35 protein-coding genes are annotated in these 45686 nt (G+C 52.6%); 20 read left to right on the top strand and 15 right to left on the bottom strand.

Features of this window, described 5'->3' with window-relative positions:
• Nucleotides 1-38: 38 nt before the first annotated feature.
• The 4 genes from HUU59_11925 to HUU59_11910 form a co-directional block, all read right to left on the bottom strand.
• Nucleotides 39-2240: a T9SS type A sorting domain-containing protein gene (locus tag HUU59_11925; GenBank protein NUO20149.1), complete on the bottom strand. Its 2202-nt coding sequence runs from the start codon at nt 2238-2240 to the stop codon at nt 39-41.
• Between the two features lie 194 nt (nt 2241-2434).
• Nucleotides 2435-3568 (bottom strand): MFS transporter, encoded by a 1134-nt coding sequence (locus HUU59_11920; protein NUO20148.1) that lies wholly within the window; start codon nt 3566-3568, stop codon nt 2435-2437.
• Nucleotides 3569-3773: 205 nt separating this feature from the next.
• Nucleotides 3774-4346: a c-type cytochrome gene (locus HUU59_11915; protein NUO20147.1), complete on the bottom strand. Its 573-nt coding sequence runs from the start codon at nt 4344-4346 to the stop codon at nt 3774-3776.
• Between the two features lie 29 nt (nt 4347-4375).
• On the bottom strand, nt 4376-5443 hold the full coding sequence (locus HUU59_11910; GenBank protein NUO20146.1) for a hypothetical protein: 1068 nt from the start codon (nt 5441-5443) through the stop codon (nt 4376-4378).
• A 607-nt stretch (nt 5444-6050) separates the two neighbouring features.
• Between HUU59_11910 and HUU59_11905 the strand changes: the two genes are divergently transcribed.
• The 4 genes from HUU59_11905 (at nt 6051) to HUU59_11890 (ending at nt 11247) form a co-directional block, all read left to right on the top strand.
• Nucleotides 6051-7550 (top strand): Do family serine endopeptidase, encoded by a 1500-nt coding sequence (locus HUU59_11905; GenBank protein ID NUO20145.1) that lies wholly within the window; start codon nt 6051-6053, stop codon nt 7548-7550.
• 81 nt (nt 7551-7631) lie between these two features.
• A complete protein-coding gene (locus HUU59_11900) occupies nt 7632-8522 on the top strand; it encodes a DNA-3-methyladenine glycosylase 2 family protein (GenBank protein ID NUO20144.1) in 891 nt (296 codons plus the stop codon).
• 32 nt (nt 8523-8554) lie between these two features.
• Entirely contained in the window at nt 8555-9007 is a 453-nt protein-coding gene (locus HUU59_11895; protein NUO20143.1) for a methylated-DNA--[protein]-cysteine S-methyltransferase, read from the top strand.
• A gap of 602 nt (nt 9008-9609) precedes the next feature.
• Nucleotides 9610-11247: a T9SS type A sorting domain-containing protein gene (locus HUU59_11890; GenBank protein ID NUO20142.1), complete on the top strand. Its 1638-nt coding sequence runs from the start codon at nt 9610-9612 to the stop codon at nt 11245-11247.
• Between the two features lie 154 nt (nt 11248-11401).
• On the opposite strand, the gene HUU59_11885 is transcribed toward HUU59_11890, so the two are convergent.
• Nucleotides 11402-12880 carry a DUF438 domain-containing protein gene (locus tag HUU59_11885; protein NUO20141.1) on the bottom strand — a complete coding sequence of 493 codons (1479 nt, stop codon included), beginning with the start codon at nt 12878-12880 and terminating at the stop codon, nt 11402-11404.
• A 156-nt stretch (nt 12881-13036) separates the two neighbouring features.
• Complete coding sequence (locus HUU59_11880; GenBank protein ID NUO20140.1) at nt 13037-13666, bottom strand: helix-turn-helix transcriptional regulator; 630 nt, start codon at nt 13664-13666, stop codon at nt 13037-13039.
• 165 nt (nt 13667-13831) lie between these two features.
• On the opposite strand from HUU59_11880, the gene HUU59_11875 reads away from it, so the two are divergent.
• From HUU59_11875 to HUU59_11860, 4 genes are all read left to right on the top strand, one after another.
• Nucleotides 13832-14017, top strand: a complete 186-nt coding sequence (locus tag HUU59_11875; GenBank protein NUO20139.1) for a DUF378 domain-containing protein — start codon at nt 13832-13834, stop codon at nt 14015-14017.
• 75 nt (nt 14018-14092) lie between these two features.
• Entirely contained in the window at nt 14093-14575 is a 483-nt protein-coding gene (locus HUU59_11870) for a fasciclin domain-containing protein (GenBank protein NUO20138.1), read from the top strand.
• 88 nt (nt 14576-14663) lie between these two features.
• Complete coding sequence (locus tag HUU59_11865; protein ID NUO20137.1) at nt 14664-16637, top strand: DUF4397 domain-containing protein; 1974 nt, start codon at nt 14664-14666, stop codon at nt 16635-16637.
• Nucleotides 16638-16794: 157 nt separating this feature from the next.
• The gene (locus HUU59_11860) at nt 16795-18201 is read left to right on the top strand and encodes an MBL fold metallo-hydrolase (GenBank protein ID NUO20136.1); all 1407 of its coding nucleotides are present in this window, start codon (nt 16795-16797) and stop codon (nt 18199-18201) included.
• A gap of 77 nt (nt 18202-18278) precedes the next feature.
• On the opposite strand, the gene HUU59_11855 is transcribed toward HUU59_11860, so the two are convergent.
• From HUU59_11855 to HUU59_11825, 7 genes are all read right to left on the bottom strand, one after another.
• A complete protein-coding gene (locus tag HUU59_11855) occupies nt 18279-24719 on the bottom strand; it encodes a carboxypeptidase regulatory-like domain-containing protein (protein ID NUO20135.1) in 6441 nt (2146 codons plus the stop codon).
• Between the two features lie 386 nt (nt 24720-25105).
• The gene (locus HUU59_11850; GenBank protein NUO20134.1) at nt 25106-26461 is read right to left on the bottom strand and encodes a vanadium-dependent haloperoxidase; all 1356 of its coding nucleotides are present in this window, start codon (nt 26459-26461) and stop codon (nt 25106-25108) included.
• A gap of 77 nt (nt 26462-26538) precedes the next feature.
• On the bottom strand, nt 26539-27069 hold the full coding sequence (locus tag HUU59_11845) for a dCMP deaminase family protein (GenBank protein ID NUO20133.1): 531 nt from the start codon (nt 27067-27069) through the stop codon (nt 26539-26541).
• A 4-nt stretch (nt 27070-27073) separates the two neighbouring features.
• A complete protein-coding gene (locus tag HUU59_11840) occupies nt 27074-28240 on the bottom strand; it encodes a glycosyltransferase family 2 protein (protein ID NUO20132.1) in 1167 nt (388 codons plus the stop codon).
• Nucleotides 28241-28298: 58 nt separating this feature from the next.
• Nucleotides 28299-28883, bottom strand: coding sequence for a hypothetical protein (locus HUU59_11835; GenBank protein NUO20131.1), 585 nt, complete (start codon nt 28881-28883; stop codon nt 28299-28301).
• Nucleotides 28884-28893: 10 nt separating this feature from the next.
• Nucleotides 28894-29499 carry a hypothetical protein gene (locus HUU59_11830; GenBank protein NUO20130.1) on the bottom strand — a complete coding sequence of 202 codons (606 nt, stop codon included), beginning with the start codon at nt 29497-29499 and terminating at the stop codon, nt 28894-28896.
• Nucleotides 29496-29921: a hypothetical protein gene (locus HUU59_11825; protein ID NUO20129.1), complete on the bottom strand. Its 426-nt coding sequence runs from the start codon at nt 29919-29921 to the stop codon at nt 29496-29498. Before HUU59_11825 ends, HUU59_11830 begins: the two co-directional genes overlap by 4 nt.
• Nucleotides 29922-30097: 176 nt before the next feature.
• On the opposite strand from HUU59_11825, the gene HUU59_11820 reads away from it, so the two are divergent.
• From HUU59_11820 to HUU59_11805, 4 genes are all read left to right on the top strand, one after another.
• Nucleotides 30098-30643: a hypothetical protein gene (locus HUU59_11820; GenBank protein ID NUO20128.1), complete on the top strand. Its 546-nt coding sequence runs from the start codon at nt 30098-30100 to the stop codon at nt 30641-30643.
• A 54-nt stretch (nt 30644-30697) separates the two neighbouring features.
• Nucleotides 30698-31783 carry an A/G-specific adenine glycosylase gene (gene mutY, locus HUU59_11815; protein ID NUO20127.1) on the top strand — a complete coding sequence of 362 codons (1086 nt, stop codon included), beginning with the start codon at nt 30698-30700 and terminating at the stop codon, nt 31781-31783.
• A 53-nt stretch (nt 31784-31836) separates the two neighbouring features.
• Entirely contained in the window at nt 31837-32481 is a 645-nt protein-coding gene (locus HUU59_11810) for a GyrI-like domain-containing protein (protein ID NUO20126.1), read from the top strand.
• A 121-nt stretch (nt 32482-32602) separates the two neighbouring features.
• Nucleotides 32603-33499: a hypothetical protein gene (locus tag HUU59_11805; protein ID NUO20125.1), complete on the top strand. Its 897-nt coding sequence runs from the start codon at nt 32603-32605 to the stop codon at nt 33497-33499.
• 66 nt (nt 33500-33565) lie between these two features.
• On the opposite strand, the gene HUU59_11800 is transcribed toward HUU59_11805, so the two are convergent.
• A complete protein-coding gene (locus HUU59_11800) occupies nt 33566-34993 on the bottom strand; it encodes a fibronectin type III domain-containing protein (protein ID NUO20124.1) in 1428 nt (475 codons plus the stop codon).
• Between the two features lie 38 nt (nt 34994-35031).
• The gene (locus tag HUU59_11795) at nt 35032-35364 is read right to left on the bottom strand and encodes a DUF3467 domain-containing protein (protein NUO20123.1); all 333 of its coding nucleotides are present in this window, start codon (nt 35362-35364) and stop codon (nt 35032-35034) included.
• A gap of 97 nt (nt 35365-35461) precedes the next feature.
• Between HUU59_11795 and polA the strand changes: the two genes are divergently transcribed.
• From polA to HUU59_11755, 8 genes are all read left to right on the top strand, one after another.
• Nucleotides 35462-38212, top strand: coding sequence for a DNA polymerase I (polA, locus tag HUU59_11790; GenBank protein ID NUO20122.1), 2751 nt, complete (start codon nt 35462-35464; stop codon nt 38210-38212).
• Between the two features lie 71 nt (nt 38213-38283).
• Nucleotides 38284-38718, top strand: a complete 435-nt coding sequence (locus HUU59_11785; GenBank protein NUO20121.1) for a hypothetical protein — start codon at nt 38284-38286, stop codon at nt 38716-38718.
• Entirely contained in the window at nt 38715-39077 is a 363-nt protein-coding gene (locus tag HUU59_11780; protein ID NUO20120.1) for a hypothetical protein, read from the top strand. The genes HUU59_11785 and HUU59_11780 overlap by 4 nt, the downstream gene beginning before the upstream one ends.
• Before the next feature lie 519 nt (nt 39078-39596).
• The gene (locus tag HUU59_11775; GenBank protein ID NUO20119.1) at nt 39597-39890 is read left to right on the top strand and encodes a hypothetical protein; all 294 of its coding nucleotides are present in this window, start codon (nt 39597-39599) and stop codon (nt 39888-39890) included.
• Nucleotides 39891-40034: 144 nt separating this feature from the next.
• Nucleotides 40035-41696 carry a hypothetical protein gene (locus HUU59_11770; protein NUO20118.1) on the top strand — a complete coding sequence of 554 codons (1662 nt, stop codon included), beginning with the start codon at nt 40035-40037 and terminating at the stop codon, nt 41694-41696.
• On the top strand, nt 41683-42897 hold the full coding sequence (locus HUU59_11765) for an MFS transporter (GenBank protein ID NUO20117.1): 1215 nt from the start codon (nt 41683-41685) through the stop codon (nt 42895-42897). Before HUU59_11770 ends, HUU59_11765 begins: the two co-directional genes overlap by 14 nt.
• Nucleotides 42897-43553: a DUF4433 domain-containing protein gene (locus HUU59_11760; GenBank protein NUO20116.1), complete on the top strand. Its 657-nt coding sequence runs from the start codon at nt 42897-42899 to the stop codon at nt 43551-43553. Before HUU59_11765 ends, HUU59_11760 begins: the two co-directional genes overlap by 1 nt.
• 606 nt (nt 43554-44159) lie before the next feature.
• Nucleotides 44160-45686 (top strand): hypothetical protein (locus HUU59_11755; protein NUO20115.1); only part of this gene is annotated, 1527 nt, incomplete at its 3' end.

The following is a 45686-nucleotide window of genomic DNA, read 5'->3' as shown; positions in this document are numbered from 1 at the left end:
ATGGTTCGCCCCGCTTGAGTTACAAAAGCTAACGACGGTTATTTCAGCAGCATCAGCTTGTGTGTGCTGTGGAAGTTACCGGCTTGGACGCGGGCGAAATACATTCCGGAAGGCAGTTCGCTGCCGCCGAATTGCACGGTGTGATAACCGGCCTGCATACGGCCGAGGTTCATCTCGCGCACGAGCTGACCCGTAAGGTTGAAGACCAGAATGCGGGTTTCAGCAGCCTGCGGAATCGCCATACGGAAATTCGTCTGCGGGTTGAACGGATTCGGGAACACCTTCACGTTGTATTCGGTCGGGATTTCAGCGTGCTCACCCACCGGCAGCGGACCGCGAATGGAACCACCGGAGTCACCGATGTTCCAACGGCCGTTACCGTCGCAGGTCGGATGAGAGAGCACGAAGCCCGTCACCGGAGCATCCTGCGCGCCGACTGCGGTTGTAGACGAGAAGATAATCGAGTCGTCATCCACTTCAACGGTCCAGCCCGTGGGAGCGGTTGCCGTCGTGCCTTCGCAGAAGTCGCGAATCACAACGGTATTCAAACAGCCGCTCGTTACATCCATCGTGTAAGTCCAGTTCGGCGGACCGGCTGTCACAAGCGTAAACGTCGCCGTACCCGTTCCCGGTGCGCGGCGTGTGCCCTGGTTTCCGTTCGCATTCGCACCCGTTCCGCACTCGTTCAACGCGACAACGGTGTACGAATATGCTTGTCCGGCAACTGCGGTCAAATCGTCATACGTATTCACATCACCGGCAACGGTAGCAAGTGTTCCGCCCGGCGTACGGCGAACTTCATACTGATCAGCAGCGGCGAGGTCCGTCCACGTCACACGCACGCGATCACAAAGTGTGTCGGATGCAGCGATACCGGTGACTTGTCCCGGCGCGCCTTGACGAATACCTTGTTCCGGTGTCGTCGGGAAGAGAGTACCAGTGCCGCAATCATTCAACGGCCGAATCTGATATCCACCCACCAATCCCACCGGCGGCGCATGGCAGAACGAATAGTTCGGTCCGCCGGTTGCTGTAACAACGCCGATAACCGTCGTGTTGCGCAGAATCTGGAAGCTGTCTGCATCGGTGCAGGTTGCGCTCCAAGTTACGCACACTTCATCGCAGTCATCATCAGATGCGACGACATTGGTCACCTGACACGTTGGTGCAGCGCCGGAAGCGCCGTTATCCGAAACCCCCGTGCCTTCGCCGCACGATGCCGACCACGGACGAACCTGATAGGGCTGCACTCCGGCAAGCGGCGCGTTGTCGAAGAATTGACGAAGTTGACCGGCATTACCGCGATTGGCCGAGCCGATATGCACCGGCGGCGTTCCACGGTAAATTCTGAAAGAGTCCAAACCAAGCACAGTGTTCACCGACCAGTTCACTTCCACACGACCGCACTGATCATCCGATGCCGTGACGTTCTGCGGTGTCGGAGCGCCGACCGTCTTGCGACCGGTTACTTCAACTGCCGTTGAAAATGCGGTATCGGCATCCTGACCTGTTCCGCAAATGCGATAGGCGCGCACACGATACACATGATCCTGTCCGCCCACGCTCTGGGTGTCCACGAAACGCGAGTTTGCCGGGCCCGGAATGTAATGATAAGGCAATTCACCGTCAATAAGCACACGGTAGCCGGCGATGTTATTCAGGTCGTGCTCCCAATCAACGACGATTGAGTCACAAAATGACTGCGAAGCAGTGATATTGGTAACCGCGCTGGGAGTCGGGCAGCCCGCGCACTGTCCGACATGGCAGGTGAACGGAATTTCACCGTCACCCGTGCCGAAGTAGTACTCGTTCAATCCGCTCTCTACGCGGAACGTGTCGCTCTGCCAATAAATTCCTTGAGCGTCCAAGCACAAGCGCAGCCAGTAAACCGGATGTCCGTTAACGCCCGGTGTCGGAATACCCGTAGCCATCGTAAATGCCGGGTCTGTGTAAAATCCGCCCGGAACTTCGAGGACCTCAGTTCCATTCAGCTGAAATTGATTAAAGTTCACCTGCAAGAAACCCGGGCCTTCCTGCGGCTGACGGTCATCTGCCGTGGCGCCGTTGGCAAGCGAATCCCAGAAAATCTGGACGGTAACGCCGTCAGGTACGGGGTCGCCGCTCCCACATGCAAGCGTCAAAGGCTGTGTAGCGTTGATGAGAATGGCATTGAACTGAGCGTGCACAGCCGATGCCCCCAACATCAAACAAATCAATAACAAAGCAAATCTAAAGCGCATCACGAACTCCTGTGTTGTCGAGTCATGTTATGAGGATAATGCGATAATTTAGAACATATCACTTGAAAAGTCAACTCAAAGCTACTCAATTTCCTGAAGTTAGCCATGGAATGAGCCTCCGCAGACACCCCTAAAACATAGGGAGTTAGCACTTTCACAGCAACCAATGTGGCAGAATGGAAACTTCAGGCACCTTAAAACGAGGCCGTCTTCTCCGTCGCATAGCCTCTAACCAGCAGATAGGCCGCCAGCACGGATTCAAGTGTGCCTGCGAAAAGCAGCACCAGCCCGTAGGAAAGTGTGGACGAAAACCAGTGAGACAGCAGTGAAAAAAGTGCGCCCGACACCAATGGACCGGTCAGAAATCCCAGCGCACCAGCCGACGTAAAACCGCCCATGGACGTTCCAACGTGCCCATCCGGAGCATGGTCAGCCGAGAGCTGCAAAGTAGGGATGAACATGACTGCCGATGCTGCACCGAGCACAAACATCCACACCATCAGCGTCGGCGGACTGACGAAGCCCGAGGTTGCGAAGAAAATCCCGTACACCAATGAGCCCCATAACAGCATTTGCGTCTGCGACATCTTCTTGGAGAGTTTGACGACAAACGGACAGAGCAGCCCCATCGTCAGCATGAATGCTGCAATGTGACCGCCAATTTGACCCGGCGAAAAATCATAGGCAGTCGCGGCCAGAATGGGAAACGACGCGACAAAAAAGCCGACAGTGAAACGGTCCAGAAAGGCGAACAGATAGGGAAGTCGCAGACGCGGTGCCCTGACAAGAAGCTTGAGGATTTCACCCAGCGGCTGCCGCCTCGATAGCCCGGTCTTTGGCACATACAGCACCAGCGACGCGACTGCCACGATCAGCATCAGCACGCCGCCCAATGAAAGCGAGTACAGCGGTGAAATGGAACCGAGGTATCCGCCAATCGGCGAACCTAATGCGACACCAAATGTAATTGCAGCTCCAACGATACCCATTGCCGCGCTGCGATTCGTCTGCTCCGCTCCGGCTATTGCAAGCAACAGGGACAAAGCCGCGATGTGAAACGCTCCTTCGATGAATCTAAGCGCCATCAGTGATGCGAAGTCCGGCATGTGCGGCATGAGCAGGAAACACACTCCGTCCAGTGCAGCGGCAATCGCCAGAAACACCTGCGGTTTCCCGAAACGATCGGCTATGCTGCCGGCTATCGGAGCAAACAGAAATGCAGCCAGCATGTTCGCGGCAAAGAAGACATGCGTCCAGAATTCCGACACTGCAAAACCGTCCATAACGAACGTCTTGAGGATTGGAACCACGCCCGTCACTGGAAGCATAGTGAGGAAAATTAGCCAGGGCTCAATTCGAAAACGGCGCTTCAAAATAGTGTTTCTGCCTGATTGTTCGTATCTGCTAACAATAACGGTCATCCGCACGGGAATTTCAAGGCTCTAACAATTGTGGCGGCAAACTTAAAGATACGGGAAAAGAAAGACCAACTCAACCGAGTCGAGTTGGTCTTCCGAAGTACTTAAATTTATGTTACTTTCCGGCCGGAGAAGCAGGTGGAGCCACTGGCTCAGGTACCTTGTTCTTAATCGGCGGGATAGACATCAAATAAGCATAAATGGCCTTCAGGTCCTCGTCCGGCATATTGTTGTAAACCGGATAAGGCATGGGCGGCAGAATCGCACGACCCTTGCCCATGTGCTTGCCGCTGCGAATGGACTGCACGAAGTTTTCTTCCGTCCATTCACCGATTCCCGTTTCCTTGTCCGGAGTGATGTTCGCCGTAAAACTCACTCCCCATGGTCCCGACCAGGCCGTGAACGTCGACGAATAGGAACCCAGCCACGGACCCTGCGGCGGCGGCGCCGGCGGCATCTGCAAGTCCTGCGGATGTCCGGAGAGATTTCTCTCCCAATCCGGTTCCGGTCCATTCGGACCCATCTTCCACGGTGTGTGGCAGTCGGTGCAGCCCGAGGTCATCACCAAATGCCGGCCGCGTTCAACTTGTGCCTGCTTTGCATCGTCTGCGCCGAATGCATACGTGGCAATAAGTGCAACGACGCAAACTGCTAAACTCAGTGCAAGCGCTAATTTTCTCCCCAACATGTTCTGTTTTCTCCTTTCCACCAAGATTCCTATTTTTTATCCGATACCTCTCTGACGAGATCCGTCAGAATCCAATCCGAAATCAAATGAATAGCTTCTTCGTCCGCTATCTTTGTTCCCAGCGGCGGCATCTGCCGAACAGGATTACGGCTCCGCATGCGATACACAAGTGAACTGCGAGTTGTATCTCCGGGCAAAACACGATAGCTCTCACCGTCAGGCAATCCCGGAATTGAATACTTGCTTGGATGACCGATTACCGTTGGCAAATCAACTGCACGATTGGCGAACATCGTGTCCAGGGGAAGTTTCAGCACCATCCCCACGGAAGCCAGCGGATCGTGAGCATTGTGACAGCCTCCGCAATTCGACCACAGATATCCAAGGGATGCACGCGCCCGCGGTGTTGCGGCTCGAATGACCGGCGGCGAATCAAATGCCGACTCCGGTTGATTAATCAGGATGCCGCTATTGACCAGGTCTGTTAATGTAATCATATTGGGAAGCAGCGGTTCCGCATGCGGAGCAAGCGAATCCCGCACCGGCGAGAGCTGCAGCGCGTTGAACCCCAATACGATGTCGCGGCCTGTGCCTTCATGGCAAGCTTTGCAATCATATACACCGGGAATGTCATGTCTTATCCCGTTGGCGATTTCAGCATGATTGCGCAGGCCGCGGTCAGGAGCCAACTCCGCGTCACTTCCGTTTTCTCTCCACACATATGTCGCATACTCCCAGCGATCCGGCGCAACCTTCTCAATGAGCCGCGTCTCAACCCGCGCTCCAAACGAGAATTCCTTCCAGAATTTTGTTCCGACGGGATACTTCCAGTTGTTCGGATCACTGGCGTCAATCTTTTCGCTGTCTGGCAGATAGAACCAGCGCTGCTTTGCCGCACCGTCCGACCAGAGCGGGTATTGCGGGGAATAGGAGAAGTTCGCCGGTGCAATCTGCTGCTTTGGCAAGTCGACATAGAGGCCGGTTTCCGAGAGCAGCTTGGGTCGGGGAAAACTTACGGAGGCGTCTCCCAACAGGATTCTTGCAGCAACAAGTGCGGATAAGAACAGACCGGCTTGCAACAAACGGACACGAATCACGACCTAATCTCCAAGAAAACTTGACGAATTAAGTAATATATTTAATAGTTTCAAATGTCAACGATAGTCACTGTTTGCACAGAAAATAGAGCAAAAAAGTAAAAAAGTCAACGTCATTTTTAACTTCTGCTCAAATACACGTGCCTGAACTAAGTGATTTGTAGAGAGTTGTTTCCATGGAGGTTTCTTAACAAAGTCTAATGTTCTCCCAGTACACGAAAAGTGGCGATGTTATTGGTCAAACATCTAAGTCAAAAATAAGTCGCCAACCCTTGACAGTCTGCCCAAATGTTCATAAATTACGAATTACTTTGGAATGAATCCGCAGGACAATTCCGTGCATTTTTCATTACAGCGATTTACTAAAGATAATACAAACAATATCTTACTTTCATTTTGTTGTCGAATCTGAACACAGATCATGATCCTGCAACCCGATTCCCGGCAACGAATATTGAGTTGGTTCTTTCCGGCCTGCACCTTGCAAACATCTCGGGAACCCGGGAACCTGCGCAATTACGGGTGGTTTACTCCATGAACTAAGGGGAAGAGACGGCTGCTCGCCGCCTCGATTCAATCAATGTTCCAACAGCAAAAATACACGACCATGAAAAAACTTGGATGGATTGGTGCCGGTTTGGTACTGGCAGGTGCAATAGCGGGTGTGCTGTTCACCGTAAACATGAATCATGACGTCACTGCCGTAGCGCAGTCAGACGTGGCGCCGCGCGTGAACGCCGAGTACGCGCAGTACAACAGCATGATCAACGACCACGGCGAAAGTCCGTTCGTTGCCGTTGCCGAACGAGTCGGGCCGACTGTTGTGCATATCTCGTCGGATAAGGTGATAAGCACCTCCAATCCGATGGATGATTTCTTTCATGACTCTCCTTTGTTCGAGTTCTTCCATCGTCGTGACGGAAACCGTCCGCGCGAATTTCATGCCCCTTCGACCGGTTCCGGCATGATTATCACACGGGACGGCTTCATTCTAACGAACAATCATGTCATTGAGAATGCAGAGAAGGTCACCGTAAAAACTCAAAACGGCCAGGAGTATGAAGCACGCATCGTTGGCGTGGATCCGGAAACGGATGTCGCAGTGATAAAGGTTGATCACAACTTTGAGCCGAATGAAGTCGCATTGATCGGAAATTCGGACCAGCTGCGAGTAGGCGATTGGGCGATTGCGATGGGAAATCCGCTCGGCTTGGAATGGACTTTGACGGTAGGGATTGTGTCTGCGCGCGGTCGAAGCAACCTCGCCATCCAAGGCGGCGGTCCGGCCTATCAGGACTTCATTCAGACCGATGCGTCCATCAATTTCGGCAACAGCGGTGGCCCGCTCTGCAACATACACGGCGAGGTGATCGGTGTAAATACTGCCATCAATCCCAGCGGTCAAGGTATCGGTTTTGCGATACCGATTAACATGGCGATGAAAGTCGTTGACCAGTTGCGCACGAACGGTAAAGTTGCGCGCGGCTATTTAGGCATGCTGCCGCGTGAATTGACCGCCGATTTGCGCAGTGCAACGGGTGTGGATGAGAGTCAGAACGGCGTGTTTGTGGAGCGTGTTGACCCCAACACTCCGGCTGAAAAGGGCGGACTTGAGCCCGGCGATGTTGTCACCGACTTTAACGGCGTGCCCATCAAGGATGTGCAGCAGTTCCGCATGACGGTTGCTGACGTTCCGCCGGGAGAACCTGTGCGCGCGCGAGTCCTGCGCGACGGGAAGACAAAGACGCTTGAGTTCGTGTTGGGTGACCGTGCGCAGCTCGCTTCATTCCTCGGACAGAGCAAGCCCGCTCCCGAGCCGTCGAGCAACTGGCTCGGTATTGACGTCGGTCAGATAAACGAATCCATGGCGCGTGCGCTCAAACTCGACGGCACGTACGGCGTCATCATTAATGAGATAGACGACAAGAGTCCTGCCCGTGACAAATTGCGCGAAGGCGATGTGATTATCGAAATTGATCGCAAGCCCGTGGACGATGTGACCAGCTTCAAGGAGATTGCCGCGAGTCTGCGCAACAGTGACAAAGCCGTGCTTTTCCGTATTGTGCGCGACGGGGTGAAGACCTTTGAAGCAGTTGAAGTGAACTAACCTCTCGGCGGCGCACATCCGCTGCCGGCTCTTCGTAAATACCCTCGGTCAGCTTGGAATGGCCGGGGGTTCTCATTCTGCATGCATATCCACACATTCAACGCACCGTTCAGTTTCAGCAGGACGGCGAAGTACATAGGCCGCTATGAAAACGCGCAGACACACGCGGTTTCAGATGAGCAGTTCTGTCAAGTGCTCGCCGATGACGCCGGCTACTTTCTCATCGAGGTAACGCCTCACGGTGAGAGCGCCGTCAGAGCTGAGATCAAAGTTGGCCGAGCAACTGACGCACGATTAGCACAAGTCAGGCATTACCTGCAGCGGACATTTGGGTGCGATAATGAACTATTGCGCTTTTACGAGTTTGCGGAAACTAATCAGTACTTGAAAAAGTGGACGCGTGACTATTGCGGATTGCGACTCGTCGGAATCCACAGCCTCTGGGAGTGTTTGTCGTGGTCCATCATCGGGCAGCAGGTCTCTGTAGCATCTGCGTTCTCAACGCGCTCACGATTAGCCTTGTATTGCGGCGCGGTGGTGGAGTGGCAAGATAAGATTTATGAGGGGTTTCCAACTTCTGAAGCAGTGCTGAGTTTGACACCGGATGAACTGCGGGAGTGCGGGTTGTCAAGACAAAAGGGAGAGTATCTTCAAGGTCTTGCGTTGGAGCTTCAGCTGGGTTATCTTAGGGAGTCGCTGCGTACGGAAAGTGACCCGGCAGGAATTCGGAGACGACTGATACAGCTGCGCGGTGTCGGCCCGTGGTCGGTGGAATATGCGATGATGCGTGTGCATGGCGATTCCGATGCCTGTCCGTTTGAAGACATCGGGTTACGCAATGCGATTGCAAGAGAGTACGGGCTGGGCAGACAGGCGAGTATCGAGGAAACCAAGCGAATAACGGAGAGTTGGCGGCCCTATCGCGGCTACGCTACATTCTATATATGGTACACGTTGTTGAGCAACCCCTAATTGCGGCTCCGGCGGATCTCTATTGGACGGACATGAAGACTCCGGTTGGCCGGATGCGTTTGACTGCGACCTCGGCAGGATTGATGCGCGCGGAATTCTGTGACGATCCCAGAGATGCCGAAGGTGAGTGCATTGAAACAAAGATCCTGCAGCAGGCACGAAAGGAGCTCACTGAGTATTTCGCGGGCTATCGCACGCACTTTGAAGTGCCGCTTGATTTACGCGGCACGGAATTTCAGCGCGAAGTCTGGCGCGAGCTGCGATTGATTCCATATGGCACAACCACCACCTATGGTGAAATTGCCAAGCGCATATTTTATCCAAGCGCGTCCCGCGCCATCGGTCTTGCCAACGGTCAAAACCCGATTGCCGTCATCGTTCCCTGCCACAGAGTCTTAGGTCAAAACAATCATCTCACCGGCTACGCCGGAGGTTTAGACCGAAAAGCATGGCTCTTGAAGCATGAGTGCAGTACGTTAGTGTAACAGCTTGAGATATAACCAATAATGCACTAAAAACTGCGAACTTTTCTGCATATTGACAAACGCACCTTAGCAAGGTATATTGATGGTGACCCTGAACAAGCCCAGGGAAAATCAACAATAAGAGGTGCGTAATGATCGTAGGAATCCGTAAGTTCAAGGGGGGGCTGTATTTAATAGCACTCGCGATTGGCTTGGTCGCCTTGTTGACTAACGTCTCAAGTGCTGTGCGTGTTGAGAACATGCACACTGCATCAGGGCAAATGGACAATCTTTTCGATGTAAGCTCAAACACAAACGCAAACCTAGACGTAAAAGCCCCATCGTCAGGGAATATCACAGGGGCGCTACTCAAAACCGATGGTCAAGGGGGGCTTTCGCTCTTAGATCAGATAGCACGCCACAATGGTGCGTGTGGATCAAAATCAGTGTATATAGAAGCGAATGAATACAGCTACTGCTTACGTTCCATCGCGAATATTACAACTGGCGAAGCGCATGCGTGCATATACACGTCAGATCAAGTGAACTGTTGCTCGGGAACAGGTAATTAACACGAGTTTGCGGCGGTCAGGTTGCACTGGCCGCCGCTACTATTTTGTTATATGATAGTACTCGTCTTATTGCTGTGTTTAGCAGCTGGAGCGCAATCTGAGATCATCGATGTTTGGCCGGAGAGCGACCTTCAATCAACGGTCAACTTCGCAAATAGCGGTGATACGCTTCTACTTGCTCCGGGAACATATTCAAGCACAGTCGTCCTAAGAGAATATGGTCTCACGATTGCAAGCCGGTTCATAACTAATGGAGATTCTGATCTTGTGGCTCAAACAATCTGGACTCCAATGGACTTGGATGATGACACAGCTAACTGCCTAGTTGCACGCGGTATTATCTCTGACACTCTATTCTTGCTTGGACTAACCTTTGCCGACGGGCTGGGAGTTTTAGATCAAAGCCAAGTAATGCAAGGTGGCGCAATATACTCATTTCAGAGCAATCTCGTTCTTCGCGATTGTCACATCAGAAGCAGCGGAGCTAGCAACGGCGGAGGTGTTTACTCGTTTGGCTTCCCAGATTGGGATCCACAAGGTAGCCTCGTCGTATCTAACTGTTTGTTTGACTCTTGCTCGTCGGGCGGGTGGGGTGGTGCGATCTATGCAAATCGCAATCGTGTGCAAATCGAAGGGTCTTCGTTTATACATAACGCAACCCTATTAGATGGGGGAGCATTAATTTCGTTAGACTGTAGCATCGAGATTAACGATTGTCTCTTTCAGCACAATTCAGGTGCCACTGGCGGAGCCTACATCGCGGGAAAACGGAGTACTACAACAGGAAGTCAGTTTATTGAAAACAGCAGTGATGATTTCTATAATTGGGCTTCTCACTTAGCCGTAAGTCTTGGACACCATGAAATTAGGGGGTGCTATTTTGGGCATTCGGGTATACCTGCCAAGTCAGTGAACACTTGTTGTGACAACCGCGATACTGTCATTTTTAATGGCAATCTTCTTGAAGGGAATATAGATGACTCCCAAATTCGATCTGGCAACTTCTCAGCTTGTGGGATTAGAGGAGAAGTGTCTAACTGCGTGTTCAGAAATAATGTTAGCGGAGGCGGGCAAATATATGTATTCTGCGGATCGAGAATAAGGATATTCGAAAATTACATTAACGAGAATAGCTCACTTACTCCGGGTATCCCTTCTGTTATTCGCACAGCTACACAAGGTGTACCCACAATCTATGATAACATAATTTCCGGAAACACTGGTCAAACCATCGATTTTCTGTCAGGCTATCCTTCGACTATCGATGCACGCAACAACTGGTGGGGGCACGAGACGGGGCCGTATCATCCGACTCGGAATCCGTTTGGTCAGGGAGACACAATTTTGTCGGATAGCGTGCTTTTTGATCCGTGGTTGCTATCTCCGCCCGACACTTCAAATTCGGTGTCGCCTCGGCCTGAAGCGCCGGTAAACTGGAAGCTGATGAATGTCTATCCAAATCCCTTCAACAGTGAACTCTCGGTTGCGATTGCTGGACTAATGGGAGATGGGTTTTCGCTTAAACTCTATGACACGCTTGGACGAGAGGTCGCAACACTCTTGCACGGGCGCGGGCACGGTCAGATGATTCATTATAGTGCGCCAAACACTCTCGCTACCGGAGTTTACTTCCTGCGTGCCGCAGAAGAGCAAAGTATTGAAACGCGAAAAGTCGTGTTTCTGAAATAGCAGAGTCATCGAATAGAGAAATACAGAACGGCGACCCATTGGTCGCCGTTTCTCATTCATGTAGAGATGAATATGTCAGTTGAATTGTACGCGCCGAGATTGCGCCGAAGTCAATCCTGCATTTCTGCAGACCGTATTCTTGCGATGAGGACAATTACGATGTGGTTTCTTCTTCCAGAAGACGGCGTTGACCTTCGAGTGTTTTGATTTTGGCTACGTCTTGAACAACTTCCAAGGAGCCGCGATACGTACCATCCTTATCGCGAATGGCGAAGTAGCGGATGTGCACGAACATCTCTCCGAAGGGAATCCAGAATTCCGCAACGTCGCGTGTACCGCGGCGAAACTCGGTGAGAATTTGATTGACGAGATGCACGCTTTTTGGCGGATGACAGTTCTGAACTTTTCGGCCAATCGCATCGGGCGTGCGCGCGAAGATTTTGTGCGGCTGATTGGAGTAGTAGCGCACGGTATCGTTCTCGTCTACATAGGAGAGCTCGACCGGAAGGTTAGTCAGAATGAGATTGACTTGCTCGAGTGTCAACTCGCCTACGTTCATTTGCAACCGACCGTCTGGCAATGATTCGGATTGACTTGAACCGACATGCGAATGTTTCCACTCTGTTCCCGGAATAAAGGCCTGCATGTAACCGATTTCGTGCTCGCTCTTCTTAATGGCGATCCAATCCTCTTCGCTCAGCAACTTCATCGCAGTCGGGAGCAAGATGCTCTCCTCCTTTTGAATCATGCTGGATACGGCTCCGAGCAGGGGCAGTATGTTGGCGGCGACAAAATCGGCGTCGTGCTTCGCGCATGCTTCGCGGACGGCTTTCAAGAGAGCACGAATATCGTCATGGGTCGCCCACATTACGGTGGACGGACCGGTGAAGCCATAGCGCTCGAGATAGCTGAAAAGCTGATGCTCTTTGCGCAGATAGTGTTTATCAATTTCGCCAAGCTTGTCGAGATAGGTCGTGAGTTCACGCCATGCTTCGGGATGCGATGTCGGCGAGGGTGCGTTGTTTGTCGCGGCGAGAATTGCGCGCAGGTGCGAGACGGTTAACTCAAGCAGACGATTCTCAGAGACAAACGTATGCACCGGATGGCCGGAGGGAACCGCAATATCCACTTTCTGCAACGACGGATTGACCACCTGCAGGTGCACGTCGCACATTTTCTTGATGTCATTGACAGAGAACCCTTCACGGATTAAATGCTGCTCCATCTCGGCAATTTCGCCGGGCAGCGACAGACGAACAAGGTTGGCGAAGTCGCGCTGAGCTTCTTCGAGTGATCCGCCCGCGTGAAGCTTTGCCATGATTTTACGGAAAGCCTCAAGCCGTTCCGGGCTGACTGTTTGTCCCAGTGTACTGTCAACGATAAGAGTGCGACCGGTGTGTCGCTGCACCGCGCCGGCGATGAACTGCATCATTGCATCAACGGTGACGCCGCCGCGCATAGCGGCCATTTCAAGGGTCGCTACTTTGGCCATCATCTGACGCATTTGAGGATCCTGAAGTGCACGGTAATGCGGATTGAAGTGACCAAGTTCTTCAACGAGAAACGGGAAGCTCTCGATGAGGTCACCGACAAGAGTACCCGGAGTCAGACGCGAGATTGGGGATGCTGCCATATTAAGTATCTGATTTTATGGTAAGTGGATATTGAATTCTAATACTGGACTAATTACTCCAGAATTTAACAAAATATATCATAAGTGGCAAGTCGGAAAAAAGAAGCGGCTCACTTGGACTGTGAGCCGCTTTAACGCGAGTGAGATACTCGGTGATCACGGAATCGTAACGACAATGGCCTTGCATTCCCCTTGCCCGATACTGCGATAGCCGTGCGGAAGCCGGGAATTGAAGTAGGCAGTATCGTCTTTATCAAGAGTCACTTCCTCATCTTCAACTTTCAATCCGAGCGTTCCAGATAGAACATAGATGAATTCATGTCCTTCGTGCGTGTGCTGGGCAACTTCATCGGGATCGTGGATCTTAACTGTCGCAAGATATGAACTCGATTTTCGTTCCGTAGCAGGATAGTCAAGACATTGAAAGGTATACAGGATGTCCTTCGTGTCGAGCTTTTCATCAAGATCCATTCGCTCCGCAGCCCGGGTGATAGCGATAGATTTGTGCTTTTCCGGATCAGAGAAGAAATGATCAAGTCCGACAGAGAAGACGAGCGCAATTCGGGAAAGTGTCTGCAGGGTCGGAACGACATGGTTGTTTTCGAGTTTTGAGAGCATAGCTGCAGAGAGTCCGGTATGCCTCCCAAGTTCAACTAAACCCATGCTTTTCCTAAGCCTAAGTCGGCGAATCTTTTCACCAAGCGAGTACTGAGCGAGGTACGGGGTGAGCGTATCAATCGGCTCTTGCTTTTCGTTTTCGTCGCGGGAAACATCTCTTGTTTCCATTTTCACTCCATTTTAATGACTTTGCATTTCACGAAACAATCACCCCTTGTTCAAAGTTATTTTAATGTAAGTCACAGAAGACGGGAAGTCAAGACCCTGACTCGATTTTCCCGCGAAAATTCTCAGAAAATGCGCCTGCAAATCTAACTGAAAACAAGGGATAACATGCAATTCCTCAACATTCTCACCAAGATCCTCATTATTGTGGGAGGCCTGAACTGGGGTCTGGTTGGCCTCCTCGATTTCGACCTCGTTGCCACACTACTGGGAGACATGACGGGCTTGTCACGTACGGTTTACACTTTGGTGGGCATTTCCGCCGTTCACCAAGCATTTCGGATCAAGGGTTAGTTGCTCAATCACACATATAATAGGAGTAGAAAGAACATGAACAAGATTCTGACGAGCATCGCAGCGCTGTCCCTGATGCTGACGGCCACCGTTGCATTTGCGGGAGACTATGACAAGAAGACCGCGACCGCAGCAAGTACGGCGAAACCGCAGGACATTGTGGCAACAGCGATTGCTGCAGGAAGCTTCAACACACTGGTGACCGCCGTGCAAACGGCCGGGCTGGTTGAAACTCTTCAGGGACCGGGACCGTTTACTGTATTTGCTCCGAATGATGCGGCATTTGCAAAGGTACCAAAAGAAACGCTTGACGGCTTGCTCGCGGACAAACAGAAGCTCGCGGCAGTATTGACCTATCATGTCGTTGCAGGCAAGGTTATGGCAGCCGACGTTATTCAGCTTGACGGAAAGGAAGCCGCAACAGTGAATGGTCAAAGCTTCAAGGTTGCGGTGAAGGACGGCAATGTAATGGTAGACAACGCCAAGGTCATTGCCACCGACATTCAGTGCTCCAACGGCGTGATTCACGTCATTGACACGGTCATATTGCCAAAGTAAATTGCGGTGCGTCCTTCCGGCAATGTGATCACAGCATCCGGGCGGAAACTCCTGAACAAAAATCAACCTGAAAAAAGGGGAATAGATCATGACATTCAACATCGCGCTGCTGCGCAAACTTGCCTTGCTTATCGTGCCGGTACTATTTGTATTTGGCTGTGACTCCGATAACGACAATGATACACCGCCCGTGCAAGCTCAATCAAGTTATGTGCGTGTGGCACACTGGTCGCCCGACGCACCTGCTGTAGATGTCTGGGTGGACGGCAATCTTGTCTTGGAAGATGTCAATTTTAACGGACTGAGCGGATACCTGGAGTTGACTGAGGGCTCACATTCAATCACTGTCGTGGCTGCCAACACAACATCGCCCGCTGTGATTCAGGAAACAGTCATGCTGAACGCGAACACATCATATACTGTAGCGGCAACAGGATTGCTCAGCGGCACGCCGTCTATTGACGCATGGGCGCTCATTGACGACCGCACACCGGCTGGCGGGCAGGCGAAGGTAAGGTTCGCACATGCATCACCGGACGCACCGAACGTGGACATCTATGCAACCGGAGGCACAACACCGCTGTTTGCAAACATTCCGTTCCGCTCGGCTGCAAACTACATTAGCGTGGCACCCGGCAGTGTCGGGCTCGAAGTACGAATCGCCGGTACATCAGATGTGGTTGTGCGCTTTGCTCCAATCTCTCTTGAGGCGGGGCGGAATTACACGGTCGTCGCCAAGGGTTTGGCAAGTCCCGGAAGTATTCCGAATGCACTGTCTGCGTATGCAGTGGTTGACGCTCCGGGCAATGGATCACAAACCGTCAATCTTGTGCCGGTCGAGGCTTCGACGGCTCTGGTGCGCGCGGGACACCTTTCACCTGACGCGCCGAATGTGGATGTGTACGTAGGCGGTATGCTGATCGCACAGGGCTACTCCTACCGTGGTTTCAGCGAGTATGTCACGGTATCTGCGGACGTGCAGACTGAAGTTGAAGTATTTATTGAAGGCACCACAACGAATCCGGTCATCAGCGCGGACGTTGTCTTTGGCTCGAACGAAGTTTACTCGATTGTCGCAACCGGCTTGGCGGGGAACTCCACTCTTGGAGCGATTGTCGTAAACGATGACCTGACCACGACTGACGGAAGCCGCATACGCTTTGTTCACGCGGCCTCTGACGCTCCGACGGTTGATATCACGTTGACGGACGGCACGGTGCTGTTTGGAAATGTGGAATTCAACGAGGCGCTGGATTACATTGGTGTTCCTGCCGGAGTCTACAATCTTCAAGTGCGGCTTGCGGGAACGGAGACGGTTGTCCTTTCATTTGCGGATGTGGAGCTCCCATCGGGCAGCGTGTACTCAATTTATGCTTCAGGATTATTGAGTGACGGAACACTGGGAGCGATTGCCGTTGTCGATGAGGTTTTTCCCGGCAGCACGGTGCTCAGTCTTGAATCGGCGGAAGCGGAAGTCCGCGTCGCACATCTCTCACCGGACGCGCCGAATGTAGATGTATATGTGGACAACGCCCGTGTGCTTGAGGATGTGCCGTTCACCGCAGTGAGCGGATACTTACGAGTACCTGCAAAGACGCAGATGATTGAAGTATATGTTGCCGGCACAACCATAAATCCTGTTATCAACACAACGCTGACCTGGCTTCCAAATCAAGCGTACACGGTCGCGGCAACGGGTCTTGTCGGAAGCAATGATCTTGCGCCAATCGTATTGGTTGACGACCGCAGCGGCGATCCAAACGGCAATGCGCACGTGCGATTCGTGCACACGTCACCTGATGCGCCTGCCGTGAACATCCGAGTCGCAGGCGGCGGGCCAGTGCTGTTTGAGAATGTTTCATTCAGGGAATTTGCCGACTATATCGGAGTCGCCGCGGCAACATATAACCTGGAAGTCGTACTCACAAGCAACGGTCAAGTCGTGCTTGAGATTCCGGGGATCGAACTGAGCAGCTCAACCAACTACACTGTGTTCGCCATCGGTTTGGCAGGCAATGGAACGCTCGCCGCGCTTCCGGCAGTTGATTCGCAAGGCGATTAATCCGCAATATTTGGCGGAGTGAAATGAATCGGGCAGCGGAGTCTCCCCTGCCGGTGCCTGAACGTTCACCCGTCAATTTTCATAAAAACACGCCCGCGCTTGACGGGCGTGTTTTGTTTGTTTATCTTGGAAGAGTATTCACTTTCAGGATAGGACCATGAAGATTACATTTCACGGTGCGGCCGGTGGTGTGACCGGCTCAAAGCACTTGATTGAAGCGGGCGGAAAGCGCGTTTTGCTGGACTGCGGGATGTTTCAGGGAAGACGCAAAGAGGCCCTGGATTTGAACTGGGGAATGTCGCCGGAGTTGTCGCACGTTGACGCGGTAGTCTTGTCACATGCGCACCTTGATCATTGCGGACTGCTTCCGCTGCTTGTCAAGCGCGGTTACAAAGGCAAAATATTTTCAACCGCAGCGACGCGCGACATTACCGAATACATTTTGAAAGACAGTGCTTCGATACAGGAGCAGGACTTCAAGTGGCTCACCAAGGAAAAGATCAGTCAGGCACAGCCTGCGGAGCCGCTGTATGAATCGGATGATGTCCCCGCTACTATGAACCTGTTTCGAGAAGTGCAGTTTGCGAAGCAGGGCAGCGAATGGCACACGGTCATTCCGGGCGTTCGATTGAAATTCTATCAGGCGGGGCATATTCTGGGCTCGGCATGGATGATGCTTGAGTTTGACGGCGAAGCCGGGCCGGAGCGAATCGCGTTTTCCGGTGACGTTGGCAGATTTCATACACCGCTTTTGAAGGATCCCGAATATTCCGACGAGCCGTGCCCCGTATTGCTGCTGGAGTCCACCTATGGAAACCGCGAGCACAAGCCGCGAGAAATTGCGTATGAAAAGCTCCGGCAGGCAATCATTCGCGCGACCGACAGACGCGGGAAAGTAGTAATACCGGCGTTTGCACTGGGCAGAACACAGGAACTAATCTATGTGCTTCATCGGATGCATGACGCGGGCTCCATTCCGGATATTCCAATCTACATAGACAGTCCGTTGGGCATCAACATGACGTCGGTGTATCGGAATCATCGCGATCAATATGATACTCAGACCAAGAAGGATTTTCCGGAAGCGGGAGATTATCCGCTGATTGACGACAAGATTCGATACACGCGCACTGTTCGTGAATCCATGGAGTTGAACGATAAGAACGGTCCGCTCGTCATTATTGCATCATCAGGTATGATGGAAGGGGGTAGGATTCGTCATCATCTGCGGCACACCATCAGTGACGAGAAAAACATCATTTTGATCATCGGTTTCCAAGCCGAATACACGCTTGGCCGAAGACTTGTCGAAAACGAGCCACAAGTTAGACTGTTTAACGAATGGTATGACGTGAAAGCAGAGATTGTCAAACTAAACGAGTTCAGTGCGCATGGTGACGCAAAGGAGCTGCATGCATTCGCGGACAATATGACGGGACTGCGCAGAGTGTTTCTTGTACACGGCGAGCATGAGCAAGCCACGGCACTGCGCGAACGACTGCTCTATGGAAGCGAGAATCTGGACGTTTCGATACCGCAGCGGGGTGATAGCGTAGAGCTTTAATCAAGAATAGCCGTGAACGAAAAGAGAAGCCCCCGCTCAACCGAGCGGGGGCTTCTGCATTCAAGCTCTACAAGCGATTACTTCAGCAGTACCATCTTCTGTACTGCGCTGAAGCTTCCTGCCGTCATCTTCACAAGATACATACCCGTCGGCAGATTGTCGGCGGTGTAGAGTACGGTGTGACTTCCGGCATTCATGATTTGATCCACCGGACGAGCGACTTCCTGACCTGCGACGTTGAAAATCGTGATCTGGACGCGCGACTCATTCGGGACGTCAAAGCTCAATGCGGTCGTGGCATTGAACGGATTCGGATAATTTGCATGCAGCGCAAACGCGGTCGGCACTTCAACGTTGTCATCCGCGTCCAACGCGACCGTAATGGTCACCGGAATGACGAACGGTGCGTCAACGTCGTTGTGCGCAATTGTCAGCGTGCCGGTGTAATCGCCCGGCGTGAAGCCTGCAGTCGCGCCGGTCACGGTTATCAGCTGAGTTTGATTCGCTTCGACATCGCCGCTTGCCGGGTCCACCGTGAGCCAACCCTGATCCGACGTGATGTTGTATGCCACTTCACACTGACCGGCAGGATTCGTGATTTCGAATGAGCCAATCGAGTTTTGTCCGGCAAGTGTGTAGATATTCAGTGAACTCAAGCTGAAGTTTGCGTTCGGCTGTCGCATTGTGGCGTTGCGAGTGGTGGAACCGCCGTCATCCACGACGACGTCTTCAAACACCATATCACAATAGCCCTGCTTGTGAATCGTGATGTCATGCGTACCGGGCTCAACTTCGAGAGTGTAATTACCCTGAGCGTCGGTAAAGGCGATTTCTCCGGGCATTTGCGCCGAAGTCACTTCCGCATTGGCGATGGGCGCATTCGAGCCAAACTCGCGCACGAGTCCGGTGACTGCACCGGATGGACCAGCCCAGAAGGCCACGGCAGTCTCGTTGGCAGGCTGGAACGCTCCCTGGCCATTCATCCACAACGCGATAGCGTCACTGCCATCCTCGTTTTCAACACCGACTGTACCAATCGTGGCTCCGACCGACTGATAGTAGAAATAGATGGCCGTCGGCGGTTCGAGGACGATTTGCATGTTGTAGATGTTGTTCGGATTTCCAAACTGTGGAACGGCGACCCAAGCTATAATCAGGCGATCGTTCGCAACATCATTGTACATATACACATCGCCGCCGGACGCCGGGTTCAAGTCCATCCAGTTAATCGCGATGGTGTTGTTGGGCTCGGCCGCATTCGGCATTGTACCGCCAAGGCTGTTCGTCGTACTCGTAAATGACAACCAGCCATTTGAGCAGACTGCGAACTGAGAGTAGGTATTTCCGTAGTATTCGAAGTCCCACGGTAGATCCATCAAGCCGGAATTGATGTCATCGGCATTCACGATGACCGTGCCGTTAGCAGTGATGTCTGTCCACTCGAATTCGATGGTCTCCCACGGACTTTGAACTGCTCCGACTTCCGGTGCGGACGGATCCGATATGTTCGGAACTTCGTCCACTGCAGTGACAGTCCACGTATAGAACGTCTGATTGTCCGGCGGAGTGTCAATGTAGGTTGTCACACCGGGTGCGGTCGTACCAATCTGGGTCCCATCACGATAAATGCGATAGCCTGCAAGGTCCACGAGCGGAGTTCCGTCGTCGTTCGTTGCAGGAGCGACCCATGCAAGAGCCATTTGGTTTGTTCCAAGCGGATTGCCATCAAGACCGGTGGGCGAAGCAGGAGCCATATTGCAAGTACCGACGACGTGCGGTGACTCCGGTGATTCACTCGTGCCGTCGTACACCGCCGTCACCCAATAGGTGTATGGCGTATTTTCGACACGGTTCAGATCAAGATAGGTGTGCTGAGTCGCGGGAATCTGGGCGATCTGACCTGTACCCTGACGGTAGACACGATAGTGTGTGATGTCATCGAGGCTGCGTCCGCGTTCGCGATTGACTGTGCAAGTCACCTCCGGCGCACGACTAAACGGAGCGAACCATCTGTCCATCGGATCGGCAAAGCCAAGTGATGTTTCATAGGCTGCGCGGGCAAGAAGATTGTCCTTCTCGTTTTCGGAATCGAATACGGGTTCAACAATCGCCGTTTGCGGAATGCGGTCCATGGCGTATCCGGTCGGTTCACCGCTTGACGTAATTTCGATAACCTGACCGCGTGAACCAAACACATCTTCCGGCGGCGGGCCGCCGATCCAGGCGCGCATCATCCAATCCCAAGCGAAGAATGAATTCCACGTTGGATAGGTGTTTGTCCAGTAGGTACGGGAATCAGGTGCGCTGTTATCGGATCCGCATCCCGGTCCGGTTCCTCCCGGCGGGAATTGGATGACAATATAGAAGTCACCGGGCGAATCAAGGAAGACGGAACCATCAGTTTCGGCAAACAGCCAGCCGGGTGTGCCGTCGGCACCGATATCCGTCCATTCATAGAGCGGGTTGTCGATATCAGCGCCCTGATTTGTTGCATTCGGCGGACAAAGTCCCACCCATGGCAGCGGGTCGCTGCGCTCCATGTAGATTGTTGCTGCGTACAGCATTAACGGATAGGTCGCATCATCGGGCGGCGTCATTCGCATGCAGAAATAGTCATTCGCACCATTTGGAGTGGCAACACGGTACCAAACTTCCGATGTGCCGTCGTCATAAGAGAGCAACTCACCCTCCAGAACTCCGGGCTCGAGCCAACTGATCTGGATGCGATCGTCAAAATTGCCGTTCGTGCCGATTGAAGTTACCGGCAAGTTACCATAGAGAATCGTTATCGGAGTCGAGGGATCGGATTCAACAGGTGTCGAAACATTGTTGTCACGGGCAGCAACGGCATATTGATAAATTCCCGGAATAGTCAAAGTCTCCGTATAACTGGAAGCGGTCGGTGAGCCGACTAACGTCCAGTTTTGTTCTGTTGACAGTCTGCGATAGACGGGGTAAACGTCCACAAGCGGATCGGTCGAGTTGTCCCAATCGAGGGAGACGAGTCCGGTCGAGTTGTTAACCGTTCCTGTGAGGTTTGTCGGCACCGGCGGATCGAGACGAACCATCGTGATGTTGACACCGGTCGTTCCTTCTTCATCGTGGTTCGGAACCGGAACAGAGGTCGTGTGATAGCCGGCAAGCGAGGCAGTAACAGTGCGGTTACCTACAGCCACAGAGTCAAAGTGATATTGTCCCTGCGCGTTGGGGTTGGTGGTCGGTGTTCCACGTCCACTGGCGCGGACGAGAACTTGTGTCAAGTTGCCGTTTCCTCCATCGAGTGATACGGTGCCAGATAGAGGACCGTAAGCGGGAGTTGGCGCCCAGAAAGTCACCGAGCTTCCGTTGCTTGGTGTGAAGTCACCGGTTCCGTCGAATAGCAACTGAATCGCATTTGTACCAGTGGCGTTTTCAACACCGATTGTTCCAGAGGATACACCCGGATTCGCCGTAGGCATGGATTCGTAGTTATAGGTCACCGAACCGTCCGCATTGATAATTATCTGGTAGGTGTAGCGCGCCTGAGCATTGGAAATGTGAGGAACGCTGTCCCACGTGATAATAAACCTTTCATTGGCGGCATCCGCATAGTACAGATATGTGCCGCCACCACTGGGCGGATACATATCATCCCACCAAATGTAAAGGGCATTGTTAGGTTCAGCGGCGGAGGGAATTGTACCGTTAAAATAGTTTGTCGCTGTACTTGTGAACGACGCCCAGCCGTTTGAGCAAACGCGAATGCTATTGTAGGTGTTTCCGAAGTAGGTGAAGTTGAACCCGAGGTTAAACGGCCCGACGTTTTGATCGTCGCCGGTGATGCCAAGCGGCGTTCCAACACCTGTAATGTCAACCCATTCAAAATCGCTGACTTCCCACGGACTGACCACTGAACCAACAGCACCATTTGACGGATCTGACACGTTGGGAACTTCATCTACTGCCGTGACTGTCCACGTGTAAAGTCCGGTTGGGTTTGGCGGAGTATCCAGATATGTCGTAACCCCTGCCGCAGTTGTACCAATCTGCACACCGTCACGATAGACGCGGTAGCCCGCCAGATCAACCAAAGCGGTACCGTCATCGTTCGTCGCCGGTGCCGTCCACGCGAGCGACATATTTGTGAATCCTGAAGGTGTGGCAGTCAGACTTGTCGGAGCCGCAGGCGCCATGTTGCAGGTAAGGTGCAAAGTCGGTGACGGGCCGGATTCCTGACCGTTGTCATAGAATGCCGTTACATAGTAGTCATGGAAGACATTCTCGACCCGGTTCAAATCCGTGTAGTTCGTTTCAGTGGGTGAACCAATCAAGGCTCCATCGCGATACACACGATAGTTCACGATTTCATCGAGACTGCGGCCATCGGCGTTGCGCAGAGCAACCTGCGGAGCGCGGCTGTAGGGCGGGAACCATTGATCAAGAGGATTCTGGAATCCTTGCGTCGCTTCATACTCCGCACGGGCAAGTATGGAAGCCTTGTCATCGCCGAATGTCGGTACTACGATAGTGCGCTGCGGAATTCGGTCTTCAGCATAGCCACCGCGGCCGTCAATCTGCACTAATTCAAAACGTCCATTGCTTCCAGCGAGTCCTTCCGGCGGCGGTCCGCCCACCCAGGCGCGCATCATCCAATCATACGTAAAGAATGTGTTCCAGTTGGGATAGGTATTCGTCCAATATGCGCGGGAATCAGGAGCGCTGTTGTCCGAACCGCAACCGGGTCCGGTGCCTCCCGGCGGGAATTGAATTGCAATGTAGAAGTCGCCCGGAGCATCGAGAAACACGGAGCCGTCGGTTTCGGCAAAGAGCCAGCCCGGAGTACTGTCTGCACCAATATTCGTCCACTCAAACAGAGCGTTGTCTATGTCTGCGCCGTTGTTCGCTGCATTTGGCGGACAGATACCCACCCACGGCAGCGGGTCGCTGCGTTCCATATAAATGGTCGCTGCGTAAAGCATTAATGGATACGTCGCGTCATCCGGCGGCGTCATCCGCATACAGAAGTAGTCGTTCGGGCCATTCGGAGTTGCTACACGGAACCAAACTTCCGACGTGCCGTCATCATAAGACAAGAGTGTTCCTTCGGAGATTCCCGGCTCCAGCCATTGCAGCCGGATGCGGTCATCATAATTACCATTACCACCAATCGAGGTGACGGGCAATTCACCATAGAGTACGTTGATGGAGCCCGACAGGTCGGACTCAACAGGCGTTGACACATCATTGTCACGAGCGGCAACTGCATACTGATAGATGCCGTTCGCTGTCAGAGTCTGCTGGAAGGTTGACGCGGTCGGCGTGCCCTGCAACACCCAGTCCTGCTCGCCCTGCAATCTTCGATACACCGGATAAACATCAACCAAAGGATCTGGTGAATTGTCCCAATCTAATGTGACAACACCGGTTTCATTATTCGCAGAACCTGTGAGATTCGTGGGAACCGGCGGGTCAAGGCGAATGAGATTCAGATTGACACCGGTCGTACCGTTTACCGTGTGCTCAATGTTCTGCGCGGCATTGTGATAGCCTGCCAAGCTTGCGGTAATGCGGCGTGCGCCGATTTGTACATCTTCAAGAGTGTACTGTCCATTCGCGGCAGGATTCGTGTCAGGCGAGCCCAAACCATTTGCAGACACCTGCACGGCCGTCATGACACCCGCGCCGCCGTCAAGCGTCACGGTTCCAGAAACGTCGGCAAAAACTTCTTCACCTTCTGAGAGTTCAATAGACCAGTTTGACGTCGGCAGCGTTCCCGCGCCGTTGTAGCAAACTTGCAGGGCAACATTGCCGGCTGCGTTTTCAATACCGACCGTACAGTTAGAATTGCCCGGTGTCGCCGTTGCAACCGACTGATAGTTGTATTGGATCGAACCGCCTTCATTAATCACGATTTGGAACGAATAGCGCGCGTCATTGCTGTTGATATGCGCCACGTTAATCCAGCTCATGATAAAACGGTCGTTTGCCGCATCGGCGTAGTACAGGAACTGCCCGCCTCCCGCAGGCGGATACAGGTCATCCCAGAACGGATACAGCGCGGCATTCGGCTCTGCCGCTGCCGGAATTGCCACGTTTGTCCACGGAGCTGACGTGCTTGTGAACGACGCAAATCCGTTCGAACACATACGAACCGACGTGTAGTCCACATCGTAGAACGTGAAGGTGAATCCCAAGTTGAAGGGACCAACGTTTTGGTCATCGTTCACGATTCCGGCATTTGTGCCGTTGCCCGTGATGTCAATCCACTCAAAGGTCACTTCGTTCCACTGGTACTCATCGAGACGGCCGCCCGGAACGCGTGGCCTTTCCGGTGTTTGGGGGATAAGTATTTGACTTCCTAATTGCTGTTCGGCCTCCAGCGCAAGCTGAAACTCCGATTCGTTTAATTGCAGACCGGCAGCGACCTTTTGTTTCAGCCGCACGACGTCGTCCTGTGTGACCGCGTAGGCCGCGACGGACATCGCTATCAGCGCTGCACACGCCAATAGCCCCTTCCAAAATGTGTTGCGGTAACTCATGCTCCTTGCTCCTTGCTACTTTTCAGACTTACGAGGCAATTTTTCTAAATTACTCCTCTCGCGTAAGATTGTCAATGAATTCGTGAATGAAAATCACATCCGATGCGGTGCGATGTGTTCGCTTGAAGGCAAATGATTGAATGAGCTGCTTTCGACTCAGCGGCATCGAAACAGGTTAGCTATTGTGAATCCTACACATAGAATATGATATTGCGACTGAGCATATATAAGTTGTTGTGCATGTCACCCACAGTGAACAGAATTTTCACGTGGTGAAATTCTACAGAGGCAGATTTGTCTGCAATCCTCTCTTTCAGTGCGCATTCCGAGCAGAAAGAGCCCTGCGAATCGCAGGGCTCTTTCAATCTAAGACGTTGCCTTACTTTTTACGAATTGGCGCGGAAGTTCAGCGCGAGTACGGCTTGACCAATGCATTCGCCTTGCGTAACTCCTTCTTCACAAGCAAACCGGAAGTGAATTCCTCCGTAAATGCGGGAATAAGCGGCTTCCCAAGCAGCATCTTCGAAGCTGTCAAACGTGCGCGCAGGATACTGGGCATTCGCAGTCGTATCAGTGAACGACACTGTGCCGAAGAAATCTTCAAGCACAACATAGACTGCACCGCTTTGTGTGGAGTGACCGCTCGTGCATTCCGGGAATGGCGGAGTCGTAATCGGCGGCAGCCAGTTCTCAGCTCCGGCAACCAAGTCGCGAATCGCAGTTACCGGGCGCAAGTAGTTCATTAGATACTTCGAGCGCCAGCAGGAAATGAACGCGTCGTTAACAGCGATACCCACTTTGCAGTAGATTTCCGCTGCTTCCGCGAGATTTGCGTTTTCACTGTTCAGGATTATGTTGACAACATTGAGCCAATGCCCGGGAGGAGTGGAAGTGCCGCCGCCATCCGCCCAGAAACGGGCGATCGCAAGCTGTTCCGGATCGGCAGCCTGAACGATGTTGTAGACTTCCATCATTTCAGTGTAAAACTGGGAGCTCGGATCCGTTGAATAAGCAGGCGGCGCATCAGGAAAACACTGGACACCGGCATCGTCAAGAACGAATGGACGCTGCTGTCCCCAGCACGGCTCCAGAGGATTTGGCGCAAACGCAGGCGGAGTCGGTTCCCACAAACCCTCACCGACCGGAGGTGTGTAAGCGCAATTGTGATTAGTTGCATAACCGTCTTGATCGGCGCACACGCGAATGATGCTTGCAACAAGCTGGCCATACGCTTCAGAGCGCTGCAGCACTTCAGTGGAGAGAATCTGCTCGTATTCGGCGTGCATCGCATCGAATTGCGCAGTTGCCAACGCCTGCACTTCGGGAGTCGCATCGGAGAAGAGATACATCAAAATGTCGAGCGAACCCTTGTTCACTACAGACGGCCAATGGTATTCGAGGTCCGGGTTTGTCGCAGGAACTTGCGGCATTCCGTTAATCTGGCCATACAGCGAAATGTGCTGCGGCATACCATTCACCACGCCTTCATAAATCACCTGTCCGAGGTAGCCATAGGCGCGCGCGGCGCGTGGAGGTGACATGCTGGCGTTCTTCACCATCTGCCGCGCGGTTTGAATCCACGCATTCGCAATGTCGTCGGAGTAATCAGCGGTCATCGAGTACGTCGGCTGCTGATTATCATCGTCGTCATCATCACTCTCGCAACCGGCAAACAATGCGACGGCTGCGACGGTCGTGCAGAGCACGAGCCAACGGGCAACTCCTGTCTTGAATCTCTTCATACAAACTCCCCAGTCTGGGTTTGATGGTTCGGGTGATGTACTCGTGGCGCGAGACTCACCAGCTTATTATAGGGTGTTTACTTCTTAAACTTCTCCAACTCGGTCTCCCAGCCTTCCGGTCCGGCAAGCGGGGTCCGGAAACCGGTGACATCCAGCAATTCAACTTTGATGCCAACATTCTCGAGCACCTTTCGGCTTCTGTCTTCGCCGGGGTAGCTTCCGAAAACCTTGACCTTCTTAATGCCCGAATTCGCAATCATTCGCGCACAAATCGGGCAGGGAAAGACAGTTACGTATATTTCCGCGCCTTCGACGGAGACTCCGTTGCGGGCACATTGCAAGAGTGCATTCTGTTCGGCATGCAAGCAGATGCAGAGTTCAAGCCGTTCACCTGACTTTATGCCTTCGATTTCACGCTCGCAGCCGCCCAATTCTTCCGGATGGGGATGGCCGGCGGGCGGGCCGTTGTACCCGGACGCAAGAATTTGATGATTGCGGACAATCATCGCCCCGACTGCGCGGCGCAAACATGCCGACCGCATGGATACGAGATGAACGAGATTGTAGAAATACTCGTCCCAGGAGATGCGGTCGATTTTCTTGGTCATGTCTTTAGTTGCTGCGGGCAGTTGGTTCCCAGACAAACTTGCGATTGCCCTGCTTAAGGTAACGAAAGAATCCCCATAGTAACGCTGCATTCATCGCCAGGAAGTGAAAAAGCGAGGTTACAGGCGGCAGCCGCACATTGAACGCCGCAAGTATACCTCCGAGCAGGCCAACGGTGTATACGGAAAGTTGAAACACCAGCATCGCCTTATAAAAGGGCAGTTCCAGCAATAGGAAATTGGAAACAAGTGCAACAATCATTAAGAAAGGAAAGAGCCATCGGACAACCTTGTGAGAGAAGAAGGTATATGAAGCAAGTCCGTACCGCGGATTCAAAACACTGATGTAGCGGAAAAGGGTCTGGTAGTTACCAACTCCGATCCGTATGCGGCGACGGAACTCTTCAAGAAATGATTGGCCTGAACGTTCATAGGCTTTGGATTCCATCTCCCAAACAGATCGATAGCCCGCCAGCGTTGCCCATATCATGGGTGTAGTGTCGTCATTGGCTGACCCGGGCGGGAAGGGACGAAACAAGGATCGGCGAATCGCCAGCAACATCCCAAGCCCGCCACTCATTCCCCCGACATGACTCTCCAATGTCTTCAAGTTATTCTCATGTGCAGTGTAGTGCTGCTCTTCGAGAGCCAATTCATCGCGACTGTCCGAAATCGCATAACGACCGGCAGAGACGACACCCACTTGCGGGTCCGCGAAATGCCTGCATGCCATCCTCAGAGCCTGTTTATCCCATTGAATGTTTGCATCACTTATTACGACAACTTCCGCGTCTGTTGCATGCTCGTAAAGCTTGTTAAGCACCAGAGGCTTGCCATTGCGACCACCGAGTCGCAAGAGTTTCACGCGAGGGTCGTCAATTGATCCAACAAGCTCGTCCGTCTTATCCGTGCTTCCATCGGAACCAACAAGTACTTGAAGTTTTTCTGCCGGGTAGTCTTGTGCAAGACAGTTCAGTACTTTTTCATTGATTACCGTCTCTTCATTGTAAGCGGGAATCATCACTGCAACCCTGGGCCAATCGTTCTCATCCATCAGCGGAGGCCTTGAGTAGCGCTTCTTCAACAACCTTAGCGTAAGTGGATAGCCAAAGTAAGTATACACCATCAGCCCTGCGCATACCCAGAACAGAACTATCCAAATAATGTCGCTCACGAGGTAACCTGATCGCTAAGTTCAGGTGCGAACCCAAACCCGGTGAACAAACTCATGCCTATGCGCGCTCGAGCCGGTCGAAGTAACGTTTACCACCTCTGATCTGCGGACGGAGCCGCTGTGAAGCCTCGGCAACGGACTTGCCGCCTTGAACGTCAAGAAACGCTTTGCGGAATGCCTCCGGGGCTTTCAATTCCGGGTCGTTCAAATCATAGACGCGGATCAGCGCTTGCAGTCCGTTCAAAAAGAGCTCCGTCGAAAGCCCGCCTGTCTGAAAATTCGAGGTCTGATACGTCCAAGTCGCGTCGCTCACTTCCGAAAAATGGGGCGGCAACTTCCCGGATTCCTTTAACTCGGACGGACCGGCTCCATTGCACACGGCATCGCAAGCTTCAGACAGCGCGAGCCTCAGCTCAGGACGACACTCGCATTTAAGCAGATAGTCTGTCAGAAAATCACTATGCCGGGGTGAATAACTCTTGCCGCCGGTCTCAATAATCAAGCGATACTCGGGACGGGGAGACATATAGTGATGTCTCGTGCCGACATTGTGAATAATAACTCTGCCCGTGCCGTACTCGCCGATAATGTGCTTGCCCGGCGCAAGGTTCTTTGTTTTTTCTGTTAAATCGGAATAACGCACTTTGATTTTTCTATTTATTGCTCTTCACTTTCAAGCCCGCACCCTGACGGTTCAGCTCGAAAATTGTCAAATCAAGCAAATCAGCAAACAATGAAAGTTGATCCAACGAGATGTCCCGGATTATTTCGCCGTCGGAAAACGGATCAGGCAGGGCAACGGATATCTGCTGGCGCGTGCCTGCTTGCACAAATTCGAGACTGAAACCCGCACGCGTGTGAAACGTGATGTTCGTTTCTGCGCGTTCCGTTGATGCGATGTCGCGCGCAGTCTGACCAATGTACCGTGCGGAGCGAATCAATTCGGGAAGCTCTTCGGCATCCGCAAGAACTTCCGAAAACACGCGATCCCCTTCGCCAACTCGAATTGCTACCGCAAAAAATCGATTGGAGTCACCCGGCATGAAAGCGATGTCTGTCAGCATCTGCAGCACTTCGCCGGTTGCCTTCTCCTTCTTACCGGCGACAAGCGCAATCTGACCGACAGGCAATCGGTCACGAAAAAGCGTTCGCCCCGGTTGACTGAGCTGCCACTCATAGTCCGTGGCAATTCTCGCCGGGGATTGACTATAGCCCGCTGATGCAATTGCCACCAGCAAAATCAGCAGCGTAAGTCTCACTGAGAATGCTGCCAGCACTTTTTGGAACCGGGAACTGCCCTCCGGGTACACTGCTTGCCCTTCGCTGTTTTCGCAATACATTGCGGCCGTTCAACCTTGGCTTTTTTCGGCTTTTCCACTTCGCCTGCAGACTGCAAAACGACCGCATTCTCGCCCATTCGGCCGACTACTTTTTCGACAGGAACCCACCCTTCGACCAGAACTCTCGCCCATCCGGCCACGGTGTCCACAACCTGAATCCGGCTTTGGTCAGTAAAAGACCCGGCAACTGGCCCTGCAGGAATTACGTAAATTATTGACGGCTCTTTACTTATGGACAAGGTGTCCGGAGGGGTAGTCAGAGTGTCCGCTGGTTCCTCTGCACGGGCAAACTGGCATAAAAGTACCAGAAAACCAACAACCACCCAAACTGAACGCAACACTGCCTCTCCTCGTGGAATCTTCTTGCCTTAAGTCGAGTTAAATATAGTGTTTTCCCCCTCCTCCTGCAACCGATTGAGGACACAAACTACAGTCGGGAACGGCCCTGGAGTTGATTAGGCGAAGTTCCTTTATTATATTGTGATTTCAATAGGATGAGTAGGAAATTGTCCGATTTGTGAAAAGCATCGACCTCGACACATTGCAGCGGTATTCGCGCGGCGAACTTAGCCACAAGACGTTCATGGCGGTCCATCAAGAGGCCGGTGAACTGCTGGACTTGTTGTTCCAGAATCTGAGCAAGGCTGAGCATGTCGTTTCGATTCAAGATTGGCCGCTCCCGCGCCGCCAGAAGCGGCTGGGGCAGTTTTTTGTCCTAAAAACCATGATGCTGTTCACTCCTTTTTGTCTAATAGTCGGAGCGGCGATAGCTCAAAATTCCCCGGCTTTAGGAATGACCATGATGCTTGGCTGGCTGTCACTCTGTTTGATTGGCGGGGCTTACCTTCTGTGGGACCGTTATCGCGTACTGAAATCCAAAGACGGTAAGTCTGTGCTTGTGATAACCAACCGCAGAATGATGCGCATCTGGCTGGATGGCTCTGAAACCGTGCAGGCATGGTGGCTCACCGACGACCCGAATAAAAAAAAAGCGCTTGAACCAGTCTCCGGAACTATAAAGCTGCTGCTCGAACTGGACCTTGGAAAGCCAAACCTGAATTAGTCTGTCTGCCGCTTGTGACTTGCGTTGCGGGCGGCTTCTCTTTTTTCTTCCCTCTTGAGCATTACTGCTGCGACAATACGCGGTCTTCTTCGCTGGTTTGAAGACAACAAGCGGGATATGCCGTGGCGGAAAACCAGCGACCCGTACCGCATTTGGGTAAGCGAGGTGCTGCTGCAGCAAACGCAAGTCGCGACCGTCGAGTCATACTATAAGCGGTTTGTCAAAGAGTTTCCCACAGTTGAAGCACTCGCGAAAGCGCCGCTTGACAAAGTGCTGAAAGTCTGGGAGGGCTGCGGCTATTACGCCCGCGCGCGGAATCTGCACAAGGCCGCTAAGCAGGTGCTTGCCATGGGCGGAGATCTTCCGCGAACGAGCGCCGAATTGCGTAAACTTGCGGGAATCGGCCCCTACACATCAGCCGCTATCGCATCCATCGCTTTCGGTGAAGCGGTCCCCGTACTTGACGGAAACGTCGAGCGAGTCATCGCGCGTGTGACGGGCGAAGAGGGCTATATTACTGAGAGCTCGGTTCATGCCCGGCTTCGAACGAGTGCGACGAACTGGATGAAGACCGCGGTCAAAGCGGAGTTGTCTCCCGGTGCGTTGAACGAGTCGCTCATGGAGCTTGGTGCCACCGTTTGCAAACCTCGCCAGGCATTGTGCGGCTCATGTCCGCTCAAGTCCATTTGCACTGCGAGGAAGACGCATTATGATGTCACTGTGTTACCCCGCAAGCCGGAAAAGAGCGCAGTTCCGCACTATGATATCGGCGCGGCCATTGTTCGCAAGAACGGCAGAATCCTCATCACCAAGCGTCCTGAAGACGGAATGCTTGGCGGATTGTGGGAGTTTCCCGGAGGCAAGAAGGAAAGCAACGAGACGATTGAAGAATGCGTGAAGCGCGAAATGCTCGAAGAACTCGACATATATGTGGAAGTCGGGGAGCGAATTGCCAGCGTCAAACATGCCTACACGCACTTCAAGATCACTCTGCACTGCTTTGACTGCAGACATATCGGCGGCGTATTGAGACTCATTCATGCCGCCGATGCGAAGTGGGTACGACCGGCCGAGTTGACGAAATATGCGTTCCCAAAGGCCGACCGCGTCGTACTTGACATGCTGATAAAATCATCCTGAACAACTGATACGATCCAATCATAGACGAGAGAGTAATTCCGAAAGAGGGAGAAATGAAGTATCTGAGCCTCGCAGCCTTTGCACTGTCAATTTGTATGTGTTCCGTTAGCTTTGCGCAGGACGATGCCGCGATGTCCGGCAACGCGAAAATTTCAAAAACCCCGGAACTGACCACAAAGCCCGCGATGATTGCGGCGACGGCATTCGTGCGCGCCGCCGATTTTGCGCCTGAGGGTGGCTGGGGTGAGAAGGATTATGACGGCGCAATCGGCGCTATGGCGATGAACGGCGCAATGCGCGTCATGGCCTATATGCAGGAAAAAGGCATCACTCCGACAGGTCCCATGTTTTCAATGTGGTTTGAAGATCCAACATCAACAACCGCTGGCTCGTTGACCTCAAAGTGGGGGATGCCAATCGCCGCCGACAACGAACCAACCAGCACGATCACCATCGAGAATTTCCCCGAAATGCAGGCGGTTACCTGTACTTACGAGGGACATCCGAATACCGCAATGAACGCCTGGAATGATGTGATGAAGTTTGCAGAGTCAAACGGACTCGTGTGGACCGGTGCACCGATGGAAGTCTATCACAAGAATGGAATGGAGTCCACGAAAGCAGAAGATTGGCTCGTGGAAATCGTCTGGCCGGCTATGAAGAAGCCCGCCGATGCTCCGGCTGAAAAGCAGGAATAAGCGGTGTTGCGCGCCGATTACTGAACAGCGCGTCATCTTGGAGACAGTGTTTCAAAGGCCGGAGTGAATACTCCGGCCTTTTGAGTTGCATATATATAGAGGAAAGATGTAACTTATACACATGAGTAATTTCTTCGTTATTGACGGCGGCGGGACGAAGACCCGTGGCTGGCTCGTAAAGTCGGACAAGTCTATTATGGACGAAGGCACTGCAGGGCCTTCCAACGTCGCACGATTGGGTGCAGAGGGACTGCGAATCGCGCTGTCTGAGCTCTTGGCCGATTGTCCGGCGGCTCGAACATGCGCAGGAGTCGTAATGGGACTTGCCGGTGTTGGAAGAGAGCGGGAGCGCGAACTCGCCGTTGCCGTTGCCCGTGAATTCTGGCCGCATACCCCGGTGCACGTCGTAACGGACGCTCATCTATTATATGAAGGAGCATTCTGCAGCGGAGAACGGGGAATTCTGTTGATTGTCGGCACCGGATCAATTGCCTTTTACCAGAATCCTCACGGACACGAGTTCTTTCGCGCAGGCGGCTGGGGACCATTGCTTGGTGATGAAGGCAGCGGAGCGTGGATCGGCCGCGAGGCACTCAGGCATTGCCTCTGGGAAGGAGAAAGAGAAGAGCTCTCTCCGTTTCATGCTGCCCTGCTGGAGAAGCTCAAGGTAGACGCAACGCATGACATTATCACTAAAGTTTATCGCGAAGACTTCGGTCCGACGCGATGGGCGGAACTTGCTCCCCTCGTCTTCGAGTTCGCTGAAGAACAGCCTGAAGTCATGGCAATTCTGGAGCGTGCCGCCCTTGAGCTCATTGATCAGGTGGAACGCCTGATTGAGGATGTTCCCCAGAGCATGGCGCTTGTTCCGCTTGTTGTCACCGGAGGTCTCTGGGAGCGGCGGGCTGTCCTTGAACCGTTGCTGCTTGAGGAAATCCAATTGCGGCAGCTCCCGCTGACAATTGTTGAACCCGCCGGCGGAGCAGTAGAGGGCGGCTTGGTAATATTAACTCGTTAGACAAAGCAAAGTGAAACCGCCGCTGCAGAATATCCACAGCGGCGGCACATGTTCGGAATTCGCAAACTAATTTCGAATATACGAGTCTATCAGCTCCCGTTTCGTTTGCAGACTTGATCCTGCAAATTCCTCTTCCTTGATAATCCCGACGGTCAGCGGCTTAAGATAATACTTGATGCTGTGGTTGCTTGTGCGGCTGAATCGTTGATAAATCGTCACTCCGGTGTACGTCACTCCCTGAACGTTAACCGTTGTACTCGCGCTTGTGACAATGACACTGTCGCCTTCAAAATTCCAGAATCCGCTTGATGCGGGAGTCCGCAGCAATAACTCCGCGCCTGAACCGTCCAGCGGATAGGCGTCTTGATACAGACCGTTGTCGAAATTCCGCCAATAAAACAGCGTGTCCGTTTCGTCACCAACAAACTCCACAAGCAGATAGTAGTCCACTCCGCCGGGATAGTCCACCTGCCTGATCTGTCTCCGCGCATTATATATGGGACCGGTTGGCGGATCCACTTCATAGGTCCAGAAGTTCTCAAGGCAGATCGGCACTGCACCGTCTGAACAGTATTCATATTCCACCTGCACTGCATTCGACCACGGTGAAACACCGAATGAGTTTCTTGCCCGCACTTGATAGTTATACACTCCCGTGTTGTCTCCCAATGAGTCAACATACTCGATGCTGTTTTCCGCCAACGTATCGATAATCTCAAAGAACTGTCCGTCGCGGTTCCGGCGGATTTGAAAGTCTGCTTCATCGAGCGAGTTGTCCGTCCACGTTAACCGGACTCCCGTCCCGACAACTAAAGCGGCGGAAAGGTTGGAAGGCGGCAACGGAGTGCCAAGCGTCGGAGTCGTTGCCTCGGCTGAATCCACCGACCACGTCAACAGGTTGCCGAACAGCGCGCCTACTCTATAATAATAGGATGTGGCCGCTGTGCACGTCGAATCGTTAAAGGTTTCTATATTGTCCCCAACTTGTCCGACGCGAGCCCACGGCGTACTTAGCGTTCGACGGTCAATGACGAAATTGACGGTCATCGGAGCCGTGTCGGACCACTCAATCTGAACTACAGTCGGTGCCAGCGGATTGGCGACGACGTTAGTCGGTGCAGGCGGAGGGTTGTTGGTTAGCGTTGCAACCGTAATTTCATTCGAAGCTTCGCTGCGACCGGCCTGATTGAAGGCAAACACGCGAAACGAATACTCCGTGCTGGGAACAAGCCCGTCTACCAATATCTCGTTCACGTCCGCATTGAGCGTCGCGTGGAGATGCCATTGATCGCTCTGTCCCATTTCCAGCTCAAACCCCTCCTCATTGTTCGAGCGGTCGTTCCAATTCAATGTAATCGTATTGAATGTGATATGAATTGCGGACAGCAGATTCGGTGATATCGGTACGACTGGATTCGGCGGTTTATCCTCCTTGTCGCATGACAAGGTCAAACCGAGACCGATGGCGAGCAGTGCGAAGATGCGAATGGTCATTGTCCCTCCAGAACGAATTATCAGCTATTTTGCTCTGTTTACTTGCCATCCGGCTCTGAACCGGAACGAAATCCAAATTGACCGCCTTGCTGCTGCGGTCCGCCATGAAGCTTGATTTCGCCGAATTGCTTCTCATAGCGCTCTATGTTCTCCTTCAGCGCATTCAACAGGAATTTGCAATGGGACGGAGTCATGATGACGCGGGCATGCACCGAGGCCTTCGGCGTCCCCGGCACCATCCGGGCGAAATCAATGAAAAACTCGGCAGGACTATGTGAAATCAAGGCAAGATTCGAGTATATTCCCTCAGCGACCTTTTCGTCGAGGCTGACGTTAATCTGGTGCGGGCGCTGCGGCGCTGGTTCAGACATTTATGTATCTCCTTGTGAAGTTTGCTCTTCCATTTCATCGGAACCTAATAATGAGGGGCTTTGTCAGCAAAAAGTCAAGCCCATTCGCTAATTCAAAATGCCTGCTGATCCCAACACCCTTTTTCTGATTGACGGCTCGGCGCTTATGTTCCGGTCCCACTTTGCCTTTCTCCGGAACCCGCTGGTCAATTCGCGCGGCGAAATCACCTCCGCTATTTTCGGCTTTCTTAATACCCTCATCTCGCTGATCGAAAAAGAGCAGCCGACCCATTTGGCGATTGTGTTTGACACCGCCGAACCGACCTTCCGCCACAAGCAATATAAGGAGTATAAGGCTACTCGCCAGAAGATGCCAGAAGAATTAGTTGACCAGTTGGGCAGACTCGATCAGGTGCTCGTCGCGACCGGCCTCAGAATTCTCGCACTGCCCGGTTGGGAAGCAGACGATGTCATCGGAACTCTGGCGCGGCAGGGAGAGGAACAGGGCTACACGGTATTCATGGTCACCGGTGACAAGGACTATCAGCAGCTGGTCACGGACAAAGTGAAGCTCTATAATCCCAAGCCCGACGGCACACTCATCTGGTCTCCGGCAGAGGTCGAAGAAAACTTCGGCGTCCCTCCAAGTCAGGTCGTGGATGTGCTCGCGCTCATGGGCGATTCATCGGACAATGTTCCCGGTGTCGCCGGAGTAGGGCCGAAAACGGCGGTCAAGCTAATTAAAGAATACGGCACCGTTGAAAACGTGCTGAAATCCGCACCGGAGATGAAACCCTCGAAGCTGAAGGAATCGCTCATTGAATATGCGGACTCCGCGCGCCTGTCCCGTGAACTGGTTACGATTGACTGCCACGCGCCCATAGAGGTCAATCTCGATGACCTTGATGTCAAGCCGATTTACAATGCGGAGATTGAACGGCTCTTGACCGAGTTGGAACTCTTTCGATTGCTTGACCGCCTGCGAGGAAGCGCTCCGGCGGCTGGCGGAAGCGGAATGAAGTCCGCGACCCAAAGAGATTATAAAATCGTGCGCTCCGCCAAGGAATTCAAGACACTCGTCGGCAAGTGGCGCAAGGAAAAGCCGTTGCTCTCCTTCGACGTTGAAACAACGTCCGCTGATCCGATGCTTGCGGAACTTGTCGGCGCGAGCTTCTCCGTCAATGAAGGAGAGGCATACTACATTTCCATGGCGCACTTTGACGCCGCGCCGGCAGGCAGCAGACAGTTCATTCGCTTCGGTCAGCAGGCCGAAGGCGCTTTGGCCGCTTTTCTCGAACTGGCGGCAGAACTGCTTGAAGATAAGACGATACCCAAGGCAGGTCAGAATATCAAGTACGATGCGCTGGTATACCTCTCTTACGGCATCGACGTTGCCTCTCTTTTCTTTGATACGATGATCGCCGCATACCTCCTGAATCCCGGTACCCGCACCCTCGGGATAGACGAGTTGACGCGCGATTATCTCAAACTTTCAAAGATTCCGACGTCTGAATTAATCGGTTCAGGCAAGAATCAGGGCTCGATGTTGGACGTTGATCTGGAAAAAATTGCCGACTATGCGTGCGAAGACGCGGATTACGCATTGCGGCTCGTTCACGTGCTTGAACCGCTGCTCGATTCCCAGAAAAAGCTTCTCGATGAACTCGAAATGCCGCTGATGACCGTCCTGCGCGACATGGAGTTTACTGGAATCCGGCTTGATACGGCACTCCTTTCAGAAATGTCCAAGGAGCTCGAGCGCGACCTCGCAAGGCTCGAGAAAGAGTGCTACGCGGCGGCTGGAGAGAGCTTCAATTTGAACTCGCCTAAACAGCTTGGGACCATTCTGTTCGAAAAGCTCAAATTGCCCGTTCAGAAGAAAACCAAGACCGGACCGTCAACCGACGTCGATACGCTGACCGCGTTGGCTCCCATGCACGACCTGCCGGCCAAACTGGTGGACTATCGAATGCTCTCGAAGCTTAAGGGAACCTACGTGGACGCTTTGCCTGACCTCGTGCATCCGTTTACCGGCCGCGTGCATACGACATTCAGCCAGACCATTGCCGCCACCGGAAGACTCTCGTCGAACAATCCGAACTTGCAGAACATTCCCATTCGCACAGAAGTCGGCAGGAGAATAAGAGAGGCATTCGTCGCCGGTGAACCGGGCTGGAAAATTCTTTCTGCGGACTACGGACAGATCGAACTGCGTATCATGGCGCATCTGTCCAATGATGACACGCTGCTGCAAGCTTTCAACAGCGGCGGAGATATTCACCGTGAGACGGCCGCCAAAATCTACGGCGTTCCAATCGCAGAGGTGACTCCCGACATGCGCCGGGCCGCCAAAACCGTGAACTTCGGAATCATCTACGGCCAGACAGATTTCGGCTTGTCTGAACAGCTCGGAATCCCGCGAGCCGAGGCCAAGGAATTTCGCGAACAGTACTTCAAACTCTACCCCGGAGTCCGGCTGTTCATGGCCGATACCATCGCCGCCTGCCGTGAAAAAGGGTATGTGGAGACCCTCATGGGACGGCGCCGACAAATTGCGGACATCAACAACTCGAACCGCCAGGTTCGGGAGTTTGCGGAGCGCATAGCCATCAACACTCCGGTCCAAGGCAGCGCCGCAGACATGATCAAAGTCGCGATGATCCGCATCCACAAACGGCTAAAACAGGAAAAGTTTGCCGCTCGAATGTTGCTTCAAGTCCACGATGAACTCGTCTTTGAAGCTCCCGAATCCGAGCTCCTCAATCTCGAAATGATCGTCCGTGATGAGATGTCCGGTGCCATGAAATTGCGTGTTCCAATCGAGGTCGATGTCGGATTTGGAGCAAATTGGCTTCAAGCACATTCCTAACTTTTTTCTTGCAAGTACTTGCGTTTTGGTTTCTCATGCTTTATATTTGGCGCGATAGGGTCAGTTAAGCGATGACCTCCAATAGTGCTGTGATCTTTGAGTGGACCGTGCACCCGCCTAAGAAAGGTGGATACCGCCGAGTTGTATTCATCCTTGCTATTGTCGGTGTGCCGGCTGCGTTGCTGTTTAATTTCGGCAGTCCCGTCTGGGCATTCTTTGCCACCGTCTTTCTGCTGGGAACCACAGCCGCTTATTGGCTGCCCACCAAATTCGTCATTGACGAACAAGGCATTGAGCTGACGAGATGGTTCTGGAAACGGCGTGTCTCGTTTGACAGCTTGAAGCGCATCGACCGCGACCCCAATGGTCTGTTTGTCTCCCCGTTTGCCGAACGCTCAAGACTTGACGGACACCGTGGACTGTTTCTTATGGAACCTCCGCAACGGGACGAAGTTGAATCTTATATTCGCGGGCAGATCGAATCTAAATCCAGTCTCCGCCCGTGAAAGATACTGCCGCACCGGACTATCTGAGCCCGGAACAAATTGAGTTGTTCAAGCGGCTTGCCGATAAAGTGGTTGGACTCGGATTCGCCCTCCCGGCCATTCTGTTCCTTGAGTCCATGCGGCCTGTCAACTTCATCGGCTCTCAGGTCATGTTGTTCTTTCAGCCCATGCTGCGAACGTGGTTCACACTCGCAGAGTATGACCTCATTCAGCAGGCGCTGGAACGTCGTGAGACCCTCGGTTACTTTGCTGACCTGATTGAGCAACAGGACCTCGTTGCAAAACAAAAAGAGCGTGAGTGGAATGCGCAACGCAAGGCCCAGAAGCGTGCGCAGAAGCAAGAAAAAAGGAAATCATAGCCGATATTCGCTGCTCCGATTCGTTTCTTTCTTAAATTTTCTTCGTTCTTTTTCTGCGCTTGAATCGCTTTGAATTGAAAGCGCAGTTCTGATTGTAAGTTTACTGTTTTTCAGAATCTTACAATATCGTGAGTACAGCTTAGCTCCTGCTCATGCGGCACATGGAACGACCAAATTTGGTTCCATCTGCTTAACTTTCCTGAAAATCGGCCCATTTGTTGCTATAGATTAGCCTCGATCAGCCGATCCTTAAGTGCGGGTCGCCCACTCCGGTGGCTGTGAGACCCGCCCCCAGAACGAGATGAACGTCCTTATCCGGGACGTGATCATAGATACTGTGCGACTCATCTTTCGAGAAGCCGCCGGTACAACCTAAGTGACTCGCCGCACGAGTCCTTCGGGTTGCACAGTAAAGGAAGCCACGCGAATCTCGGGCAGCGTCGTAGCTTCCTGTCTGGACACAAAACATCCTGTTCTCGAACGAGTCTCTGCCCGATAATCAGCGAAGGAGAAATCCGCATGGCAGTGAAGAAGGCCAAGAAGAAGGCCACCAAGAAGAAAGCTACGGCTAAGAAGGCGACCAAGAAGAAAGCCACCAAGAAGAAAGCTACGGCGAAGAAGGCCGCCAAGAAGAAAGTAGCGAAGAAGAAAGTAGCAAAGAAGGCCACCAAGAAGAAAGCTACGAAGAAGAAAGCGACCAAGAAGAAAGCCACCAAGAAGAAAGCTACGGCTAAGAAGGCGACCAAGAAGAAAGCTACCAAGAAGAAAGCTCGCCGCTCAAAGAAGAAAGCCGCCGCCCCGATGCCGATGTAATCGGTTTTCTGACTGGCAACGATATGCAAACGGTCTGGTTCCCCTGGACCGTTTGTTTTTTTGGCGGAGGGTGCTATATTCTATAAACGGACCTTATTCTAATGCTGCACCCGCTGCAGCCGCAACTCTGAACCGGAGCTAATAATGACTGTAAATTCCCTCTTAAAAAAGCTGCAAACCCGGCCCGATGCCGTCGAGACGCTGAATCTGCTGCGCGAACTTGCCGCTGCCGCTCATTCCCCCAAGTCCATCGAAGTCTTTCACGACCAATTACTGTTCTACAAAGCCTATCCGCAATCGGAAGCTATCCGCAAATTCTGCGACCGCGAGCTTGGCCGCTTCCATGAACGGATTGAAGAAATGGGATTATCAGAGGATTTGGCTCAAACCGGAATTGCAGGCACGGAGTATTCCTATGCCTTCGACTACAGCAATGCAAGGGTTCTTTCCGATTTGCTTGGCAAGGACATCGAACTGGATTGGGAGGATTACGAGTCCCGCGAAGATCCGCTAGTGGACATTCTTTGGCTGCTGCTCGAAGATTGCGAAGCGGATGCTGCCGACAGCGAAGACCTGACAGTTCGCGAGATTCTCGAACGCGCTGCGGGGAACCGCACGGTCATTTCGCTGCTGCTCGAATGCTTTGAACGCACATTCGAGCCCCGCGCGGCCGCGCAGATTTACAACGATGCCAATCTGACTCTGCGTTTCAAGTTGGTTGGAAAGGCACCTTCCCGGTCAACCGTTGCCGACAAAAAACCTGCCGCGCTTTTCTTATGGGACCCGCGCGAGGACCGTTCGAAATTCAAATTTGCTGAAGAAATTCTCCGGCCGTTGACGCTCCCCGCACCAAGTCCTCACAAACGCGCGCAAGATCTATTAAATATAGTTCACGGTACTCTGTTGATTCGTTCGCGCGAGTATTACGGTGCAACGCACGGCAATCCGGATGACTTCTACGAGATCCCATTGGATCGCGGCGCAACCCTCCTCTTTTGGTTTGCCAAGCCCGAGTGGAGACTGCCTCAAGAGACAGGATTGGGTTTCGTGCTGCTAAAGAACGGTGTCCCAATCAGCTACGGCGGAGGAGGGGCTCATCCTGCACGCCTCGAAATTGCAGTCAATCTTTTTGATACGTTTCGCGGTGGAGAGGCCGCATGGGTGTACGCTCAACTCATTCGCGCCGCACGCGCTTTCTATCACGCGCCGTGGTGTGTCGCCCGCAAATATCAAGTCGGACATGAAAATGAAGAAGGTTTGGCTTCGGGATCCTATTGGTTCTACTACAAGCTCGGGTTCCGTTCGACCGACGCGAAAATCCGCAGACTTGCTGAGTCAGAGCGCAAGAAGATTCTGAAGCAGAAAGGTTATCGCTCGCCAAAATCCGTTCTGAAACAACTTGCGGAAGCCGATGTCGTCTTGCCGCTTGAAGGACAGGACCCGGCGGACTATCATGAATTCCCCCTCGACCGCGTAAGCCTCCTTGCAACCGATGTGCTCACTCGCATTGCCCCCCGCGACAGAAAGATTGACTCCCGTATCCTTAAAGCGGTAGAGGCTCTGCTCGGCTTCCCGATTCCGCAAATGTCCGCGAATGAAAGACATTCCGTCGCGCAGCAAGGACTGTTCCTGCTTGCGCACGGCAAGTGCCGTACTTGGCCGGATGACTTGAAACACACGTGGTTGCGCATGGCGCGCGGGAAAGGTTCGGCACACGAAGCAAATTACCTGAGTGAAGTCATGACACTCAAAGATTACTTTGGCGAACTGGCAGAACTTTCCTTAAAACATAGTGACCTCGCTTAAACAAACCTTTCAAGCATTCCGGCATCGCAACTACCGTTTGTTCTGGAGCGGCTTTGCGCTCTCTATTGTCGGTACGTGGATGCAAACGCTTGCGCAAGGATGGCTTGTTTGGAGACTGACCGAATCCGCTCTCTGGCTCGGCATCATCGGTGCGATGTCGCAGCTCCCATCCCTCCTGCTTGGCTCCATTGGCGGAGTTTTGGTGGACCGAACGCCTAAACGTTATGTGCTTTACATCACACAATCCGGTCTTGCTCTCTCCGCATTCCTCCTCGCTATTCTTACCTTCACCGGCTTGGTCAATGAGTGGCACGTTCTCATTCTGGCCACCATCTCCGGAAGCTTCATGGCTATTGATGCGCCTGCACGCCTGGCCTTTGTGGGCGATCTGGTCGGCAAGGAGGACATCGGAAACGCGGTCGCACTGAACTCCTCAACCTTCAACGGCGCGCGATTGGTCGGACCATCCATTGCCGGAATCCTTGTTCCGTTGTTTGGTGAGGGAGTCTGCTTTCTGGTCAATGCTTTCTCTTATGTTTCGTTGATTGTCACATTGTCACTCATGCGCAATCTTCCTCCGCCGACTGGCAATCCGCGGGAACCGGTTCTCAAACAGCTCCGCGATGCATACATATATATAGAAAAGGCACCCGTTCAACGCGTTCTCATCCGCAACGTCATCTTTCTCACGATTTTCGGATTCTCGTACACGACGTTGCTTCCCATGTTTGCCGATATCGTCTTGGGAACAGGGGCGGAGGGGCTCGGGGTGCTCATGTCGGCCGGGGGTGTCGGAGCGCTGCTCGGCGGCTTGTGGCAAGCGTCCATGGAGAAAGGCAGTAAACGTGGTTGGGTGGTCATGATGGGAATGGCCGGACTTGGCTTGGGCTTGCTCATCTTTTCTCTTTCAGAGCAATTTGAAATCTCCGTCATTGCAATGGCGATGGCGGGCTTCTCCGGAATCTCCATGCTTGCCTCCACCAATACCCTTCTGCAGCAGTTGACTCCCGACCATCTGCGAGGCCGGGTTCTCGGAGTTTACACATCAAGCTTCCTCGGCTTTGGTCCGTTTGGAGCGGTGCTGCTGGGTGTGCTCGCTCATTCCTTTGGACCTCGCGTGTCGCTGATGTGCGCGGCGATTGTCTGTATGCTTGTCGCAACCTACACGATTGTCAGATATCATCGTTTACGGGTCGTCTGATGTGGCCGTTCGCCAAAAAGACTATTTCACGCGAACTTCGCCGCAGGGATATCACGCTTCTCTTCCACAGCACGCATCTTACCATCAACCTCCCGCAAATTCTTGAAGACGGTTTCATTGACACGGCGCGCGGGTTGCGAACAAGATTCGGTGCCAAAGCCGAGCGATTGCTGCATGACCCGCGAAGGTTGGAGAATTTCGCCGTCGGACTCGATTACATCAATTGTTCAATAACCACTCCCAACTTTGAGCTGCTTTACGCGCGCTCGAAATCCGCCTGGCAATCGGAGTGGGTGCATCTTCTGTTGGACACGAAACTCCTGGAGCATCCTGACACACTGTTCTGTTCCGTCTCCGCCGCGCAAGATTATGGCGCACGCGTACAGGCAGGATTTGCAGGTTTGCAATCCATGTTTGCAGAAAAAGTTGACAATTGGACTCGCACAGACTTACAAAAGAACGAGCCCACACATCCGCAAGCTGAAGCCCTTGTAAAGGGGAGCTTGCCACTTGAATGCGTCTCGGAAATTCTCACAGCCAACGGCCAAGTCGCCACCGAAGTCGAACGACTTGCTGCATTCTATCATCGCAACGTGCGCGTCGAGATCGAACCTAAACTATTCCTATGGCCGAAGAGATTGAAGACCAAAGGATAGCATTCTCAATTGCTTACCGTCAGCTATTCTTCGTTGTTCTCTCGCTACATCTGTGATTTTTGTCACACAACGGAATGTCCGCTTGACATTCCCAGGTCTTTTTTGAATTACTTATAGCAACCCTACCCCGCAGGTAAGTGCGGCGGAATTATTTGTCTTTTGCATGTGAGGTTGTTATGAAAATCGCCCTCTTGTTCACGGTTGTGTTCTTTGCCTTGAACTGCTCCTTCGCACAAACATCATTTTGCATTGCTGTTAATGATCAGTGCTGCGATATTAATGCCTCAATTGGTTCACATCAACTTAACTCGACGGATAGTTTCACAAACTGGTACATTTTCTATGACACAGGTAGCCCAAACAACAAAATTAATGTTGTTGCCTATCTCGATGGAGTGCAAGTTTGGCAAATTCTGAATTTGTGCGGTTGCGGGTCAACAAGCGTATCTTATCCAACGTCCGGGCAGCATCTCATCAGTATCTCAGTTCAATGCAAAGACTGTAACGGGACTTGCGACGCTGGTTCTGCAAGCGTTGATGTCTATACGCCCTCAACCAACGGATGTCACGGTAACTGCGAGAAAAATTAAGTGGAAGGGGAATCGCATGAGATGTTCATTGCAACTGTCAGCTGGTCTACTCCTCAGTGCTGCAATCTCGCTCGGGTCAGTTCTTAATGTTCCGGCTGAGTACCCCAATATACAGGTCGCCATAGATTCGTCAAGCTCAGGCGATACAGTGCTTATTCAAAACGGAATCTATACGCTGACACTGGAAGCACCAGATCACGACTTGACAATTGCAGGCAGTTACATAATTACTAATGATAGTACAGAGATTGATTCGTGCGTAATCAGACCATCCGATTGGTTTGATCGTTGTCTCTACGCTAGAGAAGTTGAAGTTGTCTCAAGTTTAGTTCTAATCGGCATCACTGTTGAAGGCACTTTCTCGCAAGGATCGATTCGTGGCGGAGGTCTCGAAATTCAGGATCGGGATTTGTCACTGTTGTTCTGTAAGTTTGATTCATGTTACGCTACTACAGGCGGTGCAGTTCTTTCTGTGAATAGTACGGTTCGGATTGAAAATTGCTTGTTTCAGCGGGTCGGCTCTTTTTCAAATGGTATGGCATGTCATCTCACAGATTGCACGTCTTTCATCGACTCCACAAGGTTTCTAAACTGTTTCTCAACAAGTACTGATGCAGACCAGAACACATTGTTCATTGCAAGAGGTTCGCTGCGCTTAAGCAACTCACTCCTTTCTGGTACTGGCTGGAACACTTCACCGGGAGCAATTGGTATCCGGCAAACTGGCATTGCAGATTCACTTGTGATTACTGGTTGTACAATTTCAAGCAACCGTTTTCACCACTTCTTCCGGCTTCCTGGCGAAGGCAATCTTCAGCCTTCGAACATCCGCTTTGATTCAAACACGGTAACAAACAACGAATTTCAACACGATCTTTTTGAGTCTGGTGGGGCTGACACTGGATCAGTCGCACGATTTCGCTACAACACTTTTGCCGAAAATCGTCGACTCAGCGATGATCGCTGGATAAGCAGGATGCTTTTCACATTCTTTGGAAACACTCAAATCTGTGAGATATCGCATAATCTTTTCTACAATAATGAGGCGCACGAAAATTCCGTGGCCTTGCTGGGTGAGACAGGCCCGACAAACTTATCCTTCAAGGACAATTATATCTTTGGTAACGCAGCCGATGGCTTTGCAAATCCCCCCGGCGGTGCGACGATGATTATTGACGTTGCCCCCGGAGCTGTGGAGCGAAACATGTTTATCAACTCCGATGGCTACGCTGTACATCATGGAATCGCAAGCTCCCCGCCAAGCTACGTATTAAATTGTTATTGGGGTGATTCCACCGGACCGTTGCACCATATTGAAAACCCGTTTGGGCAAGGTGACAGCGTGCACAATCTCGTATCGGTCACCCCTTGGTCAGCAGATTCTCTCTTCACACCATCAAGCGCCGAAGGGCCGCGTCCAACAACATTTGCTCTTGGTTATCCCTACCCCAACCCCTTCAACTCCACCGTCACCATCGAGTACGCGCTCATCCGCGAGCAAGATGTGACATTGGAAATATACGACGTGCTCGGCCGTCAAGTC

The sequence above is a fragment of the bacterium genome (assembly GCA_013360195.1).
Taxonomy (GTDB): Bacteria; Electryoneota; RPQS01; order RPQS01; family RPQS01; genus JABWCQ01.
This window is presented reverse-complemented; position numbering and strand designations above follow the sequence as displayed.

Coding starts and splice junctions, on each gene's coding strand:
- HUU59_11795 (NUO20123.1), bottom strand. CDS start 35,364: ATGTCTGAACCAGCGCCGCAGCGCCCGCACCAGATTAACGTCAGCCTC.
- HUU59_11785 (NUO20121.1), top strand. CDS start 38,284: ATGACCTCCAATAGTGCTGTGATCTTTGAGTGGACCGTGCACCCGCCT.
- HUU59_11800 (NUO20124.1), bottom strand. CDS start 34,993: ATGACCATTCGCATCTTCGCACTGCTCGCCATCGGTCTCGGTTTGACC.
- HUU59_11890 (NUO20142.1), top strand. CDS start 9,610: ATGATAGTACTCGTCTTATTGCTGTGTTTAGCAGCTGGAGCGCAATCT.
- HUU59_11760 (NUO20116.1), top strand. CDS start 42,897: ATGTGGCCGTTCGCCAAAAAGACTATTTCACGCGAACTTCGCCGCAGG.
- HUU59_11860 (NUO20136.1), top strand. CDS start 16,795: ATGAAGATTACATTTCACGGTGCGGCCGGTGGTGTGACCGGCTCAAAG.
- HUU59_11875 (NUO20139.1), top strand. CDS start 13,832: ATGCAATTCCTCAACATTCTCACCAAGATCCTCATTATTGTGGGAGGC.
- HUU59_11920 (NUO20148.1), bottom strand. CDS start 3,568: ATGCTTCCAGTGACGGGCGTGGTTCCAATCCTCAAGACGTTCGTTATG.
- HUU59_11770 (NUO20118.1), top strand. CDS start 40,035: ATGACTGTAAATTCCCTCTTAAAAAAGCTGCAAACCCGGCCCGATGCC.
- HUU59_11850 (NUO20134.1), bottom strand. CDS start 26,461: ATGAAGAGATTCAAGACAGGAGTTGCCCGTTGGCTCGTGCTCTGCACG.
- HUU59_11775 (NUO20119.1), top strand. CDS start 39,597: ATGGCAGTGAAGAAGGCCAAGAAGAAGGCCACCAAGAAGAAAGCTACG.
- polA (NUO20122.1), top strand. CDS start 35,462: ATGCCTGCTGATCCCAACACCCTTTTTCTGATTGACGGCTCGGCGCTT.
- HUU59_11915 (NUO20147.1), bottom strand. CDS start 4,346: ATGTTGGGGAGAAAATTAGCGCTTGCACTGAGTTTAGCAGTTTGCGTC.
- HUU59_11885 (NUO20141.1), bottom strand. CDS start 12,880: ATGGCAGCATCCCCAATCTCGCGTCTGACTCCGGGTACTCTTGTCGGT.
- HUU59_11895 (NUO20143.1), top strand. CDS start 8,555: ATGAAGACTCCGGTTGGCCGGATGCGTTTGACTGCGACCTCGGCAGGA.
- HUU59_11870 (NUO20138.1), top strand. CDS start 14,093: ATGCTGACGGCCACCGTTGCATTTGCGGGAGACTATGACAAGAAGACC.
- HUU59_11805 (NUO20125.1), top strand. CDS start 32,603: ATGAGTAATTTCTTCGTTATTGACGGCGGCGGGACGAAGACCCGTGGC.
- HUU59_11845 (NUO20133.1), bottom strand. CDS start 27,069: ATGACCAAGAAAATCGACCGCATCTCCTGGGACGAGTATTTCTACAAT.
- HUU59_11925 (NUO20149.1), bottom strand. CDS start 2,240: ATGCGCTTTAGATTTGCTTTGTTATTGATTTGTTTGATGTTGGGGGCA.
- HUU59_11865 (NUO20137.1), top strand. CDS start 14,664: ATGACATTCAACATCGCGCTGCTGCGCAAACTTGCCTTGCTTATCGTG.
- HUU59_11900 (NUO20144.1), top strand. CDS start 7,632: ATGCATATCCACACATTCAACGCACCGTTCAGTTTCAGCAGGACGGCG.
- HUU59_11855 (NUO20135.1), bottom strand. CDS start 24,719: ATGAGTTACCGCAACACATTTTGGAAGGGGCTATTGGCGTGTGCAGCG.
- HUU59_11810 (NUO20126.1), top strand. CDS start 31,837: ATGAAGTATCTGAGCCTCGCAGCCTTTGCACTGTCAATTTGTATGTGT.
- HUU59_11905 (NUO20145.1), top strand. CDS start 6,051: ATGAAAAAACTTGGATGGATTGGTGCCGGTTTGGTACTGGCAGGTGCA.
- HUU59_11880 (NUO20140.1), bottom strand. CDS start 13,666: ATGGAAACAAGAGATGTTTCCCGCGACGAAAACGAAAAGCAAGAGCCG.